General features: G+C 51.5%; 53 protein-coding genes. 22 read left to right on the top strand and 31 right to left on the bottom strand.

The window, feature by feature from the left end:
• The first annotated feature begins 220 nt into the window (after nucleotides 1-220).
• Nucleotides 221-1,228, top strand: coding sequence for a hypothetical protein (locus AC27K1_RS14110; RefSeq protein WP_487151418.1), 1,008 nt, complete (start codon nucleotides 221-223; stop codon nucleotides 1,226-1,228).
• 183 nt (nucleotides 1,229-1,411) lie between these two features.
• Here AC27K1_RS14110 and AC27K1_RS14115 read toward each other — a convergent pair whose 3' ends face one another.
• From AC27K1_RS14115 to AC27K1_RS14185, 15 genes are all read right to left on the bottom strand, one after another.
• On the bottom strand, nucleotides 1,412-2,941 hold the full coding sequence (locus AC27K1_RS14115) for a hypothetical protein (protein WP_487151419.1): 1,530 nt from the start codon (nucleotides 2,939-2,941) through the stop codon (nucleotides 1,412-1,414).
• A gap of 717 nt (nucleotides 2,942-3,658) precedes the next feature.
• Complete coding sequence (locus tag AC27K1_RS14120; protein WP_487151420.1) at nucleotides 3,659-3,877, bottom strand: DUF4372 domain-containing protein; 219 nt, start codon at nucleotides 3,875-3,877, stop codon at nucleotides 3,659-3,661.
• Between the two features lie 417 nt (nucleotides 3,878-4,294).
• Nucleotides 4,295-5,827: a GTPase gene (locus AC27K1_RS14125; RefSeq protein WP_487151422.1), complete on the bottom strand. Its 1,533-nt coding sequence runs from the start codon at nucleotides 5,825-5,827 to the stop codon at nucleotides 4,295-4,297.
• Nucleotides 5,824-7,515 (bottom strand): dynamin family protein, encoded by a 1,692-nt coding sequence (locus AC27K1_RS14130; protein ID WP_487151424.1) that lies wholly within the window; start codon nucleotides 7,513-7,515, stop codon nucleotides 5,824-5,826. Before AC27K1_RS14130 ends, AC27K1_RS14125 begins: the two co-directional genes overlap by 4 nt.
• Before the next feature lie 3 nt (nucleotides 7,516-7,518).
• The gene (locus tag AC27K1_RS14135; RefSeq protein ID WP_487151425.1) at nucleotides 7,519-7,959 is read right to left on the bottom strand and encodes a hypothetical protein; all 441 of its coding nucleotides are present in this window, start codon (nucleotides 7,957-7,959) and stop codon (nucleotides 7,519-7,521) included.
• Nucleotides 7,960-7,974: 15 nt separating this feature from the next.
• The gene (locus AC27K1_RS14140) at nucleotides 7,975-8,793 is read right to left on the bottom strand and encodes a GTPase (RefSeq protein ID WP_487151427.1); all 819 of its coding nucleotides are present in this window, start codon (nucleotides 8,791-8,793) and stop codon (nucleotides 7,975-7,977) included.
• Entirely contained in the window at nucleotides 8,790-9,077 is a 288-nt protein-coding gene (locus AC27K1_RS14145) for a YkgJ family cysteine cluster protein (protein ID WP_487151429.1), read from the bottom strand. The genes AC27K1_RS14140 and AC27K1_RS14145 overlap by 4 nt, the downstream gene beginning before the upstream one ends.
• The gene (locus AC27K1_RS14150) at nucleotides 9,074-9,472 is read right to left on the bottom strand and encodes a hypothetical protein (protein WP_487151430.1); all 399 of its coding nucleotides are present in this window, start codon (nucleotides 9,470-9,472) and stop codon (nucleotides 9,074-9,076) included. Before AC27K1_RS14150 ends, AC27K1_RS14145 begins: the two co-directional genes overlap by 4 nt.
• A 385-nt stretch (nucleotides 9,473-9,857) precedes the next feature.
• Nucleotides 9,858-11,090: a type II secretion system F family protein gene (locus tag AC27K1_RS14155; protein ID WP_487151431.1), complete on the bottom strand. Its 1,233-nt coding sequence runs from the start codon at nucleotides 11,088-11,090 to the stop codon at nucleotides 9,858-9,860.
• Between the two features lie 132 nt (nucleotides 11,091-11,222).
• The gene (locus AC27K1_RS14160) at nucleotides 11,223-12,038 is read right to left on the bottom strand and encodes a symmetrical bis(5'-nucleosyl)-tetraphosphatase (RefSeq protein WP_487151433.1); all 816 of its coding nucleotides are present in this window, start codon (nucleotides 12,036-12,038) and stop codon (nucleotides 11,223-11,225) included.
• 73 nt (nucleotides 12,039-12,111) lie between these two features.
• The gene (gene apaG, locus AC27K1_RS14165; RefSeq protein WP_487151434.1) at nucleotides 12,112-12,501 is read right to left on the bottom strand and encodes a Co2+/Mg2+ efflux protein ApaG; all 390 of its coding nucleotides are present in this window, start codon (nucleotides 12,499-12,501) and stop codon (nucleotides 12,112-12,114) included.
• A 23-nt stretch (nucleotides 12,502-12,524) separates the two neighbouring features.
• Nucleotides 12,525-13,343 (bottom strand): 16S rRNA (adenine(1518)-N(6)/adenine(1519)-N(6))-dimethyltransferase RsmA, encoded by an 819-nt coding sequence (gene rsmA, locus AC27K1_RS14170; protein ID WP_487151435.1) that lies wholly within the window; start codon nucleotides 13,341-13,343, stop codon nucleotides 12,525-12,527.
• 66 nt (nucleotides 13,344-13,409) lie between these two features.
• The gene (gene pdxA / locus AC27K1_RS14175) at nucleotides 13,410-14,402 is read right to left on the bottom strand and encodes a 4-hydroxythreonine-4-phosphate dehydrogenase PdxA (RefSeq protein ID WP_487151437.1); all 993 of its coding nucleotides are present in this window, start codon (nucleotides 14,400-14,402) and stop codon (nucleotides 13,410-13,412) included.
• The gene (locus tag AC27K1_RS14180) at nucleotides 14,399-15,703 is read right to left on the bottom strand and encodes a peptidylprolyl isomerase (RefSeq protein WP_487151438.1); all 1,305 of its coding nucleotides are present in this window, start codon (nucleotides 15,701-15,703) and stop codon (nucleotides 14,399-14,401) included. Before AC27K1_RS14180 ends, pdxA begins: the two co-directional genes overlap by 4 nt.
• A 16-nt stretch (nucleotides 15,704-15,719) precedes the next feature.
• Nucleotides 15,720-18,530, bottom strand: a complete 2,811-nt coding sequence (locus AC27K1_RS14185; RefSeq protein ID WP_487151440.1) for an LPS-assembly protein LptD — start codon at nucleotides 18,528-18,530, stop codon at nucleotides 15,720-15,722.
• Between the two features lie 282 nt (nucleotides 18,531-18,812).
• On the opposite strand from AC27K1_RS14185, the gene AC27K1_RS14190 reads away from it, so the two are divergent.
• The 3 genes from AC27K1_RS14190 to djlA are packed head-to-tail and all read left to right on the top strand — an operon-like array spanning nucleotide 18,813 to nucleotide 21,469.
• Nucleotides 18,813-19,901, top strand: coding sequence for an aminoglycoside phosphotransferase family protein (locus AC27K1_RS14190; RefSeq protein ID WP_487151441.1), 1,089 nt, complete (start codon nucleotides 18,813-18,815; stop codon nucleotides 19,899-19,901).
• 38 nt (nucleotides 19,902-19,939) lie between these two features.
• Nucleotides 19,940-20,629 (top strand): N-acetylmuramate alpha-1-phosphate uridylyltransferase MurU, encoded by a 690-nt coding sequence (murU, locus tag AC27K1_RS14195; protein WP_487151442.1) that lies wholly within the window; start codon nucleotides 19,940-19,942, stop codon nucleotides 20,627-20,629.
• A 3-nt stretch (nucleotides 20,630-20,632) separates the two neighbouring features.
• A complete protein-coding gene (gene djlA, locus AC27K1_RS14200; RefSeq protein WP_487151443.1) occupies nucleotides 20,633-21,469 on the top strand; it encodes a co-chaperone DjlA in 837 nt (278 codons plus the stop codon).
• A gap of 66 nt (nucleotides 21,470-21,535) precedes the next feature.
• On the opposite strand, the gene AC27K1_RS14205 is transcribed toward djlA, so the two are convergent.
• Nucleotides 21,536-22,348, bottom strand: coding sequence for a hypothetical protein (locus AC27K1_RS14205; RefSeq protein WP_487151444.1), 813 nt, complete (start codon nucleotides 22,346-22,348; stop codon nucleotides 21,536-21,538).
• A gap of 285 nt (nucleotides 22,349-22,633) precedes the next feature.
• On the opposite strand from AC27K1_RS14205, the gene rpe reads away from it, so the two are divergent.
• The 4 genes from rpe (at nucleotide 22,634) to trpE (ending at nucleotide 26,882) form a co-directional block, all read left to right on the top strand.
• Nucleotides 22,634-23,308: a ribulose-phosphate 3-epimerase gene (gene rpe / locus AC27K1_RS14210; protein WP_395181014.1), complete on the top strand. Its 675-nt coding sequence runs from the start codon at nucleotides 22,634-22,636 to the stop codon at nucleotides 23,306-23,308.
• Nucleotides 23,309-23,419: 111 nt separating this feature from the next.
• On the top strand, nucleotides 23,420-24,106 hold the full coding sequence (locus AC27K1_RS14215; RefSeq protein WP_487151446.1) for a phosphoglycolate phosphatase: 687 nt from the start codon (nucleotides 23,420-23,422) through the stop codon (nucleotides 24,104-24,106).
• Between the two features lie 297 nt (nucleotides 24,107-24,403).
• Nucleotides 24,404-24,997, top strand: a complete 594-nt coding sequence (locus tag AC27K1_RS14220; protein ID WP_487151447.1) for a hypothetical protein — start codon at nucleotides 24,404-24,406, stop codon at nucleotides 24,995-24,997.
• A gap of 406 nt (nucleotides 24,998-25,403) precedes the next feature.
• A complete protein-coding gene (gene trpE, locus AC27K1_RS14225; protein WP_487151449.1) occupies nucleotides 25,404-26,882 on the top strand; it encodes an anthranilate synthase component I in 1,479 nt (492 codons plus the stop codon).
• 118 nt (nucleotides 26,883-27,000) lie between these two features.
• Here trpE and AC27K1_RS14230 read toward each other — a convergent pair whose 3' ends face one another.
• The gene (locus AC27K1_RS14230) at nucleotides 27,001-27,525 is read right to left on the bottom strand and encodes a MarR family winged helix-turn-helix transcriptional regulator (RefSeq protein ID WP_487151450.1); all 525 of its coding nucleotides are present in this window, start codon (nucleotides 27,523-27,525) and stop codon (nucleotides 27,001-27,003) included.
• Nucleotides 27,526-27,662: 137 nt separating this feature from the next.
• On the opposite strand from AC27K1_RS14230, the gene AC27K1_RS14235 reads away from it, so the two are divergent.
• The 3 genes from AC27K1_RS14235 to AC27K1_RS14245 all read left to right on the top strand — a co-directional run bounded on the left by AC27K1_RS14235 (nucleotide 27,663) and on the right by AC27K1_RS14245 (nucleotide 30,840).
• The gene (locus tag AC27K1_RS14235; RefSeq protein WP_487151451.1) at nucleotides 27,663-28,661 is read left to right on the top strand and encodes an ABC transporter substrate-binding protein; all 999 of its coding nucleotides are present in this window, start codon (nucleotides 27,663-27,665) and stop codon (nucleotides 28,659-28,661) included.
• A gap of 78 nt (nucleotides 28,662-28,739) precedes the next feature.
• Nucleotides 28,740-29,642, top strand: coding sequence for an ABC transporter permease (locus AC27K1_RS14240; protein WP_487151453.1), 903 nt, complete (start codon nucleotides 28,740-28,742; stop codon nucleotides 29,640-29,642).
• Nucleotides 29,635-30,840, top strand: a complete 1,206-nt coding sequence (locus tag AC27K1_RS14245) for a quaternary amine ABC transporter ATP-binding protein (RefSeq protein ID WP_487151454.1) — start codon at nucleotides 29,635-29,637, stop codon at nucleotides 30,838-30,840. The genes AC27K1_RS14240 and AC27K1_RS14245 overlap by 8 nt, the downstream gene beginning before the upstream one ends.
• Before the next feature lie 20 nt (nucleotides 30,841-30,860).
• On the opposite strand, the gene AC27K1_RS14250 is transcribed toward AC27K1_RS14245, so the two are convergent.
• Together AC27K1_RS14250 and AC27K1_RS14255 are read right to left on the bottom strand one after the other, a co-directional pair.
• Nucleotides 30,861-31,043: a hypothetical protein gene (locus AC27K1_RS14250; RefSeq protein ID WP_487151456.1), complete on the bottom strand. Its 183-nt coding sequence runs from the start codon at nucleotides 31,041-31,043 to the stop codon at nucleotides 30,861-30,863.
• Nucleotides 31,044-31,254: 211 nt separating this feature from the next.
• Complete coding sequence (locus AC27K1_RS14255) at nucleotides 31,255-32,394, bottom strand: hypothetical protein (RefSeq protein WP_487151458.1); 1,140 nt, start codon at nucleotides 32,392-32,394, stop codon at nucleotides 31,255-31,257.
• Between the two features lie 147 nt (nucleotides 32,395-32,541).
• On the opposite strand from AC27K1_RS14255, the gene AC27K1_RS14260 reads away from it, so the two are divergent.
• The 4 genes from AC27K1_RS14260 (at nucleotide 32,542) to trpC (ending at nucleotide 35,366) form a co-directional block, all read left to right on the top strand.
• The gene (locus AC27K1_RS14260; RefSeq protein WP_487151460.1) at nucleotides 32,542-32,682 is read left to right on the top strand and encodes a hypothetical protein; all 141 of its coding nucleotides are present in this window, start codon (nucleotides 32,542-32,544) and stop codon (nucleotides 32,680-32,682) included.
• A gap of 231 nt (nucleotides 32,683-32,913) precedes the next feature.
• Nucleotides 32,914-33,498 carry an anthranilate synthase component II gene (locus AC27K1_RS14265; protein WP_487151461.1) on the top strand — a complete coding sequence of 195 codons (585 nt, stop codon included), beginning with the start codon at nucleotides 32,914-32,916 and terminating at the stop codon, nucleotides 33,496-33,498.
• A 16-nt stretch (nucleotides 33,499-33,514) separates the two neighbouring features.
• Entirely contained in the window at nucleotides 33,515-34,552 is a 1,038-nt protein-coding gene (gene trpD / locus AC27K1_RS14270; RefSeq protein ID WP_487151462.1) for an anthranilate phosphoribosyltransferase, read from the top strand.
• A gap of 1 nt (nucleotide 34,553) precedes the next feature.
• Nucleotides 34,554-35,366, top strand: coding sequence for an indole-3-glycerol phosphate synthase TrpC (gene trpC / locus AC27K1_RS14275; protein WP_487151463.1), 813 nt, complete (start codon nucleotides 34,554-34,556; stop codon nucleotides 35,364-35,366).
• Between the two features lie 63 nt (nucleotides 35,367-35,429).
• Here trpC and cutA read toward each other — a convergent pair whose 3' ends face one another.
• Nucleotides 35,430-35,753 (bottom strand): divalent-cation tolerance protein CutA, encoded by a 324-nt coding sequence (cutA, locus tag AC27K1_RS14280; RefSeq protein ID WP_395180993.1) that lies wholly within the window; start codon nucleotides 35,751-35,753, stop codon nucleotides 35,430-35,432.
• 198 nt (nucleotides 35,754-35,951) lie between these two features.
• Here cutA and AC27K1_RS14285 point away from each other — a divergent pair, with 198 nt between their 5' ends.
• On the top strand, nucleotides 35,952-37,481 hold the full coding sequence (locus tag AC27K1_RS14285) for a SulP family inorganic anion transporter (RefSeq protein WP_487151465.1): 1,530 nt from the start codon (nucleotides 35,952-35,954) through the stop codon (nucleotides 37,479-37,481).
• 51 nt (nucleotides 37,482-37,532) lie between these two features.
• Here the strand turns inward: AC27K1_RS14285 and crp are convergent, their stop codons facing one another.
• Nucleotides 37,533-38,174: a cAMP-activated global transcriptional regulator CRP gene (gene crp, locus AC27K1_RS14290; protein WP_487151466.1), complete on the bottom strand. Its 642-nt coding sequence runs from the start codon at nucleotides 38,172-38,174 to the stop codon at nucleotides 37,533-37,535.
• 12 nt (nucleotides 38,175-38,186) lie between these two features.
• Nucleotides 38,187-38,318: a hypothetical protein gene (locus AC27K1_RS14295; protein WP_395179621.1), complete on the bottom strand. Its 132-nt coding sequence runs from the start codon at nucleotides 38,316-38,318 to the stop codon at nucleotides 38,187-38,189.
• A gap of 192 nt (nucleotides 38,319-38,510) precedes the next feature.
• Here AC27K1_RS14295 and AC27K1_RS14300 point away from each other — a divergent pair, with 192 nt between their 5' ends.
• The gene (locus AC27K1_RS14300; RefSeq protein ID WP_395180989.1) at nucleotides 38,511-38,930 is read left to right on the top strand and encodes an OsmC family protein; all 420 of its coding nucleotides are present in this window, start codon (nucleotides 38,511-38,513) and stop codon (nucleotides 38,928-38,930) included.
• A 19-nt stretch (nucleotides 38,931-38,949) separates the two neighbouring features.
• Here the strand turns inward: AC27K1_RS14300 and AC27K1_RS14305 are convergent, their stop codons facing one another.
• From AC27K1_RS14305 to AC27K1_RS14330, 6 genes are read right to left on the bottom strand one after another with little or no spacing between them, the layout of a single operon-like run.
• Nucleotides 38,950-39,297, bottom strand: a complete 348-nt coding sequence (locus AC27K1_RS14305) for a histidine triad nucleotide-binding protein (protein WP_487151468.1) — start codon at nucleotides 39,295-39,297, stop codon at nucleotides 38,950-38,952.
• Between the two features lie 28 nt (nucleotides 39,298-39,325).
• On the bottom strand, nucleotides 39,326-39,511 hold the full coding sequence (locus tag AC27K1_RS14310; protein WP_395179618.1) for a hypothetical protein: 186 nt from the start codon (nucleotides 39,509-39,511) through the stop codon (nucleotides 39,326-39,328).
• A 32-nt stretch (nucleotides 39,512-39,543) separates the two neighbouring features.
• On the bottom strand, nucleotides 39,544-40,326 hold the full coding sequence (locus tag AC27K1_RS14315) for an SDR family NAD(P)-dependent oxidoreductase (protein WP_487151469.1): 783 nt from the start codon (nucleotides 40,324-40,326) through the stop codon (nucleotides 39,544-39,546).
• A gap of 60 nt (nucleotides 40,327-40,386) precedes the next feature.
• Nucleotides 40,387-41,202 carry a DUF805 domain-containing protein gene (locus tag AC27K1_RS14320; protein WP_487151471.1) on the bottom strand — a complete coding sequence of 272 codons (816 nt, stop codon included), beginning with the start codon at nucleotides 41,200-41,202 and terminating at the stop codon, nucleotides 40,387-40,389.
• 42 nt (nucleotides 41,203-41,244) lie between these two features.
• On the bottom strand, nucleotides 41,245-41,670 hold the full coding sequence (gene hemJ, locus AC27K1_RS14325) for a protoporphyrinogen oxidase HemJ (RefSeq protein WP_487151472.1): 426 nt from the start codon (nucleotides 41,668-41,670) through the stop codon (nucleotides 41,245-41,247).
• Between the two features lie 26 nt (nucleotides 41,671-41,696).
• Nucleotides 41,697-43,448 (bottom strand): chloride channel protein, encoded by a 1,752-nt coding sequence (locus AC27K1_RS14330; protein WP_487151473.1) that lies wholly within the window; start codon nucleotides 43,446-43,448, stop codon nucleotides 41,697-41,699.
• A gap of 253 nt (nucleotides 43,449-43,701) precedes the next feature.
• Here AC27K1_RS14330 and argC point away from each other — a divergent pair, with 253 nt between their 5' ends.
• From argC to erpA, 4 genes are all read left to right on the top strand, one after another.
• Entirely contained in the window at nucleotides 43,702-44,733 is a 1,032-nt protein-coding gene (gene argC, locus AC27K1_RS14335) for an N-acetyl-gamma-glutamyl-phosphate reductase (protein ID WP_487151474.1), read from the top strand.
• Nucleotides 44,734-44,778: 45 nt separating this feature from the next.
• Nucleotides 44,779-45,531 carry a DUF6776 family protein gene (locus tag AC27K1_RS14340; protein WP_487151476.1) on the top strand — a complete coding sequence of 251 codons (753 nt, stop codon included), beginning with the start codon at nucleotides 44,779-44,781 and terminating at the stop codon, nucleotides 45,529-45,531.
• A gap of 4 nt (nucleotides 45,532-45,535) precedes the next feature.
• Entirely contained in the window at nucleotides 45,536-46,033 is a 498-nt protein-coding gene (locus tag AC27K1_RS14345) for a bactofilin family protein (RefSeq protein ID WP_487151478.1), read from the top strand.
• Nucleotides 46,034-46,128: 95 nt separating this feature from the next.
• Complete coding sequence (gene erpA / locus AC27K1_RS14350; protein ID WP_487151480.1) at nucleotides 46,129-46,482, top strand: iron-sulfur cluster insertion protein ErpA; 354 nt, start codon at nucleotides 46,129-46,131, stop codon at nucleotides 46,480-46,482.
• Nucleotides 46,483-46,554: 72 nt separating this feature from the next.
• Here erpA and AC27K1_RS14355 read toward each other — a convergent pair whose 3' ends face one another.
• Nucleotides 46,555-47,676, bottom strand: a complete 1,122-nt coding sequence (locus AC27K1_RS14355; protein ID WP_487151481.1) for an anhydro-N-acetylmuramic acid kinase — start codon at nucleotides 47,674-47,676, stop codon at nucleotides 46,555-46,557.
• On the bottom strand, nucleotides 47,663-49,051 hold the full coding sequence (locus tag AC27K1_RS14360) for an OapA family protein (protein ID WP_487151483.1): 1,389 nt from the start codon (nucleotides 49,049-49,051) through the stop codon (nucleotides 47,663-47,665). Before AC27K1_RS14360 ends, AC27K1_RS14355 begins: the two co-directional genes overlap by 14 nt.
• 295 nt (nucleotides 49,052-49,346) lie before the next feature.
• Between AC27K1_RS14360 and tyrS the strand changes: the two genes are divergently transcribed.
• Nucleotides 49,347-50,654, top strand: a complete 1,308-nt coding sequence (tyrS, locus tag AC27K1_RS14365) for a tyrosine--tRNA ligase (RefSeq protein ID WP_487151485.1) — start codon at nucleotides 49,347-49,349, stop codon at nucleotides 50,652-50,654.
• 50 nt (nucleotides 50,655-50,704) lie between these two features.
• Here tyrS and bcp read toward each other — a convergent pair whose 3' ends face one another.
• Entirely contained in the window at nucleotides 50,705-51,175 is a 471-nt protein-coding gene (bcp, locus tag AC27K1_RS14370; RefSeq protein ID WP_487151487.1) for a thioredoxin-dependent thiol peroxidase, read from the bottom strand.
• Nucleotides 51,176-51,349 lie beyond the last annotated feature (174 nt).

A 51,349-nucleotide genomic window follows, 5' to 3' on the forward strand; every position in this document is an offset into this window, starting at 1 on the left:
GTGTTCTGAGCCATTACGCCACTGACTTTGTCAATCTCTCCACTTGAAACTGATTTCTTTAAACTGGCGTCAGCCCAGGTTTGCTGCAATATGTGGCAAAGGCTCCTGTTAGCTCCTTTGTATATGTCGGTTAGATGCTAAGGGCTCTTGCAACTTTTTTGTAAAAGCGCTGTCAGTTACTTTGACAGGAGTCTTACCCGACGAAATGGAGTCGTGACATATGCAGAAAACCGCAACCATATCAAAATCTGGTTCATTGCCAGACCTTTCCTTACCGGCTCAACACGGGAGTGGAATCCGAAGTCAAGCTGTCCAGCGACACCTGGACATAGAAGAGCTAGACGCCGCGGATAAGGATCTTATTGAAAAAACCATTGAAGAGAGTCAGGCGCAGTGGCGGGAATGGAGAAGGTCAGAGACGCCAATACATATGAAAAATCTCCTGTGTGCATTGTCCGATGGGATTTGCAAGAAGCTGAAAGTGGTCATGGTAACTCATGAAGATGTCATTTTTTGTGGGGATGAGATGGCGACAGCGGCAGAGGCCGAGGCAGTGGCAGAGGCTGCAGCGGCGGCAGCTGCAGTGGGAACGGGAACCGCAGAAGTAGCGGCAGCGGCAGCTGAAACCGCAGAGAATGCGTCGAAGGATTTCAATCCGAATGTAACGATTGATTTTCACTTGATTTTGCTGTGCAAAATATCTGAATCTCTCAAGGTTATTGATCCCAGAATGGGTTCAACGCCTTTGGACGGAATTGATTGGGTAAAGAGTTGTTACTCTGAAAGAGAACTCAAGCATAAACTGAACAATCCTGCGCAAAAAGAATATCTGCCTCAATTCCGTTTGATTGAATGCGACGATTATATTGATGCGATTGAATCAGGCATTAATCTGGACGCCTCGCCTTGGAACTGGCTTTCAACCCCCAACATGTTAATCACACATGGTAAGGATGAGATGTTTCGTAGGCAGGCGCTGCCTCGTGTGCTGACGTTGCCGTTGTGGAAACATTCCAGTTTCCTGAATTTGTTCGAATTTGAGCAGATGATCTCTGGAGAAAGGACTTACGGTGACGTGGTTGCCGATAAAAAGCATTACGAGAATAAGCCCGCGTATAAAAGGATGGAGGAGCCTCAAATTGAGGCGCTTAAGGACATTTTGATACCAATCGGGAGGATCACGCAGGGGATTGATCAAATGACATTAAAATCTGTGATTGTTCCCTGAACCATGCTGCGAATAGGCAAGACCGCGTCGCCCATTCTCAGCGGTTAAAAATGAGTTATGATCATTTTATAGCTGATTCCTTGAACTCCGCCGTATAGGTTTTTACTTTCATTTCTGACATCTGGACACCTTAAGGGGCTTTGATATTGTTCGAGTTTGTGTGTCCGGAAAACTATAACCACTTCACTCTATCTTCTTCGGTGCTTGAACTATGGCATCACTCATTGCGTGATACTTGCCCTTCGCAATCGTTAAATCAATGAACGCCATCAAAGACTCCAGCCTTTCCGAACGGTGCGTTGAGGGGGAATCCTCAGCTTTCAGCAACTCACTCTTGCGTGATACGAGCATTTCAATATCAGCTGGATTGGCAAAGGCCAGTAATGTCTTGACCGATAATTCGCCTGCCTGGGCTGCCTTCGCACTATGGCTGCAAGCATTGGCCAAGCTCTTCGATAACGCATCGAACCATGTCGTCGCCTGTATCGGGCTGCCGCTTTTCCCGGTACGCTGGATAGCCAGTAATCGCCCAAGGCCATCTATCGATTGCCAGCAATGGGGGAGATGATCAAACCTTGTTTGATTAACATCCGTTTGCCGTGAAGCAAAGGCGCACATAGCCGTATCACTAAACGGCAATGGTTGGATGTATCGATAAGGCACCGGCCTGCCCTCATCAAACGAGAAGGGATTTTTATCAAAAAAGCCCCAAACAAATTCCATGGCGTTGGACAGGTTCATAAACTCTATGGACACCTGGTTGCTTTGCAATATCTGTTTGAGATTCGCCATGTCCCCGCCGTCAAACAAATTGCAATAAACGGTTATAAAGCGCATTTTACCAATGGCTGCCTGAACGGCTTTCAACCGCTCATCCGATGAAAACGGGTGGTACTTGCCACATCGACTTTTGTACTGTTGATATTCCTTCAGAAAGGGATAATCGGATACAAATGTCTGTACATAGCTATTCAGTGTCTGTAAATACCACTTTTCACTGTCTTTCGAGGTGCATTCCATGATCAATGCCAGCCTCTTCAACTGCAATCTCAGTAGAAAAGGGTCATAGTCTAGCATGAGTACCACATCAGCATGCTTTGCGAGCGTTGGCAAAGCCGGCAGGAGACAACTGTCGCCAACCAGGAGCGCGGCTTTCCTGGCGCCATCCTGTGCCGTTGTTTTCTCCTCAAGCGCTGCCAGAGTGCGCTTGTAATCCAGCGGGTGGTCAGGATGAACAGGGGTGCCGGGCTCACTGAATTCATAGCTGAATAAATAGTGTTGGAGCGGGGAGTCTCTCGCAAAATGGGCTCTTTCGGAATCCGCCGTACCTTCCAGTTTCGGTAGTGGAAAGGTCGATGCAATAGCGTTTGTCAGTGGCTGATAACACGGTGGACTGTCACCGAAAGAAACGTCGTTATCCCCGGAGCCTGCCGCGTGTGACTTCGTCGAATGATCAGGAGATGAAACATGAGTTGTTCGTTGATCCAGTGTTTTTTTGAAATTGTTATAATCTATCGCGAACCGCGCCCGTTTATATTGGCCGCTCAATGTCCCCACACAATCAACGGCAGCAATAATTCCAAGGCATATAGAGAAAACGGCCTTACACAGGCGGTACAGACAACATACTTCGGAGTCAGCATGCCATACCCATGAAAAAGCAGAAAGCCCTCCAAAGCAGATGTCACCGTTACAGCCTTGAGAAACTGACATAATCAAATAGCCCAGAAATACGCAACCTTGAACATCTAACAATCTAGACAACGAAATTGAAAAAAAGTTGCCTGTACTTTTTTCTTATGGACCGGGCACGCCACAAGGCAGGGAATAAGGTGCCTCCGACAGCACCGGACAGGCAAAACCAAAGCCCATATCTGCTATGGCATCGACACGGTAGAAGTGGCGGCCAAAGTTCGCGGGTGTCCGATTGCTGCAGGGACAATTGACCGTGTATTGTGATCTGGGGAAGCCTAAGTAAAAGGTAGGCGATCATGGCAGATAGCATCTGGATTTTGACTGCACTTTCGCTTTGCCCAAGGAACCGTTTGATCTTCAGGTTTTGCTTGATCCCTTTGAAAAAAACGCTATCTCCTGGGGCGTTCTGTCAAGGTCATTGGAGATAAACGACAAAACCTTTCCATCGTCTTCTCTGACAATCGTTACTCTTCTCAGGTCAATTGAACAATCCCTTTGAGTCTTAACCGATGAGAGCTGAATAGTCTGGTCTTCCAGAATGCTTCGTGCTTCGGAAGCTCGCCCATTCGAACGGGTTGAGATTCAGGTCAATGGATGTGGAATCAACCAGGCGAACCATCTTTTTCACAGCTTTCCTGGCCAAGGCTACCCTGGTCCAGGTGGTGAGATAGAAGAACGTTCCCATAACGATGGCGGAAGGCCGACTGTTATTGGCATCAGACAAGGATGAACGCTTTATCTTTCCTGCACCAAGGTGATAGTGGTGATTACGCCTGGTATTGAAATTTTACACCGGTCACGGAGAGAAGTTCGGCCAGTCATTTGGGCAAACATCAGGCTGATAAGCTGAGTGCGAACCCGGTGATCACCTTTGTGATGGTCAACAGCCTTCTGGAAATGGTGACGTGTAAGGTGTTTGATCCGTTGATGAAAAGCACTGTTACTATGCTTCATGCCTGTCCCTTGCTCTTGGTGAAATAGCTCTTTCGGCAACTGTTATTTTACCGAAAGCCAGTTAGGACAGACACTTCCTGACACCTATGAATTTTTAAACCGGACAGCAGTGATAGGTGTCAACAGTTTTAATCCACCTCAACGCACGGGTGTTAAGGGGGATTAAAACTGTTGACATATACCCCTAATTTAGCGGGCTGTAGAGTGCCTAAAACAACACTGAAATGTATTAAAACTGTTGACAAATAAGGTGTGCAGGAAAACTGCGTGGATTAAAAGTGTTGATATGTCAGTAGTGGTCCATTTTCTCAGCGAATATCAGCTTTACTCATGGACTGTACATTCTTTGAACAGCCTGAGCAGGGTTTTTAGCCTGCTCGGGTAGCTTTGGTTGTTTTAATAAGTGCCTGAATACACTCAGACGTTTTGCAACTTGCCCATTTCTTTCAATATCAGCTCCTTGTCACGCTCAACTTCTCCCAGGTGATCCATAATTGTGCCAATCTTCTGTTGAATATCATTAATACGCTCATCAAACAAAGAGTTGATTATATCAACGATGCTGATATGGATTTGTTGCAGTACATCAGAGCAGATTTGTTCAACCGACTGGTTCAGACTTATGGCCTGCTCCCGTTTCAACTGGTTTTCCTTGTCCTGCTCCTGTCCCGCTTTATAGGCATCATATACAGACGTAACAACCTGTAGCACTACAGCGGCTTTACCCGCCCACTGGCCGAGGGTTTTTTCCCAGCGCCCCTTAATGCCAGGAATTTTGAATTTTCTGGCTAGTTTGAGAGCGTTGAAAAGCTTATCTTTATCCGTGATTGTCTTTTTGACCCCCTCTAACACAACGTCTTTAACAGGATTAGATTTTGAAATTTCCAATTCTGCACCGGGAACATGTTGTATCAGTGTCGAAATACGACCATAGGCGCCTTCAACCTCGGCCTTAAGCCATCTCTCTACGTTTTCGGTGACAGAGGAAAACACAGCCTGCAGTCGGGACTCACAGTCAAACTGGTCACTTGAGCTTTCCAGCACGCCTCTGACCTGGCGTTTCACCAGGCTGATTTCCTGCTGGATAAAACTGAAAGCAGAATTTGCAATAAAACGCTTTTGTTGTTCAATCAGTGACCGGTCATTCTGCAGGTCATTTAATTTCGATTGCTGACATACGTCCTGTCGGGCTGAAATATTGTCATAAGCTGGTTTGAACCAGAGTTCGCAGACAATATTGTTAAGTGTTTCGGTAATATGATTGTCATGGTTAAACTGGTTGATCCATTGCATCAGTCCCGCCAGAAACTCGGAATATCCGGAATGCTCAAGCAGCTTATCAGCCCCCTTAAGCCGGGCCCGTAATGCTGTATTCAAATTGACAGGGTAGACTGGTATGGCTCCAATCCTGTCATCGGAAACATCATACTTGGGCCCAAGCTCGGTCAGAATACTGAGAATTTTATTGTAAGCCGTCTGTATATCATCATCTGAAGCGGCCTGGTGGTTCAGCAAGATAAAGACTTTCTTGTCGCGCTTCAGCATATCAAAAAGGCGTATGTACAAGTCTTTGGAATCCTGATCGCCTTCCCTGATAACAAACAACATCAGACCACTGCGTTTGACCTGATCCCGAGTTGCTTCCTCATGCTCAATGGGCGCATTAACCCCAGGGGTATCCAGCAGATAGATACTGTTCCAGTAAAATCGATCAACTTTGAATGTTGTTGGTATATCGTTAACAACCGCTGATTCAGAGCCAAGGATGGTATTGATGAGCGTACTCTTGCCAGCATTGTAGGCACCATAGAGCATGATGTTGAGCACACGATCTCCAAAGAAGCGTGCCAACTCATTCCTCACCTCATCGACATTTCCAGGATGGTACTTTCTGACGGTCTCGGTTGATTTGTCGATCAATGTCTGGAAGTTGAATGTTTCATCCGTCATACGCTTTCCTTAAGATGCTGGACATCGTTTTCAAAGCGCTGGATGACGTTTACGACACCGGAAGAGTATTTTTCAATAGTTTCGACCATCTGCTGAACGTCACTAATAACGTGGGAAACCAGTTTTGGAAGGTCTGCTTTGACCGTCATGGTCGTCTGCTCAATGATCTGATGGGTACTAACGCCAACAGTCTCAGTGACCGTCGTTGTTTTCACGAAATATTCACCAGCCTTTGAACCGAGCGCACCACCGATCATACCTCCAATAGCCGTGCCAAGAACTGGTGCCAGAAAGCTACCAAGAATTGAGCCTGCAACTGCTCCACCGCTTGCGGCGACACTTTTGGCTCCATAACCTGAGACCTGCTCGATATCTACTGTGATATCTTCAAAGCTCCCCAGCTTACCGGCAGAAAGTGTGCTACCAACCGCCTGAATACTCTTTGAAAACTCGCTCAATTCACATTTCAGGGTGTCGTTGATGCATGACTCAATGAGCTTGTTTAGCTCATTGGCAATGTTTTCTTTATCTTGTGATGTTTTATATTTTTCAATGATGACGGGGATTGCAGAGGTTACTTCATTAACTACGGAACCACAGATAATCAGTTCCTTGCGTTTTAGTTGTTCCCTTGCCTCATTACCCTGTCTCTGCAGCTCCATGACTTGTGGAATCACTTCATTCTGAAGCTGCTTGAGCACTTTGCTGTCGAGGTAATTAATCACCTGCCTTTTGGCTTTCTCGACTTTGTAGGTTCGGGCTTCATTGATTAAAGATACCAGTTGCTCGAATAGTCGGGCCAAACCCGCATCCTGCAAAGCCTGTTCAGGAGGCAAATCGCTTTTGCGATAGGCATGGACTGAAATCGAAACTGGTTGTTTAAGGGGGAAATTACCCTGTAATTTCTGGATAGCCCTTTCCTTAACATCGTTCTCCTGTGTCGTACGGGTAGCTTCCGGTTTATTTTTAAGCAGCTTGATGATTTCATCATTGTCATCAATGTCTTCTTCAAAAAAATCACTGCGCGTTAGCACCGGTTGTAAAGGTTTAGCGCTTTCCAACTCGACTTTCAGATCATCAAGCTCCTGAACCTGCCCTGGTGATGTCGATGGTGTCAGCCAGATGATCGCATCTGCGCTATCGGTATATTTTCGGGTCAGCTCCCCATTTTCATCCGTGACAGAATGAAGGCCGGGAGAATCCAAAAGAACCAGCCTGGGCCCAAGTTCCATGCCCTGGATACAGGCCGTTGTTTCTACCACTCCTTCAGGTAATTTATCATTGAACGGTTTTTTTTCCCCGTTTTCAAAACGAAAGTTCTGCACATCATCCGCTGCAAACTGCTCGGCAACAAAGTTACAGAAAGAACTTTTACCGGCGTTCACCTTGCCAAACACGAGAAAAATCAGGCGATCGGCAAAAGTCTCGGAAAGCTTTCGCATGGCGGAAGCCTGCTCCCAATTCTCTGCCCAGCAACTGATGCTGCCTTCAATCTTGGCCTTGACTGCGGCACTCTGCTGAAAAAGAGAGCTCTCAGGGTTCAGGGGATTCGAGTCCTTGCTGGATAAACGCTGCAGGGAGGACTTCAGCTCTTCCATGTGGGTAAGCAGCGCGGTTTCTTTGTCCTGAAGCGTTTCAAAATCAGCCTGAAAAACATTCAGACTGTCAATGAATGGATTGTTATACATCTGTTATACCTTAAACTGTGCGTACAGCTCTTCCAGTGCTGATATTTTGATTTTGCACTTTGCAATATCATATTTCAGTTTCTGTACTGTCGCAGACTTGCCATAGGCCTCTGTTAATTGGGTTTGGCAATGATCTGGCCGGTTGACAGCGTCTTTAGCCAATTTAGCCTTATCAAGAATTTCTTCTAGGTCATGCTTAAGAAGCAGCAGGGAGATTTCACTTTCTGCATACTCTTGAATGCGCTGCTGATTTTGTTGTTCTAGGCGTTGTTGCTCAACACGCAGGCGCTCTTGACGATCACTCTCAGCCTGACGTTCAATCTCACGAGCCCGCTCACGGGCTCGCTCGCGCTCGTAGGAATCATCGTCATCATCTTTAGAGGAATGCGCAATAGCGACAGTGGCAGCTACTACTGCTGCACCAATCAAAAATGGAATCGCCATAAATCTATTCTCTTGTTAACTAACCTGCCTGTTTATATTTGAAACTGCTTGTTGCGCGTCCCGGCCAAAATCACTGGTTTTCTTATTGAGACGGTGCTGCAGGGTGGCAAGTTCTTTTTGTGTACTATCAATCAGGTCTTTTAACTCAAGACGAGCTTTGTCCTTCAGACGCTTGATCTCTCTCTGACGGAAGCTTGCCAGCTGATCCTTAAGCGTTTGCTTGTACTCCAGCAGCTGACTCATGCCGCTGAGTTCCACAAACCTGTTTTTATTTTCACGGATACCTTTCAGGTAACGCACAGCGGATACCGGGATGATTGTCAGCTCACCAATCTGGCGGTGTATATTGGCAACGACTCGCTCAAGATCTGCCGCTTCAAGCTGATCTACCTGAGTCAGGATTAAAAACATTTTACTCTTATAGTTTTTATCCTGTTTCATCAGATCCGAGTACAGGCGCTGTTCGTACTTATCCAGCTCGCCGGTTTTGACGTTATGAACAAGGAACAAAAAGTCTGCGACTTTAAATGCGCCTTCTCTCGCTTCCTGGTCATCTTTGCCATGTACGTCAGCATCGAGGCCGGGAGTATCAACCCACACGACTCCATCATGCTTATATTCCTGGTTTTTGATGGTTTCCCGTTTGTCGGCGGCACTGAAAACGTCTTCACCGACCAATGCATTCAGCAACGTACTTTTGCCATGATTGTATTTGCCAAACACGGCTATGCGCACATCATTTTTTGTACTGCTCTGGAGGTATTCCAGTCGAGCAAGATTCTCTCTAGACGATGGAATAAACTTGAGCATGGTCTCAAAGTTGATATTGCTCATACTAATTTTATCCTGAAAATCGGATCCAGACCGGCCTGTTCCTGCATGGAGTTACAGTGTTCGGCATTGGCTTGGTAATAGAGATCTTTATCTATGACGTTTTTGAAAAGCTTTTCGTAGCCTTCATCAATCCGGCAGAGTAGGGGTCTTTCGTCATAGATCACACATCCTTGCTCTGCTGAGAAGTGTCTGCAAACACCATCGCCAGCATGAAGAAATTTCAGCTCTTTGACATACTTCAGGTTTTGACAGCAGGCACCACAGCGTGAACATGGAAAATTCATAGGTGAATTAGTGCTTCACCCTGAACAAACAGTGACAGAATACTCTTTGACCACTCACGATAAACGATAGCGAGATTTGGATTTAGCTCAAAGTGACTGATCATTTCATTGATAAGAGTCTGCTCTTCCTTTGCGATAACGCCATCGGCGTAGACAAGGGCCATAATTTCCAGCAGCGCAATTTTTCTGTGGCTTTCAGATTGAAATGTATTTAAGGAGGACATGAGATCGAACTCTGTTTCGCAGTACTCAATGTCATCAATTTGCATTTCCATGCAGTACTTTGCTAACAGATTAGCTTCATCTAATGTCAGTTCACTGTCAGCATGGGCAATATGATGAGCTATTGAAAGGAACGCTTGTTTTTCATTTTGGGATAAACGGTTTAGGAACACTTAGATACCCTATTACTAACAGATAATAAAAAGGCAATTCGATTTTACTTACGTAGAGACCCACATGTTACCATTTTGAAGCCTCTAGAAAGCCGTGCTAGGTCAAGTATTTGTGGCGTAAGTTTTACATTACAGCTTCACTGACTGAAATGATCAGTAGTAGTAAATAGTTTTACATACGTGTCAATAGTTTTAATCCACCTCAACAGTTGTAGAGAAATAATAAAGTCGTTGACACATACTCTTGATTTTCAGGGGCTGTCGGGCAGTCAGTTTCCGATCAAAATGGATTAAAATCGTTGACACTAACCCGCATAGAACGCGGTCTGTAGCGTGTCTAGTGGTATTTCTGTCAGCGACTTTAATATGTCTCAACAACAGTTTTTTAGACCACAGAACCCAGCTGGAAGATGGGCAGGTACATCGCAACGATCAAGCCACCAACGAGTACACCCAGTACCGCCATGATCAGCGGTTCCATCAGGCTCGTCAGGCCGTCGACCATGTTATCGACTTCTTCTTCGTAGTAGTTGGCAACCTTGGACAACATTTCATCCAGAGCACCGGATTCTTCGCCGATCGCTACCATCTGGATGGCCATATTGGGGAAGATACCGGCGTTGCGCATGGCGAACTGAAGCTGCTGACCGGTTGATACATCTTCCTTGATCGTTTCCGTTGCTTCCCGGTAGACCACATTACCCGCAGCACCGGCAACCGAGTCCAGTGCTTCTACCAGGGGAACACCCGCTGAGAAGGTGGTAGCCAGTGTTCGCGAGAATCGGGCAACGGCGGATTTATCGAGGATAGAGCCGACAACCGGCAACCGCAGGATCAGTCGATCGCGCTTATCACGGGCGGATTCGGAGGTTTTCAGTATCTGTTTCACGGAAAAGCCAAACACCACAAGCACACCAATGACGATATACCACCATTCCTGTAGCATCTCCGACAGGTTGATAACCATCTGGGTGAAGGCGGGCAGTTCAGCACCGAAGCCGGCAAACACTTCTTCAAACTGCGGCACCACCTTGATCAGCAGGATACCGGTAACAAGGAACGCCACCGCGACCACCGCGATGGGATAGTTCATCGCTTTCTTGATCTTGGACTTAAGGGCTTCACTCTTTTCCTTGTAGGTTGCGATTCGATCCAGCAGGGTTTCCAGGGCGCCGGACTGTTCACCGGAAGCGATCAAACTGCAATAAAGGTCATCAAAGTATTCAGGGTGTTTGCGCAGAGAATCGGCCATGTTACTGCCGCCGGCAACGTCATTCTTGATCGTCATGATCAGGTTTTTCATCGCGGGCTTGTCGATACCCTCGGCCGTGATATCAAAGGCATTGAGCAGGGGGACACCAGCCTTGACCATGGTGGCCATCTGTCGTGTGAAGAAGGCAATGTCCAGCGGTTTGATCTTGCCACCGCCGCCTCCACCGAGACTAACGGCCTGTTTCCGCACTTTGGTGGGATTGATGCCCTGCTTACGGAGTTCGGCCTTGGCAAGGGCAACGGTGGTGCTGTTCACCTCACCCTTGATCTTGCGACCGTTCTTATCCTTGCCTTCCCAGACAAATGTGCTGGTTTTGGGTGTTTTGGGAGCGCCCTTCTTTGCCATGTCCGAGTAGCCGGTTTAGTGATTATGGTTATTCTGACCAGAAGTCGTAGTCGATTGTATCCAAACCACACCAGTTTAACAGCTTTGTATGCATGGAATGCCAACGGGTGCTCGTCTGATCAGCTTATTTCTTTATCGGCACCCACAGTCGACACTGAAACGCTGGAAATCTGTCAGTCGCATCAATGTCAGACGATTGCCCCAGACGCAGCCTGTGTCCAGTGCATGGATGCGCTTCATGCCTGTCTCACCTTCGAGCGCCGCCCAGTGTCCAAAGACAATGTTTAACTTGCCTGGCAGGCGGGATGGCTGGTCAAACCAGGGGGCAAAACCGTTTACAGGTGTGCTGAGGCCGGACTTTGTTTCCAGGTCCAGTGTGCCGTCCGCCTGACAGAAGCGCATGCGGGTGAAATAGTTGGTTATCATGCGCAGGCGATCCCAGCCCTTGAGTTTGCCGGACCAGCAGTTTGGGCTGTTGCCGTACATATTTTCCAGAAACTCGCCGCACTTTTTGCTTTGCAGGACTTTTTCCAGTTCCCTGGCCCGTTCGCGGGTCTGGTCAAGATCCCAGATGGGCGGGATGCCGGCATGGACCATCAGGGTCTTGAGCGATTTGTCGTAGTGCACCAGTGGACGGTGTCTAACCCAGTCGAGTAGTTTATCCCGGTCCTTGGCGGCGAGTATGTCATCAATGGTGTCGGAGTGCTTGGCGCCCCGTACGCCATGGGCCACCGCCAGCAAATGCAGATCATGATTGCCCAGTACGGCTATGCAGTGCTTTTTCAGGGATTTGAGATAGCGCAGGGTTTCCAGGGACTCCGGACCCCGGTTGACGAGGTCGCCGGCGGCCCAGAGTGTATCGTGATCCGGATCAAAGCCGGCTTTGTCCAGCAGGCGGCGGAGATCCGAGTAACAACCCTGGATATCGCCAACGACGTAGTCTGTCATATCGGTGTTCTTTTACCAGCGGGAGGTTCTGCGGGACTATCGGCCGCCTGACCTCCTGCTTGATGACCGGCGCTCAGTGCAGAGAACCGGGGACTGAGAGTGTGAAAACGGGGATGGGCGTCTCGAACGCATGGCCGTCGTCCGCCTGCATATGATAGCTGCCGTGCATGGTGCCAACCGGTGTTTCCAGCATGCAGCCACTGCTGTAAGCGTACTTCTGGCCGGGCGCCAGATGCGGCTGTTGCCCGACCACCCCTTCGCCGGCCACCTCCTGCACCTTCTGGTTACCATCCGTGATGTACCAGTGGCGGCTCAGCAGGCGGGCGGCCACGGTGCCCGTGTTTTCCAGGGTAATATGGTAGGCGAACACATAGCGCCCGTTATCGGGCTCGGACTGGTCCTTGACGTAGTCTGTGGTGACACTGACTCGGATTTGGTACTGCTGTGTGTTGCTTCCGGGCATGCAATGTTCTTCTGCTTGTTGGGTTATGGCCGATACTGGACTAGATAATCCGCAATTCTGACAAAGGACTCAAGAGGCAGATGCTCTGGCCGGATGGACGGATCAATATCCAGCTGTTCCAGCTCATCAGCACTGATACGCTTCTTGAGGCTATTGCGCAGGGTTTTCCGGCGCATGGCAAAGGCATCTTTCACAATACTTTCCAGCAGTGAGACATCCTTGCAGGGATGAGGCAGTTCATCCCAGGGGGTCAGCCGGACAATGGCGGAATCCACCTTTGGTGCCGGGCGGAAAGCGCCGGAGCCTACCTGGAACAGGTATTCGGCACGGCAATAATACTGGACCATGACACTCAGGCGGCCATAGTGATTGTCACCGTGTGTTGCACAGAGCCGCTCAACCACTTCCTTCTGCAGCATGAAATGCATGTCCCTGACGGTGCCGGAAAAGGACAGCAGATGGAAAATCAGCGGTGTAGAGATGTTATAGGGCAGGTTACCCACAATACGCAGCGGGCGCTCATCCTGTTTCAGTGACTCAAAATCAAAGGTCAGGGCGTCGGCTTCGTGAACCCGGAACAGGCGGTTGAGACCAAAATGCAGTTTCAACCAGGGGATCAGGTCACGATCCAGCTCAATGACATCCAGCTCACCGGCGCCATCCAGCAATTGCCCTGTCAGTGCGCCCTGGCCGGGGCCGATCTCGACAATATGGTCACCCTGCCTCGGGTGGACGGAGGCAATGATGCGGTTGATAACCCCGTGATCATGCAGGAAGTTCTGGCCGAAACGCTTGCGGGCCTTATGCTTCTGCTGAAGAACGGGTGGTGTGGAATGGTTCATGAACAGCCTGTATCAAATCCTGGAGGGCAAGGCGGCGCATCATACCGCACTCGCCCTGATCGCGCACTACGCACTCTGGATCATAGACAACGCATAGCGAATTGCCGTATTCAGGCTGCCACAATTCGCCAGCCCGGTACCGGCTAAATCAAGTGCCGTACCGTGGTCAACGGAGGTGCGGATAATCGGCAGCCCGAGGGTGACATTCACCGCTTCGCTGAACCCCTTGTATTTCAAGACTGGCAGGCCCTGATCGTGGTACATGGCCAGAACAGCGTCAGCTTTTTCAAGGCGGCCCGGGTTGAACAGGGTGTCAGCGGGTAATGGGCCACTCAGGTTCATACCCTTATCTCGCATGCGGCTCAGTACGGGTTCGATGATCTCAATTTCCTCCCGCCCAAGGTGACCATCTTCCCCTGCATGGGGATTAAGGCCTGCGACCAGAATATGGGGAGATTGAATGCCGAACTTTGTCTGCAGATCATTGTGGAGAATCGTGATGACCTCTTCCAGCAATGCTTCGGTAATAGCCTCCGGCACCATTGCCAGTGGCAGATGAGTGGTGGCCAGGGCAACCCGAAGACCATCGGTTGCCAGCATCATCACAACGCGGGGAGTATGGGTTAATTCAGCCAACAGCTCGGTGTGACCGCTGAAAGGAATGCCGGATTCGTTGATCACGCCTTTATGAACCGGAGCCGTGACCATGGCGTCAAACAGGCCGGACTGACAACCGTTGACGGCCAGGGTCAGGGTTTCCAGTACATAAGCGCTGTTGCGGCTGTCCAGCTGTCCGGCGGTACATGCTGTCGCCAATGTGACGGGCATGACCTGTATTTCACCCGGCAGGGATAGTCTTCGGGGAGCGTCCGGATCAAATGGCGTGATCTTTACATCAACGTTCAGCTGGCGAGATCGCTGTTCAAGCAATGCGGGATCAGCGATGACAACCAATTGCGCATCCCGTGGCTGGCTGGCCTGCAGGATACACAGATCGGGGCCAATGCCCGCCGGTTCCCCGGCGGTAATGGTCAAGCGGGGTAGGGTTTGCTCTGTCACAGCTTGATTTCGACGTAAGCCTGATCACGCAGCTCACGGAGCCAGACCTGCAATTCCTCTTCGTACTTGCGGTTTCTCAGCATTTCCTGGATGCGGGCCCGCTGTACGCGGTTGCTGACATCTTCCTTGCGCTTGCCGAGCACTTCGAGGACGTGCCAGCCAAAGCGGCTGCGGAACGGAATGGAAACGGTGTTCTGGGGCACACTCAGCATCTGGTCACGGAAGGCTGGCACCATGTCATTGGGGCTCACCCAGTTCAGGTCGCCGCCGTTGAGTGCCGTGCCGGTGTCATCGGAGTAGGCGCGGGCCAGTTCACCGAAGTCGGCGCCACCCTGAAGGCGCTTGTACAGGTTCTTGGCCATTTCCTGGGCTTCGAAATCACTGCGGACTTCATTGGGACGAATCAGGATATGGCGAACATGGAACTGTTCCTGCAGGAGCTTTTCATCTCCCCGCTTGTCGAGCAGTTTCACAATATGGAAACCGCTGGGGCTACGGATCGGCTGGGAGATCTCACCTTTTTGCAGATCCTTGACCGCTGAGGTGAACAGGGAAGGCAGCTGGTCAGCCTTACGCCAGCCAAGGTCGCCGCCTTCCAGTGCTTTCTGTCCCTGGGACTGGGCGACAGCCACCTGGGAAAAGTCTGCACCTTTCTTCAGCTGCTCAACAATCGCGTCAGCCTTGCGGTTGGCCGCCTGGATTTCGCCGGGGCTGGCGCCTTCCGGCAATGCCACCAGGATATGACCAAGACGGTAGTCAACAGCCAGCTGCTGCTTGCCTTCCTCGGAATTGAGGTAGTTGTCGATATCCCTGTCGGTTATCTGGATACGCTCCAGCACCTGGCGCTGACGCACCCGGTTGATCAGCATTTCCCGGCGGATTTCGTTACGGGCTTCCCGGTAGCTCAGGCCATCGGCCTCCAGCGCTTTCTGGAACTGCTCAATGGTCATGCCGTTACGCTCGGCAATGGAGCGAATGGCATCGTTCAGCGCCCAGTCATCCACACGAATGCCGGTTCGTGCAGCGATCTGGAGCTGCAGGTTTTCAATCACCAGTCGCTCCAGAATCTGTTGTTTCAGCACGTGTTCCGGCGGCAGTGCAGTATTGCGCTCCTGCAGCTGGCGTTTGACCGCTTTCAAACGGGTGTCGAGATCGCTTTCCATGATGACATCGTTGTCCACCACGGCCACGATGCGGTCCAGCGGAACAACCTTGGCCATGGCCGGGGCGCCGGCCAGGGTCATGACAGTCAACACCGCCGGGAGCAGCACACCTAACAGTCGGTTCTTGATTACGTTCATTGATAAAATCTTCAAATTATTCCTCTGGACGGTAACCGTCGATATCCTGCAGGAAGGTTTCGACTTTTGTGCCGGTCAGGCTGCCGAGCCCCTTGAGGACGAACTGAACAAAGACACCTTTTTTGGATTCGGCCGTATCAATGTCATCGTCAGGGTCGATCCAGTTGCGGTACAGAACCTGAACCTTGTAGCAGCAGCTGTCGCGTTCAATACCGAACGAGCGCTCCATCTTGCGGGAGTTGGTGATGTCGTACGTCCAGCGTCCCACGGTATTCCAGTTGGTGGTCAGTGGCAGCAGGAAGGAGGCGTCGACTTCTTCCAGGTTGCCGTTGACGTAGCGACCGGTGTTGTTGCCATCATCGCCTTTCTCCGCCCGGTCAACCTGGTCACGGTAGCGGTAACGGAAATTCAGCGCATGATTCTGTTCCGGCAGATAGTGAACCGCCAGTGCGTACTCATCAATGTGGCCGCGGTTGGTGTTGTACATCCAGTCCTGGCGCAGGTTCAGGTCTTCGCGGATATTCCAGACCAGTTGCGTTGCCAGCGGTGAGGTTGACGCTTCGTTGGCGTCGATCAGGCGCTGCTTTTCGCTACCCGGATTGAAATCGGGGTTTTCATCCTGATTAAGTGTTGGATCAACAAACACCTGCCGCTTTTCAAAATAGAAAATCTGGCCTATGCCAAACCGGAAACGCTCATAGCCATTCTCTTCGAGGAAACGGCTTGTGACGCCTAACGCCAGTTGGTTGGTATCGGCAATCCGGTCATAACCGCTGAACCGGCTGTTACGCCAGAGACTGTCGTAGTTGAACGTCATATCAGCGGTGTCGAAGTCCGGATTGGCATCCTGCTGGCTGCGGTAGGGAACATAAAGATACTTGGCACGCGGTTCCAGCGTTTGGGTAAACTTCATGTTTCCGAATGAGGCCTGACGGTCAAAGAACAAACCGCTGTCAATGGCATAGTAGGGGGCAGACGTTGTTGGGCTGGTATCAAATTCGTTTTTGTCCAGACGATCCAGGTCATACCCGACAGAGGTAAAGCCAACACTTGGCTCCAGGAATCCGTAAGTACGATCAATACGGTATTTCACGCCTGACTGCAGGTAGAGCCGCTGCCCGACAGCATTGTTAATGCCAGTGCCTTCACCGTAAACCGGGCGTTCGATATCGTGTTCCTTGTCAAAATCAGTCTCTTTGATTTTGCGCTTGTAATCCCAGTCCTTGTCCCGGTCAAACTCGGTGTAATCCACCAGGTAATTGAGTCCGAAACCGGCGCCCATGTCCCAGTCACCCTGCAACGTCAGCTGCGGTTCCTTGTTATAGGGATCGTCGGAATCAATGGACATGTTTTTCAGCTTTTCAACATTCGCTGTAAACCGCCACTGGTGCGCGCTGTCACCACCGCCGTAGTAGGTGGAGGTGATCTGCTGGTTCAGAGGGTTCTGGCTGCCGAGCTTCAGGCCGGTGCCGAAATCGCTGAGGAAGTCCTTGTCGCTGGCGTTGGCGAAATCAATCCTGTAATCCCAGTTGGTGGTTAACTGTTGTTCATGTTGCCAGTTGATCAGCCAGCGATCCTGGTCATAGTTACGGTTTTCGTCCTTGTGCTTGTCCTTCGACAGGAACGCACCGCCCAGTTCACCACTGGCGTTTTCCGTCAGGTAACGGAATTCATTTTCCAGCATCAGCCCCCGCTTGCTCATGTAGCGCGGCGTGATGGTGGCGTCGTAGTTGGGAGCGATGTTCCAGTACCAGGGCTGGGTGTAGTCAAAGCCGATATCGGTATCGCCAAAGCCGATGGTGGGATAGAGCAAACCGGTCTGGCGGCGGTCATCAATCGGGAAATAGATGTACGGTGTGTAGAACACCGGCACATCCTGTACACGGACGGTGGCGTGTTTGGCGGTACCGAAACCGGTCAGCGGATTCAGTTCCACTTCTTGACCTTTCAGCTCCCAGACACAGCCTTCCGGCGGACAGGTGGTATAGCTGGCGTCATCCATATCGATGACACCGTTTTCCCGGCGGACAATCTTGCTGGCCTGACCGCGAATGCGTTCCTGGTGGAACACGTACTGCGCATCGGTGATTTCCGCGCGGCCACTGGTCATGTTGACGGTGGCGTCATCGCCGGTCATCAGCAGGTTGGGTTCGCGGATCACGACGTTGCCTTCAAAGTCCGCAATGTTCTCGTTGCGGTTCAGTTTGGCAACATCACTCTTAATCTGGCGGTAGCCCTGGTTGATTACCACGTTACCACTCAGGGTGCCGAAACCTTCTTCCTGGTAGGTGCTGGCATCGGCGGCGGCGAGTATCGGCGCATCGGCCGGGTCACCGACATAATCCATGCCGGGACGTTCAGGCTCCAGGTAGCCGCCTTCACACAGTAATGAATTGCGATCAGACTGGCGGTCAATCGGCAGCTGTGTCAGGGAGACCCAGTCCAGGGTTTTCATAACCGCAGGCGGCTCACTGGCAACAGGCGTGGTTGATACGGCAGTCGCCGAAACGCCGGCTGCGGTAGCGGCTTGAGGCAGTTTCTCAGCGGCGGTGACCGTTTCGGTTTCGATGGTGACAGAGGTAGCCAGGCGATTCTGGCGCGCCGGTGTGATTGGCATCCGCGGCGCTGGTTTCAGCGGTCCGATATCACGGGCGCCCTGACCACACAGCCAGCCACCGTCGCTGCTGGTGCGGCAATTCCATTGAGTGTTGACCGGCAGGCCGTCCGTCTGGGCGGCATACAGGGGAATAATGGGTTGGCCAGCCAGAAGTCCGGTGGTGATGACCAGTGGTAGCCTGTTTTTTAAGGTAAAAAGTGTATTTGCCATTGGGTAATCAGTCCGGCCATCCTGTCGGCGTTGACATGCCTGTACTCTGAAAGGCCTGCATGATAAAGCATTCCGGTAGCTGAGGACCAGCTTTCATAAGGGATAGCCGTCAGGTGGTGTAGGATTAATGGAAGAAACACCGGGCGGTGATATAAGCTAGCCACATTTGGACCGAAATGCCACAGCACGCTGACAGCGTTATTGCGATGGGCGATACGGCTTTTTCAGGTTGGCGCTGTATAGAGTGACTACCTCCTTTTTGATTTTTCCAGGCCTTGCCTGATGACTGACCGACAGGATGCGATCATGCCCCGTCAGACCGATAACCGTCTTCTGGAACTGAGCCGCTGGTGTGCGGATGAACTGGACCAGGTGGCCGGCCATCCCATTCAGAAAAACCTGGAAGCCGTTTCCGGCGACGCCAGTTATCGCCGGTATTTCCGTGCGCACAGTGATGAGCCGGCCCGGGTGTCTGACGCGAAAACCTGGATTGCGGTCGATGCGCCACCCGAACATGAGGATTGCCGTCCTTTTGTTGCTATTGCCAACAGCTGGCAGCGCCAGGGCCTGCGCACGCCGGGGGTGCTCTCTGTCGATTATGGTCGTGGTTATATGTTGCTGGAGGACTTTGGCAACGAAGTGCTTCAGTTCTCGCTGGATGACAAGACGGTCAGTCATTTTTACGACAAGGCGCTGGCGGATCTTCGCTTGTTGCAACAGACCCGGATTCCCGATGATTACTCCTTGCCGGCCTATGATACGGCCATGCTGCAGCGGGAAATGGAACTCTTTCCAGAATGGTGCCTCAAACAGTTATTGGGAATGACAATCGGACCGGCGGAGCAGGCGTTGCTGGATGCCTTGTCTGAACAATTGACTGCTTCCGCACTGGAGCAGCCCCAGGTACCGGTTCACCGGGATTATCACTCCCGCAACCTGATGGTCTTGCCTGAAGGGCTGGGTATCATTGATTTCCAGGGGGCGGTGTTGGGGCCGGCCACCTATGATCTGGCATCGTTGCTGCGTGACTGTTACATTGACTGGCCGCAGGCGCAGGTCTACCAGTGGCTGGAGGATTTCCGGGGGCGTTCCGACGTGTTGTCCGGGCATGATGGCACCACGGTAAGACGCTGGTTTGACTGGATCGGCGCCCAGCGGCATATCAAGGTGCTGGGGATTTTCGCCCGGCTCTGGCTGCGCGATGGCAAGCCGGATTACCTGCAGGATGTGCCCCGGGTCTTCGCCTACCTGCTGTGGGTGTGTGACCACTACCCGGTGCTTGCCGGGCAGGCAGACTGGCTGCGCAACGACGTTCAGCCACGGCTGGCGCAGCAAACGTGGTGGCAGGATTACCGGTTAACCGATGAGTAAGTAACAGGATGTCAGACAACGAGTCGTCAGCAGTACCGATGAAAGCGATGATCCTGGCCGCCGGATTTGGCGAGCGGATGCGTCCCCTGACACTGGAAACCCCCAAGCCTTTACTCGAGGCAGGCGGTAAGCCATTGATTGAGCACCATCTGGAGCGGCTGGCCAGTGAAGGATTCAGCGATATTGTCATCAACCATGCCTGGCTGGGACACAAGTTGGAAGCAGCGCTGGGTAGCGGTGAACGCTGGGGTCTGCATATCGACTGGTCTCGCGAGGACGAGCCGCTGGAAACCGGGGGTGGTTTGCTTAAGGCACTACCGCTGCTGGGTGATCAGCCCTTTCTGCTGGTGAATGGCGATGTGTTTTCCCGTCTTTCCTTTAAATCGCTGCAGATGCCCATAAATAGTCTGGCTCACCTTGTGCTGGTGGATAACCCGGAACATCGCCCGGAGGGTGATTTCTGTCTGCGTGACGGCAAGGTGCTGGTGCCGGAATCGGCCGGAAACAGAACATTAACGTACAGTGGTATCAGTCTTCTCTCCCCCGAGTTATTCCGGGGATGCCAACCGGGTCGTTTCCCCCTGGCGCCACTGCTGCGCAAGGCTGCAGCCCAGGGGCGGGTGACGGGAGAACACTTTACCGGTTACTGGCTGGATGTCGGGACGCCTGAGCGCCTGCAGCAGCTGGATCAGGATTTGAATGCCGGTCGCCTGCCGGCCAGTGAGTAAAACATGTGGTTCAGGATTTTATTATTTGCATTTCTGGGGTTTGTGTTTGGCGGTCCGTTTGGCGCGGTGATCGGCGCCCTGATTGCGGCGTGGATTTCCAGTCAGCAGCCCAGGATTGTCTATGGGGCGGGTCAGAGCAGTGAGCGCCGACGCCAGACGCAAACCGCGTTTTTCCGGGCCACCTTCCTGGTCATGGGCAAGTTGGCCAAGGCCGATGGGCGGGTTAACGAAGAAGAGATTCAGGTCGCCACGACCCTGATGAATGAGATGCGCCTCTCGCCCGATCAGCGTCAGCAGGCCATTGATCTGTTTAACCAGGGCAAAAGCCCCGGTTGTGATATTCGCGGTGTGCTGCTGGAATTTCGTCGTGCAGCCGGTTCTGGCAGTCTGATTCAGATGTTTCTGGAGCTTCAGCTTCAGGCAGCTTATGCCGACGGGCAGTTGAGCCAGGCAGAAATGCAGGTTTTGCACGAAGCCTGCGAATACCTTGGGATTAACCGGTTCACGTTCGAGATTCTCCATCAGCGTTTCCAGGCCCAGCGCGCGTTTTACAGCCGTTATAACGGTGGTGGTGGCTACCAGCAGCAGGGCAGCCATGGTTATCGTCAACCCGTCGATAACCGCAGCAAGTTGAAAGAAGCTTACGCCACTCTTGGTGTGTCACCCGATGCATCGGATAAAGATGTCAAGCGGGCTTACCGGAAACTGATGAGCGAGCACCATCCCGACAAACTGGTGGCCAAGGGGTTACCGGAAGAAATGATGGAAATGGCCAAGAAAAAGACCCAGGAAATTCAGGCAGCCTACGACCTGATTCAGGAAGAACGAAAAAGAAAGTAATTAATGATTGTTGGATAGAAAAAGGGCGCAGAACCGTTCAGGTTTGCGCCTTTTTTATAGATCAGTTTATTCGTCAGTAGACAGTGTTGTTCTTGCCTGAATAACAACCTTCCAGCCGTTTTCAGTCTTTTCTACAGCATTGAAAGTAAGATATTCATGGTCGGCATCGCTAACTTTGGCAATCAGCAAGCCATGGTTTTGATTTGGGATGGCGGCAAGCGTAGTAACCGTTATTTCTGAATCCGGATAGGTGACGGCTTCATCCTTGTTATCGAGGTTGATGACCCTGGCACCTTCCATGGCGGATAACAGATGGTCAGCGAGATCATCAAACGCTGTGTTATCCATGGTCTGGTCTGTGTTAACGAAATCGGAAAGATTCACCAGGCCACTGGCTTCCAGATCTATCAGCCGGTTCCAGTGGTCGTCATGGTTCAGAAGTTGAACGGCAATCCCCTGGAAGGTGCCCGCAGTATTGACCATGGTCCACTGTTTAATAATCAGGCCGGTATCCTGATAGGCAATTCTTGCAAAAGGGCGTGTGCTCAGAGACAGCTCGCCGGACAGGCTGAATGGCCCATTGTCCAACATGTCGGCAATGGCTTCGACACCAACGAGATTCTTGCTTTCGTCGTATGGGAACTCTGCCAGTATGGAATGCTCATCATAGAAATCGCCCATGGATTCCAGGTCTCTTTCGGCCACAATCTGGGTCCAGAGGTCATCCAGAAACAGAAGTTCTATCAAATGGTTGCAGGTGATGATGGGGTGTTGGTGGCTGTTGTGGAATGCGTGTGGGACAGTATTTGCGACACTCATGCCAGGTATTGACAGGCATAATGCAATGCCGGCTATCAGGGAGGTAAAGGTTTTAGTCATAGATTTCTCCAATCGTTGCATTTATCAGGTTTTAGGGGATACAGGTAGTCCGTCTTATGGATGACTGGAAAACAGGTATCAGTGATTGGACTCCATGAAGAACCGTCGGGTTCAGAATCTGTCAGCAATACTGACAATGGGTTAGGTATTGAAGATGGTTGGCAGCAATGAGGGATGTGCTTGTTTATTCAGTATTGAAAATGATGACGTACTGGCATTAGAAACCCGGCGGGCTAATACAGTAGAATGGCCGGATTTCCGGAATCACACACCTGCGGAGTCTCAATGAAACCTTTCGCCATTGCCCCCAGTATTCTGTCTGCTGACTTTGCCCGCCTGGGTGAAGACGTTCAGGCTGTTCTGGATGCCGGTGCGGATATCGTCCATTTCGATGTTATGGACAACCATTACGTTCCCAACCTGACCATCGGGCCGATGGTGTGCCAGGCTCTGCGTAAATTTGGTATTACGGCGCCGATTGATGTGCACCTGATGGTCAAACCGGTGGATCGTATCATTGGTGATTTTATTGAAGCCGGCGCCACTTACATCACGTTCCACCCAGAAGCCAGTGAACATGTGGATCGCAGTCTGCAGATGATCCGTGATGGCGGCTGCAAGGCGGGTCTGGTATTGAATCCTGCGACAACGCCCGATTGTCTGGAATATGTGATGGATCGGCTGGATATGATTCTGCTGATGTCCGTGAATCCCGGTTTTGGCGGCCAGAAATTCATTCCGTCTACGCTGGATAAACTGCGCCATGTCCGCAAACTGATTGATGACAGCGGCCTGGATATCCGCCTGGAAGTCGACGGTGGTGTGGGTGTGCAGAATATCCGCGAGATTGCCGAAGCGGGCGCGGATACCTTCGTGGCCGGTTCTGCCATTTTCGGGAAGGACGATTACCAGGCTGTTATCACCCAGATGCGCAATGAGCTGGCTGCGGTTGCCGGTTAATTAATCGCTTCCCACGATACACTGTATTGCACTATTGAGGTATGGCTGGTTGCTTCATGGTAACCAGCTTCCATGATTCGTGACTCTTTTCCCTTGCTGTAAGGAATACCCATGAAACTGCTGGAACTATTTGGGCGTCTGCCTGCTGTCATCATGTATGACCTTGACGGGACGCTGGTCGACAGTGTGCCGGATCTGGCCTGGTCGATCGATCAGATGCTGACACAACTGGGTATGCCTGCAGCGGGCGAGGATAAAGTCCGGTTGTGGGTCGGTAACGGCGTGCCGGTGATGGTCAGGCGGGCACTGGCGGATGATATGGACGGTGACCAGCCGGGTCGTGTCGATGAGGCATTGTTCGAAAAGGGTTACGCGTTATTTCGTGAAGCCTACAGTGCCAGTTGCGGCAAATTCAGTGACGTTTATCCCGGCGTGGTTGAGTTCCTGATCGCCATGCAGGAACAAGGCGTGAAGCAGGCTGTGGTCACCAATAAATCCGGTAATTTCACGGCCCAGTTGCTGGAAGAAAAAGGGTTAACCCAGTTCTTCTCCCAGGTGATCGGTGGCGATACGTTGCCGGAGAAAAAACCGCATCCGCTACCGTTGTTGCATGTGGTTGAGCAGTGCAATGTCAGTGTCGACGCAGCATTAATGGTGGGTGATTCCAAAAATGATGTGATTGCAGCGAAAGCGGCAGGCATTCGCGTGATTGGTTTGCCTTATGGCTATAACCATGGTCAGCCGATTGAAACTGCTGAGCCTGACTGGGTTGTTAGTGACCTGTCAGTTTTGGTCTGATAACAATTCACTATTATTTGGCAAGCCAGATTTTCAATCCATTAGTTCTGAAAATCTGGCTTGCCAGAAAGAGTCTGGTCTGAGTAATTATTACTTTTTTCATTTGGAAAGACAGTCTTCTCATTCGCATTGTTTGTGTTTTTCTAAGGGATTCCTGTTTTTAATGCTTTTCTGGTTTGATCTGTTTTCTGAATCTCGATTGTTTGGTTTTTGTGTATTTTTAATAGTGTTCAGAGGTTAGTAGATTTATTTCGATTTGCTTTCTTTTATAGGGTTTGTTGTATAGAAGGGAAATGTATGAATTATTTTTCAGGTATTGAGTCCTTTCGTTGTGGTTCATGTCACAAACAAAAAAGTGAGGTAGCTTACCGCCGCAATTGTGGTCACAAGTTTGATCGTGCCTGTTTTGTTGAGCTTAAACGATACTGTACGGTTCAAAGTTGTCGTAAGCGTTTAACTGAAAGTGATTGTTTTAATATTGATCAGCAAGAAGTCCAGATGTTGCATGAACGTAGAATAGCGGCCTTTAATACTGTAGTAGACACGTTTTTACGAGATGCAATATTTAGGGGGGTAATGATTCATGCCGGTTTATCTGGATTATCTCATGGTTTGCTGAATAATCGTCTTGCCGCATTTTTTAGTTACACTGCGCTCTGCCAATGGTCGGGTTATTTTGCTGGTGTTGCTCTTGGTGGTGGACAGTGTCCTGAGGTGACAAGGTATTCTGTTCTGATTTCAGGTTTTACTGTTCTTGTTCAATTATCATTGGTTTATGCAGAATATCTGGGATTAGATGATGAATATCGAACTATTGCTTTATTCGCGTTTCCATTGATGATTGGTTACGGTTTTCTGAGAGCTGCTATGCAAGGGTTGGATGATGCTTAAAATAGGCGTCAAATGCGCGAAGAAGGTTGATTTTTTTGTTTGATTGAAAAGTCGTTATATGCTGTTTTCTTGTGTATTGCTTGAATCCAGCCTTACTTTAAGAGGGTCAGGGTTCTGATATATCTCTGTATTGGGGGATTGGTTTTGGGAGAGAGTCTGCACGCCTGTCAATATTTTGTTTTGGGATAGCCAACTAAATTAGGTTGATCTTGCATCACGCCTTATATAGGCTCACACCTAAGCTCAATAACACCAGAATGAAGCGGAGTACGCTGTGACTTACGTCTCCTTTACCTGCCACCTGTCTCACTCTGTCACCTCGGCAACCGGCCGATGGTGCCGCTGGCGTTGAACACCCGTTAAGTCACTTTTTCCGTTTTTCATTGCTATCAAGGAATACTTTCCCATGACGCCCGTGGAATTTGAGCAGCTGGCTACTGAAGGCTATAACCGCATACCTGTAACCCGCGAAGTGCTGGCAGACTGCGATACCCCGTTATCCACCTACCTGAAACTGGCGAATCGGCCTTATACCTACCTGCTGGAATCCGTACAGGGCGGCGAGAAGTGGGGGCGTTATTCCATTATCGGCCTGGGGTGTCAGACGGTATTTAAGGTGACCGGGCATGAACTGGTCATTGAAACCGATGGGGAGGTGGTTGAACAGCGTACCTGTCGTGATCCATTGGAAGAGGTGGAGCACTTTATTGGCCGTTATCGCGTGCCGGAACTGGAATCTCTGCCCCGTTTTCATGGTGGCCTGGTCGGCTATTTCGGCTACGACACTGTGCGTTATATCGAGCCCAAGCTGGCAAAGACCCAGCCGGAAGATGTTATCGGGACGCCGGATATTCTGCTGATGCTATCGGACGACCTGGTGGTTTTCGATAACCTCAGTGGCAAGGTGCAGTTCATTACCCATATTGATCCTTCTGAACATGGTGCGCTGGAGAAGGCCAATCTACGGATTGATTGCTTCCTCGAATCGTTCAGGAATACGCCCGTATCCCTGCCGGCTTCCGGTGAGGGAGAAGCGGTATCCGAGCAGGCGTTTATTTCTTCTTTTGGTGAGCAGCCGTTCAAGGCTGGCGTGGAGACAATCCGGGATTACATCCTGGCGGGGGATACCATGCAGGTGGTGCTTTCCCAACGGATGTCGATTCCTTTCAGTGAAAACCCGCTTGATCTGTACCGGGCGCTGCGTTGTCTGAATCCATCGCCTTACATGTATTACCTGAATCTGGGCGATTTCTATGTGGTGGGTTCTTCACCGGAAATTCTGGCGCGTCTGGAGGATGGTGAAGTCACTGTGCGTCCTATCGCCGGTACCCGCAAGCGGGGAACGACGGAAGAAAAAGACCTGCTGCTGGAGCAGGATCTTTTGAATGATCCCAAGGAAATCGCTGAACACCTGATGCTGATTGATTTGGGGCGCAATGATGTGGGGCGGGTGGCGAAAACCGGTACGGTTGAGCTGACTGACAAGATGACCGTCGAGCGTTATTCCCATGTCATGCATATTGTCTCCAATGTGACAGGGCAGATCAGGGATGGGGTGAGCGCCATGGATGTTCTCCGGGCAACGCTGCCTGCAGGTACCCTGAGCGGTGCGCCCAAGGTTCGGGCCATGGAGATCATTGATGAGCTGGAGCCGATAAAACGCGGTGTTTATGGCGGTGCTGTGGGCTACCTGGGCTGGAATGGCAATATGGATACAGCCATCGCGATTCGTACTGCTGTTATCAAGGATGACCAACTCCATATTCAGGCAGGTGCAGGGGTTGTAGCTGATTCCCAGCCTGAACTCGAATGGCAGGAAACCATGAATAAAGGGAGAGCGATTTTCCGGGCTGTCGATATGGTGCGGCGAGGTCTAGATAATTAATAGTTATTTCCGGCGACGGTATTGCTGTCGCCGGGAAGGCTGTTTGCTGAGGGTTGGTATTTTTAAATTTCCTCAAACGTTTCCTCTTAAAGAGCAATGAGAAAACCATTATTCTGATTTAAGCGGGAGCTGCTTCCGTTGCCTTATTAGACGCAACCTGTGCATCCTTGGCAGGGGCTGCGATATCCAGTATTGGCGCGGCATCCAGCGACTCAGCATCCATCATCGTAGCGATTCGCTGCAGCGATGACAGTATCTGCGTTTTTTCCCAATCGTTCAGATTTTCAAACTGGGTGATGAACTCTTCATGCAGCAGGGGAGGAACCCGTGTCAGCACATCACGGCCACCATCAGTGAGGCGGGCGTTAACAACCCGGCGGTCACTGACACTGCGAATCCGTTCGATTAACTGACGATCTTCCAGCCGGTTCAGGATGGTTGTCACGGTCGCCTGGCTGAGAGAAACATCATCCGAAATCCGGCGTACCGTCACATCCCCCAGCGATTCAATGGCGCGCAATACCATCACCTGTGGAATCGTCAGTCCGCAGGCTTTCACGATGCGTTTGGATTGCAGGTCTGTCGCCCGAATGATGCGCCGAAGAGAAATGAGGACGTCTTGCCAGTATGGGGTGTTGTTCATGATGTTACTGATCGTGTCGTGGTTGAGTGGAGTATATCCCAGTGTTTTTCATTCCTGAAGCTTTGGCATGTAATAATTTGAAGTCTAAACATTAGATGTGTAATATGCCGGCGGAAGAATAATAAAGAGGATTCATTATGCGTGCTGCCTGGCTTGGCTTACCCCTGATGTTTGCTGGTTCCATCGCAATGGCGGATGGCAATTGTGGCAAAGTCACCATTGCGGACATGAACTGGAACTCTGCAACGCTGATAGCCAATGTGGACCGTTTCATTCTTGAACATGGCTATGGCTGCGACGCCGAGCTGGTTCCCGGCGATACCATGCCCACCGGTACTTCCATGACTGAAAAGGGCGAACCGGACATTGCACCGGAACTCTGGAGTAACTCTATCAAGGCAGCGCTGGATAAAGCGGTCGCCGACCAGCGTTTGCGCTATGCCGGAAAGGCGCTTTCTGATGGTGGTGAAGAAGGTTTCTGGGTGCCGAAATACCTGGTAGAAAAGCAGCCGGAACTGGCCACGATTCAGGGCATTATTGATAACGCATCCCTGTTCGAACATCCTGAAGACCCCGACAGCGCCGCTTTTTACGGATGCCCTGCGGGCTGGAACTGCCAGATTTCATCCGGCAACCTGTTCAAGGCACTGAAGCTGGAAGACGCAGGCTTTGATCTGCTGGATCCGGGTTCTGGCGCAGGTCTGTCCGGTTCTATTGCCAAGTCCTATGAACGTCAGGAGCCCTGGTTCGGCTATTACTGGGCGCCGACTGCCGTACTGGGCAAGTATGAAATGGTGAAAGTCGACTTTGGTTCCGGCGTTGATCCGGAGATGTTCAAAGGCTGTATCACCCAGGCCGATTGTGAAGAGCCTGGTGTGACCATGTATCCGCCTTCACTCGTGCATACCGTAACCACGGAGAGCTTCGCGAGTCGTGCACCGGAAGCCTACGACTACCTCACTCGTCGTTCATTTAAAAATGCCGATATGAATTCGCTGCTGGCCTGGATGGAAGATAATCAGGCTGATGGTGATGTGGCCATGGAGCACTTCCTCACTGAGTTTGAAGGCACCTGGTCTGGCTGGGTAACGCCAGCGGTGGCTGAAAAAGTCAAAGTGGCGCTCAAGAACCTGTAATGCCGATAGCCGGCTCCTTGGAGGGCCGGCTTTGCGCACAGTTTCTTATTCTCTCTCCTGTCGTGTGAGGTATCTGCCATGAGTGACGAACGGTCATGGTTTAATACGTTTCCCCAGATGGACCGGTCCGACCTCCGGGACATCCGCAAGACGCTGGATTCCGCCTACCGGGACTTCTCCCGTGAATATGGCGATTTGATCGAATCCTTCTTTGATCCCCTGCTGAACTTTCTGATCTGGTTTGAAAAACTGTTGATTTCAACGCCCTGGTGGCTGGTGATCCTGGCGGTGACTGCACTGGTGTATGTGGCCAGCCGCTCGTGGAAACTGTGCCTGGGGGTTGTGGTGTCGTTCCTGCTGATTGGTTATTTCGGCATGTGGGAAAACACCATGCGTACGATGAGTATTATCTTTGTCTGTACGTTACTGGTGATAGCGCTGGGCATACCCATTGGTATTTTGATGGCGCGTTCTGACCGGGTGCAGACCACGGTCACGCCAATGCTCGATGTCATGCAGACCATGCCTGCCTTCGTGTACCTGATTCCTGTCGTCATGCTGCTGGGGATTGGCAAGATTCCGGGACTGATCGCCGTTGTGATTTATGCCATTCCTCCCGTTATTCGCTTAACGAACCTGGGTATTCGGTTGGTGGATAAGGAAGTGCTGGAAGCGGCAACGGCCTACGGCGCCAGTCCGATGCAGCGACTGTTTGGCGTGCAGTTGCCGCTAGCTATGCCGACGATTATGGCTGGTATTAACCAGACCATTATGATGGCGCTGTCCATGGTGGTGATTGCCTCCATGATCGGTGTTAAGGGTTTGGGGCAGCCGGTGCTGAAGTCCATTACCAACCAGTACTTTACGCTTGGCTTGTTCAACGGACTTGCCATCGTTGCGCTGGCAATTATCTTCGACCGCGTCTCGCAGGCCTATGGCAAGCGGACTCAACGTCACCTGGAGGGACTGCAACATGGCTGAACCATTGATTCAGGTGAAGGGACTCTACAAAGTTTTCGGACCAAACCCCGTGTCAGTCATGCCCCTGGTGCATGAAGGCAAAAGCAAGGATGAGATTCTGGCTGAAACCGGTCATACCGTTGGGTTGAAGGACATTAACCTCAGCATCAATCGTGGTGAAATATTTGTGATCATGGGGCTGTCCGGCTCTGGAAAGTCGACCCTGATCCGTCACTTCAACCGCTTGATTGATCCGACGGCAGGTCAGGTTCAGGTGGATGATGTTGAGGTAACGGAACTTGGTTCAAAGGCGCTGCAGGAATTTCGTCGATACAAGATGTCGATGGTCTTTCAGCATTTCGGCCTTTTGCCGCACCGCACTGTGCTGGAAAATGTCAGCTATGGACTGGCGGTACAAAATGTCAGCAAGGCTGAGAGGCAGACAAGGGCGCGGGAATGGCTGGAGACGGTTGGCCTGAAAGGCTACGAAGAGCAATACCCCGCGCAATTGTCCGGCGGTCAGCAACAGCGAGTAGGACTCGCCAGGGCACTGTGTACCAATGCGGATGTGCTGTTGATGGATGAAGCTTTCTCAGCACTGGATCCGCTGATCCGCAGTGAAATGCAGGACCAGCTGATTGAGCTGCAGGCCAAACTGCAGAAAACCATTATTTTTATCACCCATGATCTGGATGAGGCGCTGCGTCTTGGTGATCGCATTGCCATTCTGAAAGACGGTGAAGTGGTACAGCAGGGTAAGCCGGAAGAAATCTTGCTGAACCCGGCGACCAGCTACGTCGAAGCGTTTGTGAAGGATGTTAACCGGGCACGGGCGCTGACGGTGGAAACGGTCATGCAGCCACCTGCCTGCCGCATCACTGCAGATAAAATTGAAGGCGCGCTGCAGCAGATGAAGCGCGCCAAAGGTGATTACGGCTATTACGTTAATGATGATGGCTATCAAGGCATCGTCACTCAGGAAGCGCTGGAGAAAGCCTTTAAAATTGAACCTTCGCAGCGACTGACCAGGGCGATATGGCATGAGGTGCCTGCAGTATCGCCTGAAGCCATACTTGAAACCGTTATTCCGGATACGCTGGAAGCAGAATACTCCCTGCCGGTGGTGGACGATGAGGGCAATCTCAAGGGCGCGTTACCACTGAGCTGTATTGCGGATGTGTTGAGTGGGGCGGAGGTTGAACAGAAAGAGATGGTGTGAGCAGGCTCGACGTTGTGGGTTCACGCCAGCGCCAGAAGCGCCTGTTCACGCTCCTCGGTTTGCACCGAGACGTGGGCAGGATTGGCTTCTGTGCCGACACGATCCACTTTTTTCGGGGTGTAGCCAGTGCCGCGGTGATCCTGCATATTGACGCGACTGCCTTTATAAAAAAACTGCGACATGGTGTTCAGTAGGCTTTGCAAATGAATTCTGCTGAATTATACAGAATTTCTCAGTAAATCGTTGCGAGACTTCTGGCGAATTTGTTGGCGGTATCACCTGCGGAGGGTGACAGGCATCACCCTGACACCACAAGGTGCGTAACAAAAGTCGTGATATGGCAAGGGTTTTCCGGGCACTTTTTTAATGGCGGGCATAATCTAAAATGCACAGCGTACCCATTACCAGTGATCGTTATAGCATCCTATACTTCGGTCCCTTATCACTATTTTTAAAGGCTGTTGACAACGCTTTCAATGTTGTTAGCGAAAGAACAGACGTTGGCGTCACTACTGATTTTCTTTCGACGATATTCAAGATATCAAGAAAGACATAAGTCATCTCTGAGTCTCTGTCCTGGGCGGACATTTGATCTGGAGTATGATCGTGAGGTGAGGGTGAGGGCAGCAAAGCTGATCGTTCCCATTCTTCAGGGTTCATGAAGGACCTGGAGCGTGGGCGAAGAATAAACGCTTCCTGACTTACCATGCCTGACGGATTCTCTGGTTGTGGTTGCTCAAAGGGGCTCTCTGTTGAAGAAGGAGGCGACTTAAAAAACGATGCGAACCTGCCAAACCAGTTTGAGCTTTTGGGGCTGACGCTTTTCGAAATCTGCCGTTCAAATTTAGCCGCAGTTTTTTCTTGTTTGATCTCTATGGCGGAACTGGCTTCTTCACGGCCTGACTGTTGGAGAGTATTAATCTCTTTGAGTAGGTTATTTAACGAGTTTCTGGCTGCCTTAATATCCTCCATCTGTGAGATTTTGTTAAACTCTTTTAGAAAAAACTGAGAAGGTATTGTGGTATTTTTTGGATCAATGTTTTCCCATTCTTTGCTGAATGTTTTAAATAGTTTGCTGTGGTTAAAAAGTTGATGAATATCCGTTATATTCCTGTTATGTAAAAAAATTAAAAGGTGTAGGTAAAAAATGCGGAGCTGGCAGAGTTCTTCCTCGCTATCAATCAGTTTGCTCTCATACCCTATCCTTGTTATTTCCGCGACACTGAGAAGTCCTGTTACACCGAGTTTTTTCGCTCTATTAAAAAGGAGTTGCAGATCAAATCCTTCTCCCGATATGATCGCTTCGTTGCTAATTTTATGAATATTATGTTCGTACGATTTGCTGAAATTAAAGAGATGTTTGAAAAGTTCCTTTTTATCCACGGGACTTGCAACAGGAATTCTGGCAAGTGAAGTTTGCGGCGTCAGACTTTCAGTCTGTGGAATAGTGGTAGAGCGTGTTGCGGCCTCACTTGCCGCCGACAGACTGGCGGGAGGAGATTCCGGTGAAGCCTTTGGTGCTATCTGACTGCCTGCTGTTGCTCTGGTTTCCATAAGTCGTTCCTGTGATGTGTTAAAAAAAATCTGTAAAACATTACTGACGGTGTCGTGGCCAAGCCACGCGGCGGTTTATGTTGTCGCTTACCTGACCACTTAATTAGATGGGGTTTGGAATCGATCGTCAGTAACCAGAAAGCAAAAATGATTAACATAAAACCGCTTATGTCTGTCATTGATGCGTTGGCGTTAGCCGGGCTGGTGCCGGTGTTTATCGCTGCTGTCTATCAACATTATCCGGTGAGGACGACGTATCCGCTGACGGTTATGAACGCTGGTGCGTGACGTTAGCCAGTTCAACGGCAGATGTTGTCAGAAGGCATGGCGCTATCACGTCGTCCCGGGCCCGGGACATGGATGTGGAATTAGCTGCTCTGATCGTGTTTTCCGCCGGTGACACGCAAGATAATACGAAGAAATATGTTAGGATTCAGGCCTGTTCCCAGTGACTGCGCTGCAACGGTGCGGTCGGTGGGTTCGGCGGTATGGCTGTAAATCTCTAAACGGAAGGCCTTTATGCTCGTAATGATCGATAACTACGATTCTTTCACCTATAACGTTGTCCAGTACCTGGGAGAGCTGGGCGCTGACGTACAGGTGTATCGCAATGATGAGATTACCGTCAGCGAGCTGGAAAAACTGTGGCCAGACCATATCGTGATATCCCCCGGACCCTGCACACCCAATGAAGCTGGTATTTCCATGGAAGCGATTCGCCATTTTGCCGGCCGGATTCCGTTACTGGGCATCTGCCTTGGGCACCAGAGCATGGGACAGGTATTTGGCGGTGATGTGATCCGTGCGAAGCAGGTGATGCATGGCAAGGTGTCCCCGGTGCGACATGAGGGGAAAGGCGTCTTTGCCGGGCTGGACGATCCGCTGACCGTAACCCGTTACCATTCGCTGGTGGTGAGCGCTGAAACACTGCCGGATTGTCTGGAAATCACGGCCTGGACCGAGAATGAAGACGGCAGCATGGATGAGATCATGGGTCTCAGGCACCGCGAACTGGCCATTGAAGGGGTACAGTTCCATCCGGAGTCCATCATGACTGAACAAGGCCATGCATTGCTGGCCAACTTCCTAAAACAACAAATCTGAGTCAGGAGTGGGTGTAGTGGATATCAAACAGGCAATCAGCAAGGTGGTTCAGCACCTGGATCTTGATCAGGATGAGATGGTGTCGGTCATGAAGCAGATCATGACTGGCGAGGCCTCCCAGGCCCAGATTGGCGCGTTCCTCATGGGATTGCGCATGAAAAGCGAAAGTATTGATGAAATTACCGGCGCGACCCTGGTGATGCGGGAACTGGCCAGCAAGGTTGCGGTTCAGGGTGACCATCTGGTTGATATCGTCGGTACCGGCGGTGATGGTGCGAATTTATTCAATGTTTCCACCGCGTCGGCCTTTGTTGCTGCAGCAGCAGGTGCGCAGGTAGCCAAACATGGTAATCGAGGGGTTTCCAGCAGCACGGGCAGTGCGGATCTGCTTCAGGCAGCGGGTGTGAATATTGAACTGAATGCTGAACAGGTGGCGCGTTGTGTCGAAGAGGTCGGTATCGGTTTTATGTTTGCGCCCATGCACCACGCGGCAATGAAATATGCGGTCGGGCCGCGCAAAGAGCTGAGCATTCGCACGTTCATGAACATTCTCGGGCCGATGACCAACCCGGCCGGGGTGCCCAACCAGGTGATTGGTGTCTTTACCCGGGAGCTTTGCCGCCCTATGGCGGAAGTGTTGAACCGTCTTGGCAGCAATCATGTTCTGGTGGTGCATTCCCGCGATGGGCTGGATGAAATCAGTATTGCCAGTGAAACCTATGTGGCGGAGTTGAAAGACGGCAAGGTGACAGAGTACGCCATCAAACCAGAGGAATTGGGTATCAAGAGTGAAAGCCTGATCGGTTTGGCTGTTGATGACTCAGACAGTTCACTGGCGCTGATTCGTGATGCCCTGAGTAAGCGCGAAGGGAAATACGCAGAAAAAGCCGCCAATATGATTGCACTGAATGCAGGGGCGGCAATCTATGCGGCTAATGTCACGGCAACACTCAAGCTGGGTGTGGAAATGGCCCAGGATGCCATCCTGACTGGTTTAGCGCTTGAGAAATTGCAGGAACTGGCCAGTTTCAGCCAGGTATACCGGGAGGCCTGAGGTGACAGAGACAACCCCGACGATTCTCCGCACAATCATTGCCCGCAAGCATGAAGAAATCGCGGAGCGCCAACAGGTTCGCTCGATTGGAGCCCTGAAGGAAGCCGCGCAGGCTGCCAGCCCTGTGCGCGGCTTCGTTCGTGCCATGCAGCAGCGGGTCGATGCCGGGCAGGCAGCGGTGATTGCCGAGATCAAGAAAGCCTCGCCGAGCAAAGGCGTGATTCGGGCGGATTTTCATCCGGCGGAAATCGCTGTCAGCTATGAGCGGGCTGGCGCTGCCTGCCTGTCTGTACTGACGGATGTTGATTTTTTCCAGGGCAGCGACGCCTACCTCCGGGAAGCCAGAGCCGCCTGCGCCTTGCCGGTGATTCGCAAGGATTTCATCGTGGACCCCTATCAGGTCTATGAAGCACGTGCGATCGGGGCGGACTGCATCCTGCTGATAGCGGCGTCTCTGGATGATGCAACCATGCACGGGCTCAATGATCTGGCCCTGTCTCTGGGCATGGATGTGCTGGTGGAAGTCCACAATGCCGAGGAGTTACAGCGTGCGCTGACGCTGGATAATCGCCTGCTCGGGATTAATAACCGTAATCTGCATACATTTGAGGTGTCGCTGGATACCACTTACGAGCTGCTGTCACAGATTCCGGACAGCCGGTTGGTCGTGACTGAAAGCGGTATTCATACCGCTGACGATGTCTCAGCCATGATTGCGCATAACGTCTATGGGTTTCTGGTAGGGGAAGCGTTCATGCGTCAGCCTGACCCTGGGCAGATGCTGAGGGAGTTGTTCGCATCCTGTCTCGACTAGAGGGATATTTACTGAAGAGATAAAAAAAGCCTGGCGGAGAGCACCTCTGCCAGGCTTTTTTTGTTACTTCGTTTCTTTTTTGACCCAGTCCAGGTAATCGGTCAGGCCTGCGGTAATCGGCAGCTGGATGATCTGCGGGACTTCATAACTGTGTTCCGCCACCAGGTAGGCTTCCAGATCAGCATATTTCGCGCAGGTGGTTTTGATCCGCATCAGGATCTCATTTTCAGTCTGCACCTTGCCTTCCCACTGGTAATGGCTCTGTATCTGGCTGGTCTGGACACAGGCGCCCAATCCCTTTTCGATGATCGCCCTTGCGTGGGTATCAGCCTCCAGCTGGGTTGGACAGGTGGTCATTACCACACAATACTCTGTTTTTTTACTCATTGGATGTATGCAGCCCGTCAGTAGTTGAGAGAAAAGAACCAGCAACCACAGGCGTGTGAAGGTAGCCACCCTCGGTACCTCGCCATGCGTGTCCAGATACCTATCAGTCTAACGGTTTTTGAGAAAAGGGCAGGTTCTGGTATGATTCGCCGCCTTTTACATGCCTACCTTCGAATCTTTAAACAATAACGAATGCCTATGACTTTCACTAAGCTCGAGCGATTTTCCCGGTACAAGAACGATGTTTTGTCAGGTCTGACGGTGTCTCTCGCGCTGGTTCCCGAAGCGGTTGCCTTTGCTTTTGTTGCGGGTGTTGGCCCGCTCACCGGCCTGTATGCGGCGTTTATGGTGGGGCTGATTACCTCTGCCCTTGGCGGACGTCCCGGCATGATCTCCGGTGCGACCGGCGCGCTGGCGGTGGTGATGGTGTCGATGGTGACAACCCATGGTGAACAATACTTGTTTGCCACCGTTGTGCTCATGGGGCTCCTGCAAATGCTGGCGGGCGTGTTCAAACTGGGGAAATTCATCCGATTGGTGCCCCATCCGGTGATGCTTGGCTTTGTGAATGGTTTGGCGATTGTGATCTTTCTCGCCCAGCTGGAGCAGTTCAAGATCGTGGGGGCCGATGGCGTTAAGGTCTGGCTCAGTGGCGAGCCGCTCTATCTGATGCTGGCGCTGGTGGCGTTGACCATGGCTATCATCATGCTTCTGCCCCGCCTGACCCGTGCGGTGCCTTCGTCCCTGGCGGCAATCGTTGGTGTCTCGGTGCTGGTGATTGGATTCAATCTGGATACCCGTACAGTCGGTGATGTGGCGTCCATTGCCGGTGGATTGCCGAGCTTCTCTATTCCTTCTGTGCCCATGACCTGGGAAACGCTGGAAATTATCTTCCCCTATGCCGTGATTCTGGCTGCCATTGGCCTGATTGAGTCACTGCTGACGATCAGTGTGATTGATGAGCTGACTGACACCACCGGCCAGAATAACCGGGAATGTGTCGCCCAGGGCGTCGCTAATACCGTGACAGGTTTCTTCGGCGGCATGGGCGGTTGCGCCATGATCGGGCAGAGCATGATCAATGTGAATTCCGGTGGGAGAGGCCGCCTGTCCGGACTTGTTGCAGCACTGATGTTGCTGGTGTTTATCCTGTTTGCCTCGTCCCTGATTGAGCAGATTCCGCTGGCAGCGCTTACCGGGGTAATGTTCATGGTAGTGATCGGCACCTTTGAGTGGAGTAGCCTTCGAATCCTCAACAAGATTCCCGTCAGTGATGCGTTTGTTCTGATTCTGGTGTCTGCGGTGACGGTGTGGACTGACCTGGCGGTTGCCGTGATTGTCGGAGTGATAGTGTCAGCGCTGGTATTTGCCTGGGAGCATGCCAAGCATATCCGTGTGGACCTGCGGATCAATGAAGCAGGCAGCAAAGTCTATGAACTGCATGGTCCGCTGTTCTTCGGCTCAGTCAGTCATTTCATGGCGCTGTTTGACGCCAAGGGTGATCCGGAAGATGTCATTGTCGATTTCCGTTATTCACGGGTTTGTGATCACTCGGGGCTGGAAGCGATCGATACACTGGCCGAGCGTTACTCCAAGGCGGGTAAAAAACTGCATCTTCGTCATTTGACCGAGGAATGCCGCTCGTTGTTGAGCCGTGCACAGGATCTGGTTGAAGTGAATGTGTTGGAAGATCCACACTACCATGTCGCCAGTGACAAACTGGGTTAATGCAAAAAAGCCGGCAATTTGCCGGCTTTTTTATGCTGGATTGATCAGAGTTTAGCGGGTGCCAAAGACAACCATGGTTTTGCCTTTCACGGAGACCAGTTCCTGGTCTTCCAGGTTTTTCAGTACCCGTCCCACCATTTCCCTTGAACAACCCACGATACGACCGATCTCCTGGCGGGTGATGCGAATCTGCATTCCGTCAGGGTGTGTCATGGCATCAGGTTGCTGGCAGAGATCCAGCAAAGTTCGCGCAACACGGCCGGTCACATCCAGAAAGGCGAGGTCACTGACCTTGCGGGTGGTTTGCTTGAGGCGCGCAGCAATCTGGGTGCTGATATCAAACAGGATGCCGGGCATCTCCTTACTTAATTCCCGTATCCGGGTGTAACTGATTTCGGCAATCTCGCAGACGCTACGGGCCTTGACCCAGGCACTGCGAACACTGGTTTCATCATTCAGGAACAAGCCCAACTCGCCGAAGAAATCACCGGCATTCAGGTAGGCAATGATTATTTCACGACCTTCGTCGTCTTCCACGAAGACGGTTACAGAACCTTCAACAATGTAATAAAGGGTGTCGGCCGGGTCGCCGGCGCAGATAATGTTGTTTTTAGCCTTGTAGCGGTGACGGTGGCAGTGCGTCAGAAAACGCTCTTTTTCCGTCAACTGTCGGGACTGTGCGAGTACTACCATAGGTTTCCGGCATCAGTTAATGGTCAGCGAAACGGCCTGATGTGCCAGCAGACGGAAGTGTTTGCCACTTCCCGGCGGCCGACGGGCCGATGTTGTTATCAGTATCAGGGCACCGTGATTTCGAGTACCATTTGCGACATCCATGCCAGTGCCTTCACTCTACGGGTTCACGACTATCAGGTCTGCGAGGCAGGTCACAAACTGTCTAAGTGATCCGCAGGTGGTCGGCGATACTGGATTATAAAGCGCCTGGTGCGGGTGTGTACCCCTCCTGATCATGCAGGATATACAGCCTGCATCACACCCACCGGACAGTGAGTACAGGTAATAACGCGAATGAAAGCACAAGTAAAGTGGGTTGATGGTTTTCGGTTTGTCGGTGAAACCCAGAGTGGGCACTCGGTGGTGATGGATGCGTCACAACAGCACGGGGGCAATAACCTGGGGCCGAGCCCGATGGAGATGATTCTGCAGGGGGTTGGCGGATGCTCATCCATTGATGTGGTCAGTACGCTCCAGAAGTCCCGCCAGGATGTGATAAGCTGCCATGTGGAGATTGAGGCAGAACGTGCTGATGCCGTCCCGGCCGTCTTTACCAAAATTCATCTGCACTTTGTCGTTAAAGGGCGTGACCTGAAAGAAAATCACGTCAGCCGAGCCGTGGCACTGTCAGCTGAAAAATACTGTTCAGCATCCATCATGCTGGGCAAAGCTGGCGTGGAGATCACGCACAGCTTTGAGGTGCAGGAAATCTGATTGCGATAGTTTCTACAGATCAGCCGGGCGGCCACTTCATCTGACGGCCGCCCAGCAGATGCAGATGGATATGGAAGACACTTTGCCCTGCGCCCCGGTTGCAGTTCATGGCAACCCGGTAACCACTTTCCTCAATACCTGCCTCTTTCGCCAGCCGGCTTGCCGTTAGCATCAATTTCCCCAGTACCTGTGTATCACTTTCGTCAGCATCGTTCAGCGTACTGATATGTTTGCGCGGAATGATCAGGCAATGGGTCGGCGCTGCCGGAAAAATATCCCTGAAAGCGATGACGTCGTCGTCTTCATAGACTTTTTCTGCCGGTGCATCTCCTGCAATGATCCGACAGAACAGACAGTCTGTACTCATGGAGGACTCCTGTGAATTATGGGCGCCGTTACTCTTCCGGCATCAGCAGTTCGTGACCAACCACCTTGTCTATCAGGTTGTAGGGGATTTTGTATTTGCGCCCTTCGTATTTTACGACCACGTGCGCATGACACATTCGCACAATGGTGCAGTTGGTGATCTGCTTGCCGTCACTGACCCGGACAATATTGTAGTTATGCAATGAGAGTGACATCGGGTGTTTACCGTCGGTTAATGTCCCAAAGATCAAACGCTGTGCTGGTTGAGCCAGCCGCTAACAGCTGTTTGCATATTTCTGGGCGATACCCTGCCGCTTTGAGCAATCATTTTGTTGATAAAGCCGGGAATGACGATGCGCTTGCCATTGCGTAACCCCTCAATGCCTGCTGCGGCTACGGCTTCTGCTGTCATGGTCGCTGGATTGGAAAAGATTTTTTCTTCGGGAATGCCGGCATTTTCAAAAAAGTGTGTTTTAACTGGCCCCGGGCAGAGCGCCGTGACGGTAATGCCATGAGCTTTCAATTCATGTCCCAGTCCTTCTGACAGGCTCAGCACATAGGCTTTTGACGCATAATAGTTGCTCATCCAGGGGCCAGGTTGGAAACCGGCAACAGAGGCGACGTTAAGAATCCAGCCCTGTTTGCGTTCAGCCATATCCCGGGCAAACAGTTTGCACAGTTCGGCCAGGGTGACGATGTTGAGTTGGATCAGGCGGTATTCATCTTCAAAGTCTGTCGTGATCCAGTCGCCACGTGTGCCGACACCGGCATTATTGATCAGGATGTCGATAGTCAGCCCCTGGGATTTACACCATTCATGCAGGGACAGTGCGGCGCCATTCACGGCAAGGTCCATCGGGCAGGGGGTGACAGTCACGCCAAACTGTTCGGACAGAGTCTTGGCCAGTGCCTGGAGACGTTCGCCATTGCGTGCGACCAGTACCAGGTCATGTTTCTGTTTGGCCAGATAATGGCACATTGCCTCACCGATTCCGGTAGAGGCGCCTGTAATCAGTACTCGTCCTTTCATGGTTCTGCTCCTTGGAGGGTAGTCTGTTGCCCAGCGAGCAGGGACTGGTCGCTGTTCTTATTATTTTGTTGGCGATGCCAGCTGACCAAATGTCTGCTGCCGCCAAATCTCCAACTCGCTGAAGTTTGCCATAATGGCGAGTCCGGATGCTATGACAAATAATAGTGGAAGCATGATTGCCAGCAGATTAATCGTCATGGAAGGTACTTCATCGTGTTGGCCGTATTGATTAGTGCCTCGATTTCCGGGGCGCAGGGCGATGTAGCAGAGAAAGGGAATATTTGTCAGAGGCGTCAGACTGATCAGGCTCAGCCAACCACTGTGACCAATATCATGGAGTCGCCGTATTTGCAGGGGAATGCTGGCCAGTATCGCAAGCAGAAGGGCTGATATTGTCGTTATGATGGCTGCGCCCTGTGGAATGACGGGTGTTGTACCCGTTGCTAGCAACCATGAACTCGATGACAGAACCGCAGCCAATAAAAAGCTCAATGATGTATAGGTAATGAAATGCGCGCGTCCAAGACGGCCCTTTGATGAAAGCGCATCAATTGTCGTGGTGGAAGTCGCTTGCTCAGTTTCCCAGGGAGGAAGTTCCTGGAGGGTATCAAGAATAGTGGGATTGGGAGGGCTGTATCTTGGCTTCTGGATCAATATGCGACAGACAGCACCAGCCCTGGTGATTGCTTCTTCATACTGTCGGGCTTCCTGCTGCCTAAGATTTTTCCGGACAATGATGGGTTGTCCGGAAAACAGGCGTTCAATCTGTGGCGGTTCCGCCCGAAACAGGTCTGTGAAATTCTGTTTAACCTGTGCGGTGTGATGGCCGGGGTGCGTCTCTCCCTCAAAAACAATCTTGTACAGTGTGGTATCCATACGGTGCAATCCTTGCCCTGATTATGGTTATTGGTCTGGGTGTCAGAATGGTCTCACAACCACCAATATCACTATACCAAGCAACAACAGCACCGGAAACTCATTAAAAAAACGGTAAAATTTGTGACTGCGCGTGTTGGTGTCATTGGCAAATACTTTCAGAAACCGACCGCAGACATGATGGTAGCCCAATAACAGAATAATCAGCGCCAGCTTGGCATGGAACCACCCCTGTTTGAGCAGGAGCGGCTGCATATGTAAAAGCCAGAGACCAAAGATCAGTGTCAGGATCATGGACGGGGTGGTAATACCACGGTAGAGCTTTCTTTCCATGACCTTGAAACGCTCAATGCTGATGCTGTCACTGCTCATGGCATGGTAGACATAAAGCCGCGGCAGATAAAACAGACCTGCGAACCAGCAGACCATGCTGATGATATGAAACGCTTTAATCCACAAATAAAGCATTGAAGAGTTATCCCGTATTATTGGTGTCAGTGGGGGACCTGGTACCAGGCTTCGATATCGGCACGGGTAATGATACCAGTAATTGTGTCACCGTTTTTCCTGTTGCGGCTGACCACGTAAAGCGCATTCAGACTGTGCTGATCCATCGTTCTCAAGGCTTCATGCAGAGTGGATTTGATATCAATGGCGCCCACTTCCAGTCGTTTGGCGGGAATGCCCAGCAGGTCTGCAGTTTCAACCAGTGTGTAGTGGGCATCGAATGTCAGCTGTTCCAGCTGGCGCGCCAGTTCGACGGCTGGCATCAGGCTTTGTGGTTTTCCGTTGTGGCTGATGAGTAACCAGCGAGGCTTGGTTTTGAGGGCGTTGTTCAGTTGTTCAAACGGGCAGTGTCGCTCCAGTTGTTGCAGGCTCCGACTCATTACACTGGCAACGCCAGCACGACGCAGCGCCTGGGCGACCGGGTCATGGCGAAAATCCAGGCCATCGGCAGAGAGCATTTGAGTAAATATCGATTGTTGCCGGAATAGCTGGCTGGTGATGAGCCAGGCAATGATGATCGCAATCAGGGATGGCAGAAGAATACTGGGATTTCGTGTTAACTCCAGCACGGTGATCAGTGCCGTCAGTGGCGCTTGCAGAACCGCGCCTAACATGGCGCTCATGCCAACCATGGCTGGAAAACCGCTCACCGTTGCACTGATTCCAAGCATGTTGGTCAGACTACCCACCGTACTGCCTGCGGCTGCGCCTATGAAAAGCGATGGGCCAATTAACCCGCCAGGAACGCCCAGGCCAATACTGGCAGCACTGGTAAACAATTTGCCGATGGTGAGTAGACAGAGGAAGGTGAAACCGAGATTGTTGAACATGATGTCCGACAGCGTCCCATACCCAATACCCATCACCTGTGGCAGCCAGATGGCGGTCAGGCCCGTCAGCAAGGCAGCGCAGGTCAGACGCAGCCATAGCGGGTAAGGATTAGTGCGGGCAAACAGGACAATCAGGCGGCAAAAGCATACGGCCAGCAACCCCATGGTAATCCCGGTAATGATGATCAGCGGGAGCTCGTTGACAGTGGTGACAGTGAGTGATGGCACATGAAAAGCGGGCTCTGTGCCGTAGAGACTACGGGTGATCACCGCTGCGATGACTGATGCCAGCATCACAGGAATAAAGCCAGCGACGGTGTATTCCATGACAACCACTTCCATGGCAAACACAATACCGGCAATCGGGGTGTTAAACAGGGAGGAGATCGCTGCCGCACTGCCGCAGGCGACTAGTACGCGCAGGCTGTTATTGGGAAGGTGTAACCACTGGCCAAGAAGACTGCCGCTGGCGGCGCCCAAATGCACAGCAGGCCCTTCACGTCCGATGGAATGACCGGAAGCTATCGCAGCAACGCCTGCAAAAAACTGAAGTAAAAAAGGTTTAAGCGGGAGTCGTCCCTGGTGCAGACTTAATCGCTCAATTACGTGGGCAATGCCCAGGCGATGCTTGGATTCATGTAACAGGCGAAAGAGTGTCACAATGACAGCGACACCAATAAGTGGCAATAACAGACGAAGGGGCCACTCTAGGGCTGCAAAGTCATCATAATCGGGAGCGGGTAAATACAGACTCGTAAAAAAAGTGATTAATTCCCGAAAACCTGTGGTAACGAGTGCTGTAAACAAGCCGGTCAGCAGCCCCAGCAGGACTAATTGGGGGATCGCATCCGTATCTGCAAGCTGTTGGCGAAAACGATAGAAGGAGGGGCGGCGGGGCGTCAATCGCATCAGTAGGTTCCGCCGGACTGTGGTGTTGCTGGAGTCATGAATTTCCCTGTCATCCAAGAGTTGTCATCATTTTTTTGCCTGCCATTATGCAGAAGCTGGTGTGAATCTCCATGACTCAGGGCAGGTTGATAGTAAGATCTTTCATTATCTGAATGTGATAAGGACGACAGATTACGCGCGTTAATGGCTGTAGATTTTAACTAAAGCCATTTATTATAGCCGGCTGTTTTCGCGGGGCGTCGAGGAGAAATCAGTGATCAAGGTTGGGATTGTTGGTGGAACAGGCTATACCGGAGTCGAATTGTTGCGCTTGCTGGTGCAGCATCCGGCTGTTGAATTGCGGGTGATTACATCACGTTCTGAAGCCGGTCGACGCCTGGATCACATGTTTCCGAGCCTGCGAGGCCATACTGACCTCTGTTTCACTGAGCCGGATGTCGATGCCCTGGCCGAGTGTGATGTGGTCTTTTATGCCACACCCAACGGTGTTGCCATGACCCAGGTGCCGGAACTGCTGGCACGTGGCGTACGGGTGATTGATCTGGCCGCGGATTTCCGGTTGAAAGACGCGGATACCTGGTCTGAATGGTATGGCATGGCGCATGCCTGCCCGGCGTTGCTTGAGGATGCCGTCTACGGATTGCCCGAAGTGAATCGTGCCGAGATCGCGTCAGCACGGCTGGTGGCCAACCCGGGCTGTTACCCAACAGCAGTGCAACTCGGTTTTCTGCCCTTGCTGGAAGCGGGCTTGATCGATGCCGGGACGATGATTGCCGACTGTAAGTCCGGTGTCAGTGGAGCAGGACGACAGGCCAATGTGGGTACACTGTTGTGTGAGACCAGTGAGAGTTTCAAAGCTTACGGTGTGGATGGTCATCGTCACCTGCCTGAAATCAGGCAGGGCTTAAATGCGGTCAGTGGCGATGCCTGTGGGTTGACGTTCGTTCCCCATTTGACCCCGATGATACGAGGCATACATGCCACATTGTATGCACAGCTGACCGATGATAATGCGGATTTGCAGGCACTCTACGAAGCACATTATGCGAGTGAGCCCTTTGTGGATGTGATGCCTGCGGGCTGGGCGCCCGAGACTCGCAGTGTGCGTGGTTCTAACATGTGTCGAATGGCGGTTTGCCGACCAATGGGCGGGAATACCGTGGTGGTACTGTCTGTTATTGATAACCTTGTAAAAGGCGCTGCCGGTCAGGCTGTCCAGAATATGAATATCATGTTCGGGCAGGAAGAGTCGGCAGGCCTGACACAGGTGGCCTTATCACCTTAAGGTTGCCTGTTTTTAATACAATTTGTGTGACTGGAGAACCTTCGCTTGAAGCGTGCGGGAGAAACTGAACCGACTTACCGTGTTGTGCATAACGATCCGGCCCGACGCCGTCGGCAATGGCTGCTGACCGCCGTGATTATGCTGGGTGTAGGACTGAGCGGTTATTACCTGGGCGGTTCCTGGGCCTGGCATGAGATTAAGGTCATGCGTGAAGAGCTGGCTCATAACCAGGCGCTGATTCAGGAGCAAAGTCAGCAGGTTGCCCAATTGAAGCAGCAGATCGCTATTGCTGAACGTGCCGGTCAGATCAATCGCGATGCGGCAGAACTGGTGCGCAAAGATGTACGTCGATTAAAGGACGACAACGCGAGACTGAATCAGGACCTGGCGTTCTATCGGAGCATTATCGCGCCGGAAGAAGAGGAAGGGGCGGTATCCATTCAAAAATTTGAATTGTTGCCGACGGATCAGCCTCGTCACTTCCAGTGGAAGCTGGTAGTGATGCAATCGGCAAAACAACACCAGTTCCTCAAGGGCGAATTACAGGCGACAGTGGTAGGCAAACAGGGAGGCCAATCCGTCAGCTTTGCACTGCACGAGTTGTCGCCACAGCTGGATGACAAGAACATCCGGCTGGGTTTCCGCTATTTTCAGAGTATTCCCGGTGATGGTTCCCGGGGCGAGATCGCGTTGCCGGAAGGGTTTACGCCTGAATACCTGCAGGTGACCGGCCGCATTACCAGCCCGAAGAAACGGGACATCGACCGCAAGTTTAACTGGGTTATCAAAGAGGCGTAGCAATATGTGGGGAAAATCCAAATCCGCGGACAAACCCGTGAATACGGCCAAGGCAGTCGCGCGTAACAGTGATGCAACCACGTTGATTTCGCATGGTACTGAAATCCATGGCGATGTACGCTTCCATGGCAGCATGCATGTGGAAGGCCGGATTGTCGGCGATGTGGTGTCGGATGACGGCGTGTTGCGGTTGGCTGAAGCCGGCAGCATTGAAGGGGATATCCGAGCCCCCAACGTGGTTGCGAACGGCAAGGTCAAGGGCAATGTCTACGCCACGGAGCGTCTGGAACTGGCGGCCAAGGCCGAGATCAGCGGTAATGTCCATTACAGCCTGATCGAGATGGTCATGGGCGCACAGGTGAATGGCAGTCTCGAACATATGCCCAAACTGGCTGAAACCAAGGTTTCTGAAATTCCGTTAAAGAATAAAGACGGAAAGAAATCCGCCGACAAGGAACGTATTGAAAAGCAGGCCATGCAGGTTGAGGTTGAGGGGAACTGAGGATTGTCAGTTCCTGTAACCTGAGAATGTTGACTGGAATACTCGGTTAATTGAATAATTGTTGACGTTGATAATGCAGTACTTCGGGAGCACGAATGTCCGCCGCTGAGACCTTTATACCTGAGCCAATTACCTTCACCGAAAACGCCGCCACCAAAGTGCGCGACCTGGTGGAGGATGAGGGCAATGATCGCCTGATGCTCAGGGTGTTTGTAACCGGTGGCGGCTGCTCCGGTTTTCAGTATGGGTTCACCTTTGATGAAGAGCTGAATGACGATGATACCGTTGTTGAAAAGCTCGGCGTGAAAATGGTGGTAGACCCGATGAGCTTCCAGTACCTGGTCGGTTCGGAAGTGGATTATGTGGAAGGGTTGGAAGGTTCGCGCTTTATCGTGAATAACCCTAATGCCACCAATACCTGCGGCTGTGGTTCCTCGTTCACGATCTGATGTTTGTCGCCAGCTGAAGCCTTCAGCTGGCTGATGCCTTTCTTCTATTGCTTTTCAGGCGACTCAAATCACTCAGGCCGGATAGATTCCGCCAAGGATTCGTTGTCCTTTGGCGTTGGTGACGCTGGGAAGGTTGCCGGGCAAGCCGTGGATGGTCTGTCGGGCAAGCCACGCAAAAGCGACGGCTTCAACCCATTCGGCTGCGAGTCCGAGTGAACGTGTGCTACTGACGGTGATATCGGGCAGATGAAAAGCGATTCGTTCAAGTAGCGCGCTGTTGTATGCACCGCCGCCACAGACAAACAACTCCTGGCAGTCGACGGCATAGCGTTGGATATCGGCGGCAATACTTTTCGCCGTCAGTTCCATCAGGGTTGCCTGAACGTCGGCGGGAGCCAGGGCGCTATGTTTGTTAAGGAAACTATTCAACCATTCGGTATTGAAATGTTCTCTCCCCGTACTTTTGGGCGGCTGTCTGCTGAAATAGACATCGGATAAGCAGTCATGCAGCAGGGCTTGATCGACAGTCCCACTGGATGCCCAGCTGCCATTGAGATCATAGCGGGTTCTCTGGTGTTTCTGGTTCCAGTAATCCATGAGCGCATTGCCAGGGCCTGTATCGAAACCACTGACTGGAATGTGCTTAGCCGTAGGCAGAATGCTGATGTTGGCAATACCGCCAATATTCAGGATAACGCGGCTTTTTTCCGGGTGGCGAAAGACGGCTTCATGAAAAGCCGGCACCAGAGGCGCACCCTGCCCACCGGCAGCCATATCACGTCGCCGGAAGTCGGCAACAGTGAGAATACCGGTCAACTCGGCAATATGGCTTGGGCTGCCAATCTGCAGTGTATTACCCACTTCCGGCAGGTGGCGGATGGTCTGGCCATGGCTGCCAATAGCCTGTATATCTGAAGCAGGTATCGAGGCCTCTTTCAGCAGAATGCTCACGGCCTGGGCGCTGATTTCTGCGACCTGAATATCGGCTTTTGCTAAACGTGTTATTTCACTGGGGCCATCCTGGCAGAGCGCAAAGAGTGATTTGCGCAGTGTTTCTGGCAGGGGAATCGAAACCTGATGCTTCTGCAAAGGAAATGATGACCCCAGGTCAACCAGCACGGCATCCATTGCATCCATGCTGGTGCCTGACATGAGGCCAATATACAGTTCTGAATCGGGTTCAGCGGGTTGCATCGTCACTGTTGGTACTTTTAGCCGCTAACAGGGTGCCGCTTTGACGGGTTTCCAGTTCGGCCAGCATCACGCGGGTGACCCGGCCGAAATGTGCCATCTCTGATTTGGGCAGCGGTTTGGCATCAGGTAATTTGACCTTGAGCGGGTTGCGGTGCACACCATTGACCCGGAATTCATAGTGCAAATGAGGACCTGTTGCGTAACCTGTCATACCGACGTAGCCGATAATCTGGCCCTGTTTAACGCGTACCCCCTTACGCATGCCTTTCCGGATATTGCGCATATGGGCATAGACGGTGGTGATGCTGTTGGGGTGATTAATGTACACCACGTTACCGTAACCACGCTGCTTGCCAGCAAAGTGGATGGTGCCGTCACCGGAAGCCTTGATGGGCGTGCCGGAAGGCGCTGCGTAATCGACAGCACGGTGTGGCCGGTTGGTTTTGAAGATCGGGTGTTTACGGTTCGGGTTATAACCGGAACTGATCCGGGTGAAGTCAACCGGTGTGCGGATAAAGGATTTACGCAGGCTTTCTCCTTGGGGAGAGTAATAATCCGTCTTACCTTTGCTGTCGGTATAACGGATGGCCCGATAGATTTCTCCGCGATTCTGGAATTCTGCCGCAAGAATGTTGCCGTAGCCGATCGACTTGCCATCCAGGAATTTCTCTTCATAGATCAGGCTGAAGCTGTCATTGCTGCGGATATCCAGAACAAAATCGATATCCCAGCCAAAAATATTGGCCAGTTCCATGGTCAGTTTGTCTGGTAGTCCTGCCCGGTTGGCGGATAAGAACAGGGAATCTGTAATAACACCGGCAACGTGATTTTGGCGAATCTCAGGCTTTCGTATCACTTCTTCAGCGGCGAAGCTGTCATCACTGCGGGTAAAATGCAGGCTTTCCAGTTGGGTGCGGACATAACGCAATTGCTGGAGCTCGCCATCAGTGAAGCCAAATTCGAGTGTTTGCCCTGGTCTGATAGAGGCCAGCGATTTACCTTCTTTGCTGCTGCTGACCAGCTTATGCAGAGTGTTGGCACTTAATCCCTGTTTGGAGAAAATCACTGACAGGGTATCGCCTGATTTAATCGTGACGTGTTTCCAGTCAATGGAAGGAACAACGGGCGCTGCTGCTTTTTGTGTTTCGTTATTACCGGCAGCTGGTGGCTGCGTCAGATTTTTGTCGATAATCTCGGCTAAACTGTCGGATGTCTCAATGGCCAAGGGGATTTCTGTGCGCTTGGCAGAAACAGGCTCAGAGGGAACAATGATCAACAACAGGGAAACAACAGCCATTAATCCCGCCGCCAGAGCGAGATGACGTTTCGGAAAGGCTTTCAGTGATTGTTGCGTAGCGCGGCGGTGATTGGTCATACTCCCGGGGCCAAAATAACTTTAGTTCGCTGGATATTAATAAAAATAGATTATAAACGCATATTTTTTACGGTAATAGTCAGTAAGCGTCGGCTTTACACGATCATAAGCTGCACTACATCCTGATCACAAACCAGAGTGTTCATTTATTTACTCTTCGGGCAGGGAAAGCGGTTGTCTTTTTAATGTTTTACGGTATGTTTTGGCGTTTGCAATTTTCTGCTACAGCGCGCACCGCGCGATTTAGATGGCTGAGTTTCTATCCGGCACGCCGGACAATGACAGGTAGTGAGTGATGTCAGACGATCAAAACGCATTATTGCAGGATCTGCAGGCCCGTGGGCTGATTAACCAGGTGACCGCAGTCGAGGAGTTGGCGGAGCATCTGGCCAGCGGCTCCCGTACGCTGTATTGCGGTTTCGATCCGACTGCTGACAGCCTGCACCTGGGCCACCTGGTGCCGCTGCTCGTACTGCGCCGTTTTCAGGAGGCGGGTCATAAGCCTATCGCGCTGGTGGGTGGTGCCACTGGTCTGATCGGTGATCCCAGTTTCAAAGCTGCGGAGCGACAGCTGAATACGGGCGATGTTGTCGCCGACTGGGCTGACAAAATTCGTGGTCAGGTTAGCCAGTTTATTGATTTCGATTGTGGTGAGAATGCGGCAATTGTCGCCAATAACCTGGACTGGACCGGTGACATGAACGTCCTCGCTTTCCTGCGCGATGTGGGTAAGCACTTCTCTGTCAACAATATGATCAACAAGGAATCTGTGAAGCAGCGCATTGAGCGTGAAGGTTCCGGTATCTCCTTTACCGAATTTTCCTACATGCTGTTGCAGTCTCTGGACTTTGCTGAACTGAATCGTTTGCATAGCTGTACTTTGCAGATTGGCGGCAGTGACCAGTGGGGTAACATCGTTGGTGGTATCGATCTGGCTCGTCGCATGAACAAGGCGCAGACGTATGGTCTGACCGTTCCCCTGGTTACTAAAGCGGATGGCACCAAGTTTGGTAAAACAGAATCCGGTGCGGTTTGGCTGGATTCCAGCAAGACATCCCAGTACGCGTTCTACCAGTTCTGGATGAATACTGCGGATGCTGATGTTTATAAATTCCTGCGGTACTTCACTTTCCTCAGCATGGAAGAAATCCGTGGTATTGAAGAAGAAGATGCGCAGATTCAAGGGCGTAAGACCGGTCAGGGGATTCTGGCCCGTGAAGTGACCCGTCTGGTGCATGGTGAAGAAGGTCTTCGTTCTGCAGAGCGTATCACTGAAGCTCTGTTCTCAGGTGAGCTTTCCGGATTGTCCGAGCATGATCTGGAACAACTGCGTCTGGATGGTCTGCCTTCATCAACAGTTGCGCTCGACGAGTTGGACGGTGTGCCTATGACGCAGCTGTTTGCAGATCATGGCGTTGCGCCATCCGGCAAGCAGGTAAAGGATGCACTGGGTCGCAATGCGGTGACATTTAATGGTGTTGCCAAGTCTATGGATGACAATATGAAGCTGCCAGAATGCTTTGCCCGGGATAATGCCCTCTATGGACGCTTCTTCCTCGTTAAGCTGGGCAAGAAAAAGCACCACCTGTTTGAAGTGCAATAAGCTAGCATTTTGAAGTCATAAAAAAGGCCGGAATGATCCGGCCTTTTTCTTTATTTGCTTTCCAGGTAATTGATCACTGTATCGTGGTGATCCTTGGTTTTGAATTTATCAAAGACCTTCTCAATGACACCGTCTTCATTAATAAGGAAGCTGATACGGTGAATGCCGTCATATTCCTTGCCCATGAATTTCTTGAGTCCCCAAACGCCAAACTGATCAGCAACAGCATGGTCCTCATCGGAGAGCAGCGTAAAATTCAGGTCATGCTTGGCAATGAATTTCCCCAATCGTGCGACAGGGTCAGGGCTGATTCCAAGAACAACAACGCGATGCTGGTCGAGTGCATCTTTGCTGTCGCGCAGACCGCAGGCCTGGGTTGTACATCCTGGCGTCATTGCTTTGGGATAAAAATACACCAGTACCTTATTCTTACCGGCAAAATCGCTGAGCGATACGGTATTGCCATCTTGATCCGATAAGGAGAACGCGGGGGCTTGGCTGCCTGCCTCCAGATATTTCATGGTGTTACTGCTCCATCGTCATGGTGTTTTTGAAAGTTTGGGGTGGGGATTATACCTAAATATTGCCAGGGCACTTGATGTCTTCAGGCTTATCGATAGAATGCGCCTCCTGTTGCGGTCAGCTTCATAGCGACCCGGTCGTCAAACGCCGAATTATCCTCTGGATGAAACGAG

Source organism: Kistimonas ophiarachnellae, assembly GCF_057552235.1.

What these genes read in the sequence shown, in the direction of transcription:
- rsmA (WP_487151435.1), bottom strand. Translation starts at nt 13,343, where the DNA reads ATGAACCATTCCACACCACCCGTTCTTCAGCAGAAGCATAAGGCCCGC.
- AC27K1_RS14215 (WP_487151446.1), top strand. Translation starts at nt 23,420, where the DNA reads ATGAAACTGCTGGAACTATTTGGGCGTCTGCCTGCTGTCATCATGTAT.
- AC27K1_RS14310 (WP_395179618.1), bottom strand. Translation starts at nt 39,511, where the DNA reads ATGTCACTCTCATTGCATAACTACAATATTGTCCGGGTCAGTGACGGC.
- AC27K1_RS14305 (WP_487151468.1), bottom strand. Translation starts at nt 39,297, where the DNA reads ATGAGTACAGACTGTCTGTTCTGTCGGATCATTGCAGGAGATGCACCG.
- cutA (WP_395180993.1), bottom strand. Translation starts at nt 35,753, where the DNA reads ATGAGTAAAAAAACAGAGTATTGTGTGGTAATGACCACCTGTCCAACC.
- AC27K1_RS14235 (WP_487151451.1), top strand. Translation starts at nt 27,663, where the DNA reads ATGCGTGCTGCCTGGCTTGGCTTACCCCTGATGTTTGCTGGTTCCATC.
- AC27K1_RS14320 (WP_487151471.1), bottom strand. Translation starts at nt 41,202, where the DNA reads ATGGATACCACACTGTACAAGATTGTTTTTGAGGGAGAGACGCACCCC.
- bcp (WP_487151487.1), bottom strand. Translation starts at nt 51,175, where the DNA reads ATGAAATATCTGGAGGCAGGCAGCCAAGCCCCCGCGTTCTCCTTATCG.
- AC27K1_RS14315 (WP_487151469.1), bottom strand. Translation starts at nt 40,326, where the DNA reads ATGAAAGGACGAGTACTGATTACAGGCGCCTCTACCGGAATCGGTGAG.
- AC27K1_RS14240 (WP_487151453.1), top strand. Translation starts at nt 28,740, where the DNA reads ATGAGTGACGAACGGTCATGGTTTAATACGTTTCCCCAGATGGACCGG.
- AC27K1_RS14180 (WP_487151438.1), bottom strand. Translation starts at nt 15,703, where the DNA reads ATGAACGTAATCAAGAACCGACTGTTAGGTGTGCTGCTCCCGGCGGTG.
- AC27K1_RS14140 (WP_487151427.1), bottom strand. Translation starts at nt 8,793, where the DNA reads ATGAGCAATATCAACTTTGAGACCATGCTCAAGTTTATTCCATCGTCT.
- AC27K1_RS14115 (WP_487151419.1), bottom strand. Translation starts at nt 2,941, where the DNA reads ATGTCAGTTTCTCAAGGCTGTAACGGTGACATCTGCTTTGGAGGGCTT.
- AC27K1_RS14130 (WP_487151424.1), bottom strand. Translation starts at nt 7,515, where the DNA reads ATGTATAACAATCCATTCATTGACAGTCTGAATGTTTTTCAGGCTGAT.
- AC27K1_RS14120 (WP_487151420.1), bottom strand. Translation starts at nt 3,877, where the DNA reads ATGAAGCATAGTAACAGTGCTTTTCATCAACGGATCAAACACCTTACA.
- crp (WP_487151466.1), bottom strand. Translation starts at nt 38,174, where the DNA reads ATGGTAGTACTCGCACAGTCCCGACAGTTGACGGAAAAAGAGCGTTTT.
- AC27K1_RS14295 (WP_395179621.1), bottom strand. Translation starts at nt 38,318, where the DNA reads ATGGATGTCGCAAATGGTACTCGAAATCACGGTGCCCTGATACTGATA.
- AC27K1_RS14330 (WP_487151473.1), bottom strand. Translation starts at nt 43,448, where the DNA reads ATGCGATTGACGCCCCGCCGCCCCTCCTTCTATCGTTTTCGCCAACAG.
- murU (WP_487151442.1), top strand. Translation starts at nt 19,940, where the DNA reads ATGAAAGCGATGATCCTGGCCGCCGGATTTGGCGAGCGGATGCGTCCC.
- AC27K1_RS14190 (WP_487151441.1), top strand. Translation starts at nt 18,813, where the DNA reads ATGACTGACCGACAGGATGCGATCATGCCCCGTCAGACCGATAACCGT.
- trpE (WP_487151449.1), top strand. Translation starts at nt 25,404, where the DNA reads ATGACGCCCGTGGAATTTGAGCAGCTGGCTACTGAAGGCTATAACCGC.
- AC27K1_RS14265 (WP_487151461.1), top strand. Translation starts at nt 32,914, where the DNA reads ATGCTCGTAATGATCGATAACTACGATTCTTTCACCTATAACGTTGTC.
- AC27K1_RS14285 (WP_487151465.1), top strand. Translation starts at nt 35,952, where the DNA reads ATGACTTTCACTAAGCTCGAGCGATTTTCCCGGTACAAGAACGATGTT.
- AC27K1_RS14160 (WP_487151433.1), bottom strand. Translation starts at nt 12,038, where the DNA reads ATGACAGACTACGTCGTTGGCGATATCCAGGGTTGTTACTCGGATCTC.
- AC27K1_RS14230 (WP_487151450.1), bottom strand. Translation starts at nt 27,525, where the DNA reads ATGAACAACACCCCATACTGGCAAGACGTCCTCATTTCTCTTCGGCGC.
- AC27K1_RS14145 (WP_487151429.1), bottom strand. Translation starts at nt 9,077, where the DNA reads ATGAATTTTCCATGTTCACGCTGTGGTGCCTGCTGTCAAAACCTGAAG.
- AC27K1_RS14155 (WP_487151431.1), bottom strand. Translation starts at nt 11,090, where the DNA reads ATGGCAAAGAAGGGCGCTCCCAAAACACCCAAAACCAGCACATTTGTC.
- AC27K1_RS14355 (WP_487151481.1), bottom strand. Translation starts at nt 47,676, where the DNA reads ATGCAACCCGCTGAACCCGATTCAGAACTGTATATTGGCCTCATGTCA.
- djlA (WP_487151443.1), top strand. Translation starts at nt 20,633, where the DNA reads ATGTGGTTCAGGATTTTATTATTTGCATTTCTGGGGTTTGTGTTTGGC.
- AC27K1_RS14125 (WP_487151422.1), bottom strand. Translation starts at nt 5,827, where the DNA reads ATGACGGATGAAACATTCAACTTCCAGACATTGATCGACAAATCAACC.
- AC27K1_RS14345 (WP_487151478.1), top strand. Translation starts at nt 45,536, where the DNA reads ATGTGGGGAAAATCCAAATCCGCGGACAAACCCGTGAATACGGCCAAG.
- AC27K1_RS14245 (WP_487151454.1), top strand. Translation starts at nt 29,635, where the DNA reads ATGGCTGAACCATTGATTCAGGTGAAGGGACTCTACAAAGTTTTCGGA.
- AC27K1_RS14255 (WP_487151458.1), bottom strand. Translation starts at nt 32,394, where the DNA reads ATGGAAACCAGAGCAACAGCAGGCAGTCAGATAGCACCAAAGGCTTCA.
- AC27K1_RS14205 (WP_487151444.1), bottom strand. Translation starts at nt 22,348, where the DNA reads ATGACTAAAACCTTTACCTCCCTGATAGCCGGCATTGCATTATGCCTG.
- hemJ (WP_487151472.1), bottom strand. Translation starts at nt 41,670, where the DNA reads ATGCTTTATTTGTGGATTAAAGCGTTTCATATCATCAGCATGGTCTGC.
- AC27K1_RS14220 (WP_487151447.1), top strand. Translation starts at nt 24,404, where the DNA reads ATGAATTATTTTTCAGGTATTGAGTCCTTTCGTTGTGGTTCATGTCAC.
- tyrS (WP_487151485.1), top strand. Translation starts at nt 49,347, where the DNA reads ATGTCAGACGATCAAAACGCATTATTGCAGGATCTGCAGGCCCGTGGG.
- AC27K1_RS14135 (WP_487151425.1), bottom strand. Translation starts at nt 7,959, where the DNA reads ATGGCGATTCCATTTTTGATTGGTGCAGCAGTAGTAGCTGCCACTGTC.
- apaG (WP_487151434.1), bottom strand. Translation starts at nt 12,501, where the DNA reads ATGCCCGGAAGCAACACACAGCAGTACCAAATCCGAGTCAGTGTCACC.
- AC27K1_RS14110 (WP_487151418.1), top strand. Translation starts at nt 221, where the DNA reads ATGCAGAAAACCGCAACCATATCAAAATCTGGTTCATTGCCAGACCTT.
- AC27K1_RS14185 (WP_487151440.1), bottom strand. Translation starts at nt 18,530, where the DNA reads ATGGCAAATACACTTTTTACCTTAAAAAACAGGCTACCACTGGTCATC.
- AC27K1_RS14300 (WP_395180989.1), top strand. Translation starts at nt 38,511, where the DNA reads ATGAAAGCACAAGTAAAGTGGGTTGATGGTTTTCGGTTTGTCGGTGAA.
- AC27K1_RS14360 (WP_487151483.1), bottom strand. Translation starts at nt 49,051, where the DNA reads ATGACCAATCACCGCCGCGCTACGCAACAATCACTGAAAGCCTTTCCG.
- AC27K1_RS14260 (WP_487151460.1), top strand. Translation starts at nt 32,542, where the DNA reads ATGATTAACATAAAACCGCTTATGTCTGTCATTGATGCGTTGGCGTTA.
- rpe (WP_395181014.1), top strand. Translation starts at nt 22,634, where the DNA reads ATGAAACCTTTCGCCATTGCCCCCAGTATTCTGTCTGCTGACTTTGCC.
- erpA (WP_487151480.1), top strand. Translation starts at nt 46,129, where the DNA reads ATGTCCGCCGCTGAGACCTTTATACCTGAGCCAATTACCTTCACCGAA.